This is a genomic window from Streptomyces sp. FXJ1.172, assembly GCF_001636945.3.
Classification (GTDB): Bacteria; Actinomycetota; Actinomycetes; order Streptomycetales; family Streptomycetaceae; genus Streptomyces.
In genome coordinates this window covers 57672-115342 of record NZ_CP119134.1, presented here as the reverse complement: position 1 = coordinate 115342, position 57671 = coordinate 57672, and the positions used below count along the sequence as shown (strand labels likewise).

The 57671-nt window shown below is 68.6% G+C and carries 51 protein-coding genes (2 of these 51 cut by a window edge); 29 read left to right on the top strand and 22 right to left on the bottom strand.

Annotation, left to right across the window (positions count from 1 at the left end):
• A protein-coding gene (locus tag A6P39_RS42470; protein ID WP_275884288.1) for a ricin-type beta-trefoil lectin domain protein crosses the window boundary here: on the bottom strand, positions 1-3507 show its 5' portion. The gene continues 1344 nt to the left of window position 1, outside the view; only the first 3507 of its 4851 coding nucleotides appear in the window; it begins with the start codon at positions 3505-3507; the stop codon falls past the left edge of the window.
• A 435-nt stretch (positions 3508-3942) separates the two neighbouring features.
• On the opposite strand from A6P39_RS42470, the gene A6P39_RS42465 reads away from it, so the two are divergent.
• The 9 genes from A6P39_RS42465 (at position 3943) to ilvC (ending at position 13743) form a co-directional block, all read left to right on the top strand.
• Positions 3943-4206, top strand: a complete 264-nt coding sequence (locus A6P39_RS42465) for a DUF3311 domain-containing protein (RefSeq protein WP_275884287.1) — start codon at positions 3943-3945, stop codon at positions 4204-4206.
• Positions 4203-5831, top strand: a complete 1629-nt coding sequence (mctP, locus tag A6P39_RS42460) for a monocarboxylate uptake permease MctP (protein ID WP_275884286.1) — start codon at positions 4203-4205, stop codon at positions 5829-5831. The genes A6P39_RS42465 and mctP overlap by 4 nt, the downstream gene beginning before the upstream one ends.
• A 612-nt stretch (positions 5832-6443) precedes the next feature.
• The gene (locus A6P39_RS42455) at positions 6444-7538 is read left to right on the top strand and encodes an alpha/beta fold hydrolase (RefSeq protein WP_275884285.1); all 1095 of its coding nucleotides are present in this window, start codon (positions 6444-6446) and stop codon (positions 7536-7538) included.
• A 17-nt stretch (positions 7539-7555) separates the two neighbouring features.
• Positions 7556-8341 carry a creatininase family protein gene (locus A6P39_RS42450; RefSeq protein ID WP_275884284.1) on the top strand — a complete coding sequence of 262 codons (786 nt, stop codon included), beginning with the start codon at positions 7556-7558 and terminating at the stop codon, positions 8339-8341.
• Positions 8342-8544: 203 nt separating this feature from the next.
• Positions 8545-9396, top strand: coding sequence for an alpha/beta fold hydrolase (locus A6P39_RS42445; RefSeq protein ID WP_275884043.1), 852 nt, complete (start codon positions 8545-8547; stop codon positions 9394-9396).
• Positions 9397-9549: 153 nt separating this feature from the next.
• Positions 9550-10653 carry a Zn-dependent alcohol dehydrogenase gene (locus A6P39_RS42440; RefSeq protein WP_275884283.1) on the top strand — a complete coding sequence of 368 codons (1104 nt, stop codon included), beginning with the start codon at positions 9550-9552 and terminating at the stop codon, positions 10651-10653.
• An 11-nt stretch (positions 10654-10664) separates the two neighbouring features.
• Positions 10665-11537, top strand: coding sequence for a helix-turn-helix domain-containing protein (locus A6P39_RS42435; RefSeq protein WP_275884282.1), 873 nt, complete (start codon positions 10665-10667; stop codon positions 11535-11537).
• 71 nt (positions 11538-11608) lie between these two features.
• Positions 11609-12469, top strand: a complete 861-nt coding sequence (locus tag A6P39_RS42430; RefSeq protein WP_275884281.1) for an alpha/beta fold hydrolase — start codon at positions 11609-11611, stop codon at positions 12467-12469.
• A gap of 275 nt (positions 12470-12744) precedes the next feature.
• A complete protein-coding gene (gene ilvC, locus A6P39_RS42425) occupies positions 12745-13743 on the top strand; it encodes a ketol-acid reductoisomerase (protein WP_275884280.1) in 999 nt (332 codons plus the stop codon).
• 25 nt (positions 13744-13768) lie between these two features.
• On the opposite strand, the gene A6P39_RS42420 is transcribed toward ilvC, so the two are convergent.
• A complete protein-coding gene (locus tag A6P39_RS42420; protein ID WP_275884279.1) occupies positions 13769-14077 on the bottom strand; it encodes a hypothetical protein in 309 nt (102 codons plus the stop codon).
• 246 nt (positions 14078-14323) lie between these two features.
• Positions 14324-14743 carry a hypothetical protein gene (locus A6P39_RS42415; protein WP_275884278.1) on the bottom strand — a complete coding sequence of 140 codons (420 nt, stop codon included), beginning with the start codon at positions 14741-14743 and terminating at the stop codon, positions 14324-14326.
• A 178-nt stretch (positions 14744-14921) separates the two neighbouring features.
• Between A6P39_RS42415 and A6P39_RS42410 the strand changes: the two genes are divergently transcribed.
• Positions 14922-15482 (top strand): TetR/AcrR family transcriptional regulator, encoded by a 561-nt coding sequence (locus tag A6P39_RS42410; protein WP_275884277.1) that lies wholly within the window; start codon positions 14922-14924, stop codon positions 15480-15482.
• 60 nt (positions 15483-15542) lie between these two features.
• Positions 15543-16271, top strand: coding sequence for a hypothetical protein (locus A6P39_RS42405; RefSeq protein ID WP_275884276.1), 729 nt, complete (start codon positions 15543-15545; stop codon positions 16269-16271).
• Positions 16272-16283: 12 nt separating this feature from the next.
• On the opposite strand, the gene A6P39_RS42400 is transcribed toward A6P39_RS42405, so the two are convergent.
• Both A6P39_RS42400 and A6P39_RS42395 read right to left on the bottom strand, forming a co-directional pair.
• Entirely contained in the window at positions 16284-17177 is an 894-nt protein-coding gene (locus A6P39_RS42400) for a Bax inhibitor-1/YccA family membrane protein (protein WP_275884275.1), read from the bottom strand.
• A gap of 172 nt (positions 17178-17349) precedes the next feature.
• Complete coding sequence (locus A6P39_RS42395; protein ID WP_275884274.1) at positions 17350-17994, bottom strand: peptide deformylase; 645 nt, start codon at positions 17992-17994, stop codon at positions 17350-17352.
• Positions 17995-18413: 419 nt separating this feature from the next.
• Here A6P39_RS42395 and A6P39_RS42390 point away from each other — a divergent pair, with 419 nt between their 5' ends.
• Entirely contained in the window at positions 18414-18617 is a 204-nt protein-coding gene (locus tag A6P39_RS42390; RefSeq protein WP_275884273.1) for an EF-hand domain-containing protein, read from the top strand.
• 92 nt (positions 18618-18709) lie between these two features.
• Here A6P39_RS42390 and A6P39_RS42385 read toward each other — a convergent pair whose 3' ends face one another.
• The gene (locus A6P39_RS42385) at positions 18710-20125 is read right to left on the bottom strand and encodes an FAD-binding oxidoreductase (RefSeq protein ID WP_275884272.1); all 1416 of its coding nucleotides are present in this window, start codon (positions 20123-20125) and stop codon (positions 18710-18712) included.
• Positions 20126-20538: 413 nt separating this feature from the next.
• Between A6P39_RS42385 and A6P39_RS42380 the strand changes: the two genes are divergently transcribed.
• The 3 genes from A6P39_RS42380 to A6P39_RS42370 all read left to right on the top strand — a co-directional run bounded on the left by A6P39_RS42380 (position 20539) and on the right by A6P39_RS42370 (position 22075).
• On the top strand, positions 20539-21081 hold the full coding sequence (locus tag A6P39_RS42380; RefSeq protein WP_331454236.1) for an AAA family ATPase: 543 nt from the start codon (positions 20539-20541) through the stop codon (positions 21079-21081).
• A 14-nt stretch (positions 21082-21095) separates the two neighbouring features.
• Positions 21096-21452 (top strand): hypothetical protein, encoded by a 357-nt coding sequence (locus tag A6P39_RS42375; RefSeq protein WP_275884271.1) that lies wholly within the window; start codon positions 21096-21098, stop codon positions 21450-21452.
• A gap of 137 nt (positions 21453-21589) precedes the next feature.
• Positions 21590-22075, top strand: coding sequence for an SRPBCC family protein (locus A6P39_RS42370; RefSeq protein WP_275884270.1), 486 nt, complete (start codon positions 21590-21592; stop codon positions 22073-22075).
• A gap of 104 nt (positions 22076-22179) precedes the next feature.
• Here the strand turns inward: A6P39_RS42370 and A6P39_RS42365 are convergent, their stop codons facing one another.
• The 7 genes from A6P39_RS42365 to A6P39_RS42335 all read right to left on the bottom strand — a co-directional run bounded on the left by A6P39_RS42365 (position 22180) and on the right by A6P39_RS42335 (position 28419).
• Positions 22180-23097 carry a TIGR03619 family F420-dependent LLM class oxidoreductase gene (locus A6P39_RS42365; RefSeq protein ID WP_275884269.1) on the bottom strand — a complete coding sequence of 306 codons (918 nt, stop codon included), beginning with the start codon at positions 23095-23097 and terminating at the stop codon, positions 22180-22182.
• 10 nt (positions 23098-23107) lie between these two features.
• Positions 23108-23758: an HAD-IA family hydrolase gene (locus A6P39_RS42360; protein WP_275884268.1), complete on the bottom strand. Its 651-nt coding sequence runs from the start codon at positions 23756-23758 to the stop codon at positions 23108-23110.
• A gap of 267 nt (positions 23759-24025) precedes the next feature.
• Entirely contained in the window at positions 24026-24862 is an 837-nt protein-coding gene (locus A6P39_RS42355; protein ID WP_275884267.1) for a prephenate dehydratase, read from the bottom strand.
• The gene (locus A6P39_RS42350; protein ID WP_275884266.1) at positions 24837-25814 is read right to left on the bottom strand and encodes a hypothetical protein; all 978 of its coding nucleotides are present in this window, start codon (positions 25812-25814) and stop codon (positions 24837-24839) included. The genes A6P39_RS42355 and A6P39_RS42350 overlap by 26 nt, the downstream gene beginning before the upstream one ends.
• 1 nt (position 25815) lies before the next feature.
• A complete protein-coding gene (locus A6P39_RS42345; protein ID WP_275884397.1) occupies positions 25816-26787 on the bottom strand; it encodes a 2-hydroxyacid dehydrogenase in 972 nt (323 codons plus the stop codon).
• Between the two features lie 152 nt (positions 26788-26939).
• A complete protein-coding gene (locus A6P39_RS42340) occupies positions 26940-27287 on the bottom strand; it encodes a WhiB family transcriptional regulator (protein WP_275884265.1) in 348 nt (115 codons plus the stop codon).
• A 157-nt stretch (positions 27288-27444) separates the two neighbouring features.
• Positions 27445-28419: a dehydrogenase gene (locus A6P39_RS42335; RefSeq protein ID WP_275884264.1), complete on the bottom strand. Its 975-nt coding sequence runs from the start codon at positions 28417-28419 to the stop codon at positions 27445-27447.
• A 483-nt stretch (positions 28420-28902) separates the two neighbouring features.
• Between A6P39_RS42335 and A6P39_RS42330 the strand changes: the two genes are divergently transcribed.
• Complete coding sequence (locus A6P39_RS42330) at positions 28903-31647, top strand: helix-turn-helix transcriptional regulator (RefSeq protein WP_275884263.1); 2745 nt, start codon at positions 28903-28905, stop codon at positions 31645-31647.
• A 94-nt stretch (positions 31648-31741) separates the two neighbouring features.
• Here the strand turns inward: A6P39_RS42330 and A6P39_RS42325 are convergent, their stop codons facing one another.
• Positions 31742-32548 carry an alpha/beta hydrolase gene (locus tag A6P39_RS42325; protein WP_275884262.1) on the bottom strand — a complete coding sequence of 269 codons (807 nt, stop codon included), beginning with the start codon at positions 32546-32548 and terminating at the stop codon, positions 31742-31744.
• A 320-nt stretch (positions 32549-32868) separates the two neighbouring features.
• Between A6P39_RS42325 and A6P39_RS42320 the strand changes: the two genes are divergently transcribed.
• The gene (locus tag A6P39_RS42320) at positions 32869-33339 is read left to right on the top strand and encodes an SsgA family sporulation/cell division regulator (RefSeq protein ID WP_275884261.1); all 471 of its coding nucleotides are present in this window, start codon (positions 32869-32871) and stop codon (positions 33337-33339) included.
• Between the two features lie 865 nt (positions 33340-34204).
• Here A6P39_RS42320 and A6P39_RS42315 read toward each other — a convergent pair.
• Positions 34205-35236, bottom strand: a complete 1032-nt coding sequence (locus A6P39_RS42315) for a M28 family peptidase (protein ID WP_275884260.1) — start codon at positions 35234-35236, stop codon at positions 34205-34207.
• Positions 35237-35540: 304 nt separating this feature from the next.
• Positions 35541-35987: an acyl-CoA thioesterase gene (locus A6P39_RS42310; RefSeq protein ID WP_331454226.1), complete on the bottom strand. Its 447-nt coding sequence runs from the start codon at positions 35985-35987 to the stop codon at positions 35541-35543.
• Between the two features lie 109 nt (positions 35988-36096).
• Between A6P39_RS42310 and A6P39_RS45730 the strand changes: the two genes are divergently transcribed.
• From A6P39_RS45730 to A6P39_RS42295, 3 genes are all read left to right on the top strand, one after another.
• Positions 36097-36390, top strand: coding sequence for a hypothetical protein (locus A6P39_RS45730; RefSeq protein ID WP_375991891.1), 294 nt, complete (start codon positions 36097-36099; stop codon positions 36388-36390).
• A gap of 79 nt (positions 36391-36469) precedes the next feature.
• Positions 36470-37435: an RNA polymerase sigma factor gene (locus A6P39_RS42300; protein ID WP_275884258.1), complete on the top strand. Its 966-nt coding sequence runs from the start codon at positions 36470-36472 to the stop codon at positions 37433-37435.
• Positions 37436-37556: 121 nt separating this feature from the next.
• Complete coding sequence (locus A6P39_RS42295) at positions 37557-38495, top strand: alpha/beta fold hydrolase (RefSeq protein ID WP_275884257.1); 939 nt, start codon at positions 37557-37559, stop codon at positions 38493-38495.
• Positions 38496-38654: 159 nt separating this feature from the next.
• Here the strand turns inward: A6P39_RS42295 and A6P39_RS42290 are convergent, their stop codons facing one another.
• From A6P39_RS42290 to A6P39_RS42280, 3 genes are all read right to left on the bottom strand, one after another.
• The gene (locus tag A6P39_RS42290; RefSeq protein WP_275884256.1) at positions 38655-39038 is read right to left on the bottom strand and encodes a DUF6009 family protein; all 384 of its coding nucleotides are present in this window, start codon (positions 39036-39038) and stop codon (positions 38655-38657) included.
• A 210-nt stretch (positions 39039-39248) separates the two neighbouring features.
• Complete coding sequence (locus tag A6P39_RS42285; RefSeq protein WP_275884255.1) at positions 39249-40802, bottom strand: DNA primase family protein; 1554 nt, start codon at positions 40800-40802, stop codon at positions 39249-39251.
• On the bottom strand, positions 40799-41848 hold the full coding sequence (locus A6P39_RS42280) for a bifunctional DNA primase/polymerase (RefSeq protein ID WP_275884396.1): 1050 nt from the start codon (positions 41846-41848) through the stop codon (positions 40799-40801). The genes A6P39_RS42285 and A6P39_RS42280 overlap by 4 nt, the downstream gene beginning before the upstream one ends.
• A 1320-nt stretch (positions 41849-43168) precedes the next feature.
• On the opposite strand from A6P39_RS42280, the gene A6P39_RS42275 reads away from it, so the two are divergent.
• Complete coding sequence (locus A6P39_RS42275; RefSeq protein WP_275884254.1) at positions 43169-43531, top strand: hypothetical protein; 363 nt, start codon at positions 43169-43171, stop codon at positions 43529-43531.
• Entirely contained in the window at positions 43528-44847 is a 1320-nt protein-coding gene (locus tag A6P39_RS42270) for a WXG100-like domain-containing protein (protein WP_275884253.1), read from the top strand. The genes A6P39_RS42275 and A6P39_RS42270 overlap by 4 nt, the downstream gene beginning before the upstream one ends.
• A gap of 197 nt (positions 44848-45044) precedes the next feature.
• On the opposite strand, the gene A6P39_RS42265 is transcribed toward A6P39_RS42270, so the two are convergent.
• Positions 45045-45560: a MarR family winged helix-turn-helix transcriptional regulator gene (locus A6P39_RS42265; RefSeq protein ID WP_275884252.1), complete on the bottom strand. Its 516-nt coding sequence runs from the start codon at positions 45558-45560 to the stop codon at positions 45045-45047.
• Between the two features lie 50 nt (positions 45561-45610).
• Here A6P39_RS42265 and A6P39_RS42260 point away from each other — a divergent pair, with 50 nt between their 5' ends.
• The 3 genes from A6P39_RS42260 (at position 45611) to A6P39_RS42250 (ending at position 47424) form a co-directional block, all read left to right on the top strand.
• The gene (locus tag A6P39_RS42260; protein ID WP_275884251.1) at positions 45611-46567 is read left to right on the top strand and encodes a DMT family transporter; all 957 of its coding nucleotides are present in this window, start codon (positions 45611-45613) and stop codon (positions 46565-46567) included.
• 292 nt (positions 46568-46859) lie between these two features.
• Positions 46860-47288 carry a hypothetical protein gene (locus tag A6P39_RS42255; protein WP_275884250.1) on the top strand — a complete coding sequence of 143 codons (429 nt, stop codon included), beginning with the start codon at positions 46860-46862 and terminating at the stop codon, positions 47286-47288.
• Positions 47289-47295: 7 nt separating this feature from the next.
• Positions 47296-47424: a hypothetical protein gene (locus tag A6P39_RS42250; protein WP_275884249.1), complete on the top strand. Its 129-nt coding sequence runs from the start codon at positions 47296-47298 to the stop codon at positions 47422-47424.
• 124 nt (positions 47425-47548) lie between these two features.
• On the opposite strand, the gene A6P39_RS42245 is transcribed toward A6P39_RS42250, so the two are convergent.
• Both A6P39_RS42245 and A6P39_RS42240 read right to left on the bottom strand, forming a co-directional pair.
• The gene (locus A6P39_RS42245) at positions 47549-48622 is read right to left on the bottom strand and encodes a ParB/RepB/Spo0J family partition protein (protein WP_275884248.1); all 1074 of its coding nucleotides are present in this window, start codon (positions 48620-48622) and stop codon (positions 47549-47551) included.
• Positions 48622-49359: a ParA family protein gene (locus A6P39_RS42240; protein ID WP_275884247.1), complete on the bottom strand. Its 738-nt coding sequence runs from the start codon at positions 49357-49359 to the stop codon at positions 48622-48624. Before A6P39_RS42240 ends, A6P39_RS42245 begins: the two co-directional genes overlap by 1 nt.
• Positions 49360-51259: 1900 nt before the next feature.
• Between A6P39_RS42240 and A6P39_RS42235 the strand changes: the two genes are divergently transcribed.
• From A6P39_RS42235 to A6P39_RS42220, 4 genes are all read left to right on the top strand, one after another.
• On the top strand, positions 51260-52258 hold the full coding sequence (locus A6P39_RS42235) for a ParA family protein (protein ID WP_275884246.1): 999 nt from the start codon (positions 51260-51262) through the stop codon (positions 52256-52258).
• 634 nt (positions 52259-52892) lie between these two features.
• Positions 52893-53564 carry a hypothetical protein gene (locus A6P39_RS42230; protein WP_275884245.1) on the top strand — a complete coding sequence of 224 codons (672 nt, stop codon included), beginning with the start codon at positions 52893-52895 and terminating at the stop codon, positions 53562-53564.
• 843 nt (positions 53565-54407) lie between these two features.
• On the top strand, positions 54408-55181 hold the full coding sequence (locus A6P39_RS42225; RefSeq protein ID WP_275884244.1) for a hypothetical protein: 774 nt from the start codon (positions 54408-54410) through the stop codon (positions 55179-55181).
• Positions 55182-57204: 2023 nt separating this feature from the next.
• Positions 57205-57671: the 5' portion of a hypothetical protein gene (locus A6P39_RS42220; RefSeq protein ID WP_275884243.1), read on the top strand. It continues 352 nt past the right edge of the window; the window shows 467 of its 819 coding nt (coding positions 1-467); the start codon lies at positions 57205-57207; its stop codon lies off the right edge, out of view.

Sequence of the window (57671 nt, the reverse complement as noted above, 5' to 3'; positions counted from 1 at the left end):
GTCGTGGGAGTTGATGTACGCGTAGGTGCCCAGCCGGTCGCTGCCCTGGGCGACGTTGTCGTTGTCCCACCAGTCGGAGAAGCTCAGGCCGTACTGCTGGGTGCTGCCGTCGGTGTAGACGATGGTGCCGATGCCCTGGAGGGGGCCGCTGGTGCCGCTGCCGAGGATGCCCAGCTCGCTGCCCGTCCCGGAGATCAGGACCGCTTGTCCCTTGGTGTCGATGGCGTCGGGTGTGCCCGCGGCGGCGTCCGGCCACTGGTAGGTCAGGCCGTCGTGCGTGACCGGCTGGCCGGGGGCGAACCCCGCCGCGGCCAGGGCCTGGGCGGAGAAGCTGAACCCGCCACCGTCGTACTTGCCCGGCGTGGGGTTCGAGTCGTCCGTGACGCCGACGTTGGTGTAGGCCGCCTTCTGCGAGGCGAACGGCACGAGGAGGGTTCCGTCGGCGGTGTACGAGCCGCCGCTGTAGGTGGCGGTGGCACTCAGCGGGTAGTTGCCCGAGGCCACCCCGGACGGCGGGGTGACCAGCCAGGTGGTGGTGGCCGACGCTCCGGCCGCGACGGTGTCGAACGAGGTCGCCGTGGTGGCCTTGACGGTCCAGCCGGTCGGCGCGGGCAGGGCGACGTTCACCCCGCTCAGCGCGGAGCCGGTGCCGTTGGTCAGGGTGGTGGTGACGGTGGCCGTCTGGCCCGGCTGCACGAGCTGCGGGGTGTGGACAGCGAGGGAGTCCTTGACCACCATCACCATGGAGCCGGTGACGCCGCCTACGGTCACCTTGATGGTCGCCACGCCGTCCGCGCCCGCGGTGACCACGCCGGAGGAACTGACCGTGGCCACCGCCTGGTTGCTGCTGGAGTACGTCACCTGCGCGTTCGACAGGTTCACGAAGGACTGGTCGTTGTTGACCGCCTCCACGATGTCGTCGGCCGTGATCGAGGTGTCCCGCTGCTCCTTGGCCGGGTCGGTGTCGTCCTTGATCCAGGGGTTCTTCTTCGTCAGGTCCAGCGTCTCACCGGCGTGGTAGACCAGCCGGCCGGGCTGCACGGTGACGGTGGTGACCTTCGGGGTGAGGGTGCCGGTGATGTTCACGGTGGCGGTGCTCTGCACGGTGGCGGAGTCGGAGGCCACCGTGAGCGCCCAGGCGCCGGGGAAGACGGTCTGCCTGGACGTGGCGGGGTTCCACACGCTCAGGTCGGACGCCTTGACCGGCAGCGTGACGTGCAGCTTCTCGCCCGGCGCGAGGACGCCGGTGTTCTTGAAGCCGACCAGGCGCTGCTGGGGCATGGTCACGCCGCTGACGGTGAAGGTGTTGGCGGCGTAGAGCTGCGCGACGGTGGCGCCGGGCGTGTCGCCGGTGTTGGTCACGTCGAAGGAGACGTTCACGGTGCCGTCGGCGGTGATGCTGCTCTTGTCGGCCTGGGCGGCCGAGTAGGAGAACGTGGTGTAGCTCAGGCCGTAGCCGAAGGGGTAGGACGGGGTGCCGGTGAAGTACTGGTACGTCTGCCCCTTGCCGCCGGACTCGGCGGGGGTGAGCCCGTAGTCGTTCTTGGCGGCGAGCTGGGAGTCGTCCTTGTACCAGGTGAAGGTCAGGTGCCCCTGCGGGTTCTGCTTGCCGAACAGCACGTCGGCGAGGGCGGTGCCCTGGCTCTGGCCGTTGTAGGCGCTGTAGAGGATGGAGGCGGCCTTGGACTGGCGGGCGGAGATGTCGACGGCGCCCACGGCCTGGAGGTCCAGCACCACGTTGGGGTTGCCGAGGGCCGCGACCTGGTCGATCAGCGAGTTGTAGTTGCCGGGCATGGCGAGGCTGCCGCGGTCCTTGCCCTCGCCGGCGGTGTTCTGGTCGGTGCCGGCCACCACGACCACCAGGTCGGCGGCCTTGACGGCGGCCTGGGTCGCGGAGCTGAGGGTGACGGCGGAGGTGTTGGTGGTGCTGGTGCCGGCCGCGTCGTACGTCACGGTGGCGTTCGGGTTGGCCGCCTGCAGGGCGTCGGTGATGCCCTGGCGCATCGAGACCTGCTTGTCGGGTCCGTTGCCGTAGCTGCCGAGGCTGGCGGTGTCGGCGAGGTCGCCGAGGACCACCACCTTGTTCACGGCGGACGCCTTCAGGGGCAGCAGCGGCTTGCCGGTCGTGGCGAGGTTGGTGTTCTTGAGCAGCACCATGGACGCGTCGGCGGCCTTGGCGGCCAGGTCCACGTGGGCGCCGCTCTGGATGACCGACTTGTCGATGGAGGTGTACGGCACGCTGCCGGGCGGGTCGAACTCGCCGGTCCTCATGCGGATGGTGAACACCCGCACCAGCGCGGTGTCGATGACGTCCTCGCTGAGCAGGCCCGCGCGTACGGCCTCCATCACGTTGGCGGTGGTCATCTCCTCGCCGCTGCAGTTGAGGTCGTTGCCGGAGCGCAGGGCGAAGGCCTGGCCGCCGGCGCGGGCGTCGACGGTGTCACCGGTCGTGCCGTTGATCCACTGCGGGTCGGTCTTGGAGCCGTTGGTGGACCAGGGGGCGGGGGCCCAGTTGTGGCCGTCGTCGGGCAGTTTGTAGGTGGTGCCGACGCCGCCGCAGTCCGAGGTGGTGAGGCCAAAGAAGCCGTAGGTGCGCTTGGCGAGGGTGTTGTCGGTGTAGGTGTTGGCCACCGCGGGTGTGCCGTTGATGGCGTTGTACGACGTCATCAGGCCCGCGACGTGGGCCTGGCCGATCAGGCCGGCGAACTGCTTGGTGTAGTAGTCGCGCAGCTCGGAGTCGTTGACGTCGGAGCTGATGGCGGTGCGGGCGTCCTCCACGTTGTTGAGCGCGTAGTGCTTGGCCGTGGCGGCGGCCTTCAGGTACCCGTTGATCGACGTTCCGTCGGGGTTCTGGCCCTGGAAGCCGTCGACGAACTGGCTGCCCAGCTGGGTCTGGAGGTAGGGGTCCTCGCCGTAGGACTCGTCGTGGCGGCCCCACAGGGGGTCACGGTCGTTGTTGACGGTGGGGGCGAAGTAGGTCAGCGAACCGTAGTTGTCGGCGGAGTTGCCGAGGTTGTTGCGGCCGACGCCGAACAGCGATTTGTCCAGGAAGCCGCGTGCCTCGTCGGAGATCGCCGAGCCCTCCTGGTACTCCAGGGAGGGGTCCCAGGCCATCGAGGTGGCGAGGTTGGTGGGGAACCCGGTGGCCCTGACCGGACCCGAGTTGTCGTTTCCGGCGTTCTTGGAGTTGCCCAGGGACTGGATCCCGTGCAGCGCCTCGCTCCAGTACGTGTACCCCTGTACCCCGAGGCCGGGGATGGCGGGGGCCTCGTTGGTGATCAGCTGGCGGACCTTCTGCTCCAGCGTCATCCGGGAGACGAGGTCGGCCGCCCGCTCCTCGAACGAGTAACTGGTGTCCTTGTAGATGGGGGTGGACGCCGACGCGGACGCCTCCCCTCCCGTGACGGCCGCAACAGCGTACGGGGAAGCCAGAGTCAGACCGACGGCGACGGCGACGGCGACGGTGGTCGCCCTTCCGCCGCCGCGTCGGCGTCTCGGACCTTGCATGCTCTCTCCAGAGTGAGGCGGGTGAATTGGTCCGCTCCGGTCGCCACGACACGGGCGGGCCGACCGGCGAGAACACCAGCCGTGCAGCCCACGAAAGGCCGACGGCCGTCTCGCCAACGTGCACCTTGTCACATGTGATCGACGTCAGATGCATGTTTCAGCTCCACGTGTGATCACATGTTCACCTGTCGGACGGCCGAACGTCCGTCGCCTGCGGCGATGTCGGCATTGTGCCGCCCTGGGTGTGAACTTCCGGGCCGGTCGAAGCGTTCACCAGGTGTCAGTGATTGCATGCCCGGTGATTCGATTCCCCGGGCGTGTGGACACCGCACGGGTGCGCCCGCACGACCTCGCCCCCGCCGCACTCTCATATATGTCAAGCGTCCGACCAGATACTTGACATATGCATGAAAATCCAGCGAAAGGTACTCATCGATGTCCACCGCTCCGAAGAGCAGGAGTACGGTGGTGACTCCGCTGCGAGTCGCCGTAGGTCTGTGTCTTGCCGCCCCGTACGTCGCGATTCTCTGGGTCGGCTCCTACTCCGCTGCGGACCCGACCCTCATCGGTATCCCCTTCTTCTACTGGTACCAGATTCTGTGGGTGGTCATCTCCACCGCGCTCACCGCGACGGCGTACCAGCTGTGGCAGCGCGACCAGCGCGCCCGCGCCGCGCAGAAGGGTGGTGAGGCGAAGTGAAGAACGGGGTCAACGGCGTCGCGCTCGGCGTCTTCATCTTCTTCTTCCTGGCCGTCACGGTCATGGGCTTCCTCGCCGCACGCTGGCGCAAGGCCGAGAACGAGCACTCGCTGGACGAATGGGGCCTGGGCGGACGGTCGTTCGGCACCTGGATCACCTGGTTCCTGCTCGGCGGGGACCTGTACACGGCGTACACCTTCGTCGCCGTCCCCGCGGCGATCTACGCGGCGGGCGCGTCCGGCTTCTTCGCGGTGCCGTACACGATCCTCGTGTACCCGCTGATCTTCACCTTCTTGCCCCGCTTGTGGTCGGTGTCCCACAAGCACGGCTACGTGACGACCTCGGACTTCGTCCGGGGCCGGTTCGGCTCCAAGGGCCTGTCGCTGGCCGTGGCGCTGACCGGCATCCTCGCGACGATGCCGTACATCGCGCTCCAACTCGTGGGCATCCAGGCCGTGCTGGACGTGATGGGCGTCGGCGGCGGGGAGAACACCAACTGGTTCGTGAAGGACCTGCCCCTGCTCATCGCCTTCGGTGTGCTCGCGGCGTACACCTACTCGTCCGGCCTGCGCGCCCCCGCCCTGATCGCGTTCGTCAAGGACGCTTTGATCTACATCGTCATCGTGGTGGCGATCATCTACATCCCGATCAAGCTGGGCGGCTTCGACGACATCTTCGCCAAGGCGAGCCAGGCGTTCAGCCACGTCAACCCGGCGACGGGCAAGCCGCGAGGCGCCCTGGTCCCGCCGGAGGCCGGCCAGTGGACCTACGCCACCCTAGGACTGGGTTCGGCGCTGGCGTTGTTCATGTACCCGCACGCGATCACCGCGACCCTGTCCTCCAAGAGCCGTGAGGTGATCCGCCGCAACACCACGATCCTGCCGCTGTACTCCATCATGCTCGGCCTGCTGGCGCTGCTGGGCTTCATGGCGATCGCGGCCGGAGTCAAGGTCAAGAACGGCCAGTTGGCGATCCCGCAGCTGTTCGAGGACATGTTCCCGGACTGGTTCGCGGGCGTGGCCTTCGCGGCCATCGGCATCGGCGCGCTGGTCCCGGCGGCCATCATGTCGATCGCGGCGGCGAACCTCTTCACCCGCAACATCTACAAGGACTTCATCAAGCCGGACGCCACGCCGAAGCAGGAGGCCCAGGTCTCCAAGATCGTCTCGCTGCTGGTGAAGGTCGGCGCCCTGGTCTTCGTCCTCACCATGGACAAGACGGTCGCCATCAACTTCCAGCTCCTCGGCGGCATCTGGATCCTGCAGACCTTCCCGGCCCTGGTCGGCGGCCTGTTCACCCGCTGGTTCCACCGCTGGGCGCTGCTCACCGGCTGGGCGGTCGGCATGATCTACGGCACGGTCGCCGCGTACGGCGTCGCCTCCCCGACCCAGAAGCACTTCGGAGGCTCGTCGAAGGAGATCCCGGGCATCGGTGAGATCGGCTACATCGGCTTCACCGCGTTCGTCCTCAACGTCGCCGTCACGGTGGTCCTCACCCTCGTCCTGAAGGCCCTGAAGGCCCCCGAGGGCCTGGACGAGACCAAGCCGGAGGACTACACGGCCGACGCGGGCGACCCCGGAGTCGAGGTGGAGCTGCCCCCGGCGATCGCGGGAAGCGCTCACTGAGCCGACTCACGGGGCGCAGCCGAGAACACCCCGCAGCGGGCCGCCGAAAGCAAGCGCTACGGCGGCCCGCTGTCGTCCCATCACGGCGTGGTCACCCATGTAAAACCTCCGCTCACGGAATCCGCAGCCACGTATGTCCGCTCTCTTCGCCGCGGAAGCACGACTCCCCCGTTATCTTCTTCGCGGTCCTGCACGAGGGCCGCTGGCCTCGCAGGAACGCCGGATCGCGGACCTCGCGCCAGTTGGAGGGTCATGACCTCTGAATCCGGAACTCGGACGGCACCGGCTCAGTCGAATGACGTAAGCGTCGAAGTCGCGGGGTCCGGAACGATCCGCATGTGGAGTGGGCCGTACGCCCGAGTCACCGGCCGCATCACACCGTCATGTGACGGATGTGTTCGGTTCCGCCGCGGACGAAAGTTGTGTACCGCCGGCCCGAGCCACGGGAGGGGCAGCCTCAGAAACGCCTTTGCGTCACCTGTTTGGCAGGTGACTAGCCGTGTGCGAGGGTCGTCGCGCCACACAGCCGCGGTGATCCCGTACCGGGGATGGGAGCGGGAGGTTTCCCGGGCGCGGGCCAGTCACCGGACAACGCACGACGGAGGGTTTCAGATGATCAACAGGCGTACCTTCAGCAAGGCCGTCGGCCTGGGCACCGGCGCGGCCGCGGTCTCGCTGTCCGGCCTGCAGGCCGGCGCGACCGCCGCGGCCGGCGCGACCGCCGCGGCCGGCGCGACCGCCTCCCCCCAGGCGAACGGCACGGCCGCTCCCACCGTGCCCACCATCACCCCCGGCACCCACACCAGCTTCCCCACGCTCAAGCAGGTCAAGGCGGGTGTCCTCGACATCGGTTACGCCGAGGCCGGACCCGCGCACGGCCCGGTGGTCCTCCTCCTGCACGGCTGGCCGTACGACATCCACAGCTACGTCGACGTCGCCCCGCTCCTGGCCGACCTGGGCTACCGCGTCATCGTTCCCTACCTGCGCGGTCACGGCAGCACCCGCTTCCTGTCCCGGCACACCCCGCGCAACGCCGAGCAGTCCACGATCGCCCTCGACATCATCGCGCTGATGGACGCCCTCAAGATCGACAAGGCCGTGCTCGCCGGCTTCGACTGGGGCTCGCGCACCGCCGACATCATCGCCGCCCTGTGGCCCGAACGGGTCAAGTCCCTGGTCTCCACCTCCGGCTACGTCATCACCAACCGCAAGGCGCAGCTGACGCCCGCCGCCCCGGCCGTCGAGCACAACTGGTGGTACCAGTGGTACTTCGCCACCGACCGCGGCAAGCAGACCATGGAGAACGTCGACGAGCGCATCGCCCTGTGCCGCTACGTGTGGACCCTCGTCTCCCCCAACTGGAACTTCGACGACGCCACCTTCCAGCGCACCGCCCAGGCCTTCCGCAACCCCGACTACGCCGCCATCGTGCTCTACAACTACCGCTGGCGCATCGGCCTGATCGAGGGCGACCGCCGCTACGACCGCTACGAGAAGCAGCTCGCGGCCCAGCCCTCCATCCACGTTCCGACCATCACCCTCGACCCCGCCCTCGACCCCTTCACCCCGCCTGGCGACGGCGCCGCCTACCGCAGCCACTTCACCGGCCCCTACCAGCACCGCACCATCGCGAACATCGGCCACAACCTGCCCCAGGAAGCCCCCAGCACCTTCGCCCAGGCCGTCGTCGACGCCGACCACCTCTGAACCGGGAGGAGTCCCAGATGAGCGAAGTCCAGTGGAACCGTCTGACCGCCACACAACTGCGTGACCTCGCGGCAGGAGACGCGGTGGTGCTGCTGCCCGTGGGGGCCACCGAGCAGCACGGCCCTCATCTGCCCACCGGCGTGGACGACTTCCTGGCCGCGGAGGTGTGCCGGCGGGCGGCGGTGCTGGCCTCGGAGCACACCGGTGTGGTGGTGACGCCGTCGGTGCCGACGGGCCTGTCGGAGCACCACATGGCCTTCGGCGGCACCCTCACCCTCAGTCTGCCCACCCTGCACGCCCTGCTGCGGGACATCTGCCGCTCCGTGATCCGGGCGGGTTTCTCCCGCATCCTGATCGTCAACGGGCACGGCGGGAACATGACCGCCCTCAACGCCCTCACCACCGAACTGACCGCGGAGCTGGCGACACCGATCGCCTTCGCCAGCTATTTCGGCGCCGGGCGGGACGTGGTGCGGGACACCCTGGAGACCCAGGACGGCCTCATGCACGCCTGCGAGGGGGAGACGTCCATGATGATGGCCGCCTACCCCGAGCTGATCCGTACCGAGCACCTGGGCGAGGCGCACGGGCCACGGATCACGCTGCCCGCGGAGTCCAGCGACCCGGTGTACATGGCCGTGTCCTTCGACCGGATCACCGCGTCCGGCGTGGCGGGCGACGCCCGGGTGGCGAGCCAGGAGAAGGGCGAGACGCTGCTCTCCGGCTGCGCGGCGGCACTGGCCGACATCATCGTGCGGGACCCCTGGGCGAAGGAGGACGACGAGGCGCGTACGGCGCGCTGAGTCCGCCCCGGACACGCGGCCGGGAAGGGCACCACCCTTCCCGGCCGCACCCATGTTCGGGAACCCGCCCCCCTCATTTCGTCACCGTCTTGACAGGTGACGAACTACATGAAAGATTCGTCACCCGTCAGAGCGGTGACGAAAGTCGGTGAAGCCGACGCGTCATTGTCGAAATACCTGAAACTTCCTGAAAGAGGTTCGTCGTGGTGAGCATCAAGGGTGGACGCAAGCGAGTGGTGACGGGTGTGGTCTCGACGCTCACGGCGGGTCTGGCCCTCGGCGCGTTCGCCCTCAGCGGCACCGCCAACGGCGCGCCGAACACCACCGAGGCGGGGAGACACGCCAAGCCGACCATCGTCCTGGAACACGGCGCCTTCGCCGACGGCTCCAGCTGGAACGGCGTCATCGCCGACCTGCGCGCCGACGGCTACCCCGTGGTCGCCGCCGCCAACCCCCTGCGCGGCCCCGCCTCCGACGCCGCCGCCCTGCGCACCGTCCTCGACCACATCAAGGGCCCCAAGATCGTCGTCGGCCACTCCTACGGCGGCAACGTCATCAGCGAGGCCGCCACCAACGACCCCCAGGTCAAGGCCCTCGTCTACGTCGCCGCCTTCCTCCCCGCCCCCGGCGAGAGCGCCCTGGAACTCACCAACAAGTACCCGGGCTCCACCCTCCCCGCCACCCTCGACCCCGTCACCTACAAGCAGCCCGACGGCACCACCGCCACCGACCTGTACATCCAGCAGGACAAGTTCCACCACCAGTTCGCCGCCGACGTCCCCGCCGCCCAGGCCGCCCTCATGGCAGCCGAACAGCGCCCCATCGCCCAGGCCGCCCTCGAGGAGAAGGCCACCAGCGCCGCCTGGAAGACCACCCCCAGCTGGGACATCGTCACCACCCGCGACCTCAACATCCCCGCAGCCGTCCAGCGCTACATGGCCAAGCGCGCCCACGCCCACACCACCGAGGTCGCCGCCTCCCACTCCGTCGCCGTCTCCCACCCCCGCCTCGTCGCCGACGTCATCGAGCGAGCCGCCCGCACCACCGTCCGCTGACGCGCCCGGCCAGTTCCGGGAGGCAGCACGGAACACGCGAATCGGCACACAGCGAACTTTTCACGCCGCGCTCCTCGTGTATCTGGTACGCCGCCGGCACGGCGACCGGGGCATCGGGCACCCCGCAAACCGTCAACGCTCAGTGAGGTACGTATGAAGACGAAGGCCGCTGTCCTCTTCGAGGTGGGCAAGCCGTTGGAGGTGGTCGAACTCGACCTCGACGGCCCCCGCCAGAGCGAGGTGCTGATCAAGGTCGAGGCGGCCGGACTGTGTCACTCGGAGTTGCACATGCTCACCGGGGCCTACCCGGTCGCACTGCCCATCGTGCTCGGTCACGAGGCCACGGGTGTCGTGGAGGAAGTCGGCCGGGGTGTCACCAAGGTGAAGCCGGGTGACCGGGTCGTGTGCACCTTCGTGCCGAGCTGCGGGCTCTGCCGCTACTGCTCGACCGGCCGGCAGAACCTCTGCGTCTACGGGGACCGGCCCGACGGCCCGTTGGCGGACGGTACGTACCGCTTCCACCTGCACGGCAAGAACGTCGGTTCCTTCCGTCAGCTCGGCGCCTTCTCCGAGCGGCTGGTGACCACGGAACGCTCGATCGTGCGCATCGACGACACCATTCCCTTCGACAAAGCCGTACTCGTCAGCTGCGGTGTACCGACCGGATTCGGCACCGCGACGGAAGCCGGCCGAGTACGCCCCGGTGACACCGTCGTGATCTTCGGGATCGGCGGCATCGGCATCAACGCGGTGCAGGGTGCCGTACACGCCGGTGCGGCCAACGTGGTGATCGTCGACCCGGTCCCCATGAAGCGGAACGCCGCCGTGCACTTCGGTGCCACCGACGCCTTCGCCGAGGCCGAGGCGGCCATCGAGCACGTACGGTCGCTCACGAACGGGGAGATGGCCGACCAGGCGCTCGTCACCGTCGGAGAGGTGAACCAGGAAGTGGTGCAGGCCGCGCAGACGGCGGTGGGGAAGTCCGGCGTCGTCGTGATCACAGGCCTGGCGAAGTCGAACTTCGAGATCCACTCGGTGTCCGACTGGCTGCTCCAGCGCCAGGTGGAGATCAAGGGCTCGATCTACGGATCGATGAATCCGCAGACGGACATTCCCCGACTGCTCGAGCTGTACCGGTCCGGCTATCTCCGGCTGGACGGGCTGGTGACCGCCAGGTACACGCTGGACCAGGTGAACGAGGGCTACCAGGACCTGCAGGACGGCAAGAACATCCGCGGCATCCTCGTGTTCGACTGACAAGGAACGACATGACCTCCCCTTCCGACTCCATCGCGCTGGGGGCCTTCCTCAAGGCACGTCGGGCACAACTCACGCCACTCCAGTGCGGCCTGCCCGCGGGGGACTCCGGCCGCCGGGTCACGGGACTGCGCCGTGAGGAGGTCGCCCGGCTCGCCGCGATCAGCGTCGACTACTACACCCGGCTCGAACAGGGCAGGGTCCGCGCCTCCGCCCCCGTGCTCGCCACACTCGCCCGCGCCCTGCGCCTCGACGAGGACCAGCAGCGATACCTCTACGAGGTGGCCGGCCGGAGCGACGCACGCCCTCCTCGGCGCCGGCCCGCCCAGCGGGTACGACCCGCCCTGCGACGCCTGCTCGACCAGCTCCCGCACTCCCCCGCGGTGGTCCTCGGCAAGCGCCTGGACGTCCTCGCCTGGAACCCGGCCGCCGCGGCCCTCTACACCGACTTCGCCGCCGTCCCGGCCGACCGGCGCAACTACCTGCGTCTGCTCTTCACCGACGCCGCGATCCGGGGAATGCACCGGGACTGGGCGCACGACGCCCGCGATGCCGTCGCAGCCCTGCGCATGGAGGCCGCGGCCGACCCCGACGACGCCGCCCTCGCCGTCCTCGTCGGCGAACTGACCATCCAGGACCCCGACTTCCGTACCTGGTGGGCCCAACACCGCGTCACCGGCGCGACTCACGGCACCAAGCACTACCGCCACCCCCTCGTCGGCGACCTCACCCTCGACTGCGACACCTGGGCCGACCCCGACGGCTGCGGACAACGCCTGATGGTCCTGACCGCCGAACCCGGCAGCCCCTCGCACGACGCCCTGCGCATCCTCACGTCCTGGACCGCAGGGCACACGGGCCCGGTGCGACACGGGATCGCGTAGCGGACCGCTCGCGTCCCGGGCAGGTGAACCCGCGTCCCGTCCCCTCTCGTACTCGTAGCGGGAGGTGGCGCATGCTCGCGTACGACATCCGGGGCAGCGGACCTGGTCTGGTGCTCCTGCACGGCATCGGGGGCACCGCGGCCGATACCTGGCGGACGCTGGTGGACAGCCTCGCGGCCGAGCACACGATTCTGCTCGCCGACCTTCCGGGATCGGGGCGCACCCCGCTGCCCGGCGGCAGGCTGGAGGCGAGCAGCGTGGCCGACCGAGTCGTGGCCACGGCCCTGGCAGCCGGGCTGAGCGATTTCGTGATCGCCGGGCCCTCGCTCGGTGCGGCCGTCGCCGTCAAGGTCGCCGCCCGTCATCCCGCCCGGGTCCGCGGCCTGTTCACCCTCGCCGGCTTTGCCCGGCCCCGCACCCGGCTGTGGCTCGGTCTGGAGACGTGGGCGTCGTTGCGCGCCCGCCACGACGACGAGCTGAGCGCCTTTTTGACCTCGGTGTCCTTCTCCGAGGAGTACCTGGCCGCACGCACACCGGAAGCGGCCCGGCACCTGACCGCCCGGCTTGTGGCGTCCGCTCCCGGCACCGCCGAGCAAATCGCCTTCGCGCTCGGCATCGACGTCCGCGGCGACCTCCCCACCGTCGCCGCGCCCACCCTGGTCGTCGCGGCCACGGGAGACCGGTTCGTCGCCCCGGAGCACTCGGTGGAACTCGCCGAGGGTATACCCGGCGCACGCCTGGCCGCGGTCAGGGGCGGACACGCGGCGACGATCGAGGAGCCGGGGCGGACGCTGGAGATCCTCACCGGATTCCTCCGTGACGTCCACCGGTACAGGCCCGACGCCCCCCGCACCGGCGCCCTCCTGCCACCGGCGGGCCACACACCCCGGCTGCCGAGGATCCCGCGTCCCCGCCACCCTCACCAACTCTGACCTCCACGGGAGTCCGACACATCATGCGCGTGCGTTTCGTCGTCCACGAAGCGTTCGAGCCCCCCGGGGCCCACGCACGGTGGGCCCAGGACCGACGGCACACCGTCACCCACTCGAACCTGCCTCGGCCGCAGCTGCTCTGGACCGGCCGGCCGCCGACCACACCCCGGCTCTGTCGTGAACCTGTGCCGTCCACCGATACGTGTCTGTTACGTCAAGGCATACGTGAATACGTGACAACGTTGCCGCTCGTTTCGAACCAAGAGGAAGTCCCCATGGCCAAGTTGTTCTACGACACCGATGCCGACCTGTCCGTCATCCAGGGCCGCAAGGTCGCGGTCATCGGCTACGGCAGCCAGGGCCACGCCCACGCGCTGTCGCTGCGTGACTCCGGTGTCGACGTCCGCGTCGGTCTGCACGAGGGCTCCAAGTCCAAGGCGAAGGCCGAGGAGCAGGGCCTGCGCGTGGTGACCCCCTCGGAGGCCGCCGCCGAGGCCGACGTCATCATGATCCTCGTCCCGGACCCGATCCAGGCCCAGGTCTACGAGAAGGACATCGCCCCGAACCTGAAGGACGGCGACGCCCTGTTCTTCGGCCACGGCCTGAACATCCGCTACGGGTTCATCAAGCCCCCGGCCGGCGTCGACGTCTGCATGGTCGCCCCGAAGGGCCCGGGCCACCTGGTCCGCCGCCAGTACGAGGAGGGCCGCGGCGTTCCCTGTCTCGTCGCCGTCGAGCAGGACCCCTCCAAGGGCGCCCTCGCGCTGGCCCTGTCGTACGCCAAGGGCATCGGCGGCACCCGTGCTGGCGTCATCAGGACCACGTTCACCGAGGAGACCGAGACCGACCTGTTCGGCGAGCAGGCCGTCCTGTGCGGTGGTACGGCCGCGCTGGTCAAGGCGGGCTTCGAGACCCTGACCGAGGCCGGCTACCAGCCGGAGATCGCCTACTTCGAGTGCCTGCACGAGCTGAAGCTGATCGTGGACCTCATGTACGAGGGCGGCCTGGAGAAGATGCGCTGGTCCATCTCCGAGACCGCCGAGTGGGGCGACTACGTCACCGGCCCGCGCATCATCACCGACGCCACCAAGGCCGAGATGAAGAAGATCCTCTCCGAGATCCAGGACGGCTCCTTCGCCAAGAACTGGATGGACGAGTACCACGGCGGTCTGAAGCAGTACAACGAGTACAAGCAGCAGGACTCCGAGCACCTGCTGGAAACCACCGGCAAGCAGCTGCGCAAGCTGATGAGCTGGGTGGACGAGGAGGCGTAGCCCCTCATGCCGGCCGGCCGGCCGTTCAGTCGGCCAGCCGGTCCAGGATCACGGTCGCGAGGCGGAGCGCGGCGTGCAGTTCCGTCACCTCGGCGACGGTGGGCCGGACGACACCGGACCAGTCGCCGCGCAGCCCCGGCCAGACCGCCAGCAGGACCTGAGTGCCCGTGAGGCCCAGGTGAGCGGTGACGTCTATCCGCTCGGCACCCGCGGGAGTCCAGGACAGCAGTACGCGGCCCTGCGGGACTCGGGACGGTCCGTCCAGCGGCATCCAGGTGGCCATGAGTATGCCGTTCACCGATGTGACGAGCGCGCCCTGGACGCCGGCCGGCATGGGCTCGCGCGTCAGTGAGGCCAGTGGGACGGGCTCCCGGGAGGTCTCGGAGCCGCGTACCAGCGTGAGAACGGGCCTGTCCGCGCGGTCAGTCCTGGGCCGCCGCCTGGACGACGGCCGTACGGCTCGTGAAGGGTGACAGCACGGCCGGCCGCACCTGTCGTACCTCGTCATGTTCTCCCCCTCCGCACCCGGCATGGACTTCGTGGGACTCAGCCTGCCGGGGCGGGGTACCGGACACATCCGTCATCTGACTGCGTGACCTGCGGGAAGTGGCGCCGCCGGCTCGTCGCCGTCCGCGTGTGTCTGCCGCGCCACGTGTTCCAGCAGTGCCATGACGGCGGGCAGTGCGGGTTCGGCGTCCGGCGTCGGGTGTGTGGTCACCTCCCACACCTGGGCGAGGAGCCGGGCCAGCCGGCCGCCGCCGGCGTACGTCAGGGCGACGCTGCCCTCCACCACGGTCTCGCGTACGCGGGCCGGGGTGAACTGTCCGTCGCCGGCACAGGCCACGAGAAGGCGAGTAGCCAGCACCCGCTCAAGCGGCGCCGGGGTCCAGACGCCCCGGTCGAGGTCCTCCGCAAGGGCGGCGGTCAGCGAGGTGAGCCGCTCCGCGGCCGACGTGTGCCGTTCCAGGACGGTACGGGGAGCGACTGAGTGATGGGGCATGTGGGAATCGATCGCCTTCTGCTGTGCACGGTGGGTCGGGTGGGTGGGTGTCCGTCGTTCCGCCATGTCATGCCGCCCTTGCCGGTGCCCGGGGCGGTGTAGGTTTCAACCAAGAATACGTGTCTCACGGGCGCTTCCAGCACCGGCCCGTTTCCACCGGAGAGAGACCGGAGCATCAATGAGGTCGGACGCAAGCTTGAACCGGCTGCGCATCCTCGCGGCGGCGGCAGAGGTGCTCGCCGCTGGCGGCGACAGCTCGCTGAAGTCCATCGCGCGCAGAGCGGGGGTGGGCCAGGGGACGCTCTACCGCCATTTCCCCACCAGGGAGTCTCTGGTCCTCGAGGTGTACTGGCAGGAGGTGGACGAGATGGTGACCGCCGTGCCCGTCCTCCTGGACACCCTGTGTCCGCGGCTCGCGCTGCGCGCGTGGCTGGACCGCCTGCTGATGCTCGGCAGGAGCACGCCGGAGCTGGCGGGCGCGATGCGGGCAGCCACCGCCGCGCTGACGGAAGCGTGCCGGGAGCCGTACCGGCCGCTGATGGAGGCCATGACGGCGCTGGTGGGCGCCAACGAGGCGGCCCGGACCATCGTCCCCGGAACGACGGCCGACGACGTACTTCTGCTGCTCGGCCCCTTGTGGCACGTCGGCGCTCGGGAGGAGGACCGGGCCAGGGCCGAGCGGCTCTTCGAGGTGCTCATGCGGGGGCTGTGCCCGTCGGCCGCCGCGCAGGCCGGGTGAACCTCCGTGGGTGTGCGGGCCGTTCTGCCGGGTGTGATCGCTCCTCGTTTCCTGGCACACGTGCCGGACACCGGGCCGCGGGTCGGCCGTGGTCGTCTCGCGCACGGCGGGCTGCACCTGCTGCTCACCCTGAACTCCCTGCTCGTCGTGCTCATCTCCGTCAACAGGAAGGCCGACAGCACCCTAGCGTTCGTCGCGGCCAACGGGTTCCTGCGCTGGGTCGAGATCAACAACATGCTGCTCGGCCTGTGCACCGTCGTGCTGTACTACCTGGTCGCCGCTCGTGTGGTGAACGACTCGCGGTGCCGGCGACGCGGGGGCCTCCTCCCGCTCGGAGTGCTCTTCGCGGCCGGTGCGTACGTGTACGCCCTGAGCCTCGGCGACCACGAGGTCACCAACTATCTGCACGGCCGGTTCTGCGCCGAGAGCCTCCCGGAGATCTGCCGCGTCGTCGCCTTCAACGACGACGTGTTCTCCGACGTCGTCTTCCTCACCGGGTTCACGCTGCTCAACACGATGCTCATGCTGACCCAGTTCCGCTTCCCGGCCGACCGTGCGCCGCGCCCGTGGGACAACGTCCTGATCACCGTGAACGCCCTGTTCATCGGCGCGGGCATCACGGCCAACCTGGCTTTCGAGAAAGCGGTGTTCGACCCGTTCGTGGTAGGTGCGACGGCCGTGTTCGCGCTGGCCCTGCTGAGGATCGCGCCGCGCCAGCCGATCCTTCGCTACTACGGCATCGCCTACACCGTCGGGCTCCTGGCCACGGCCCTGATCAAGATGGCCTGACCCGCCGTGCGCTCAGTAGAGGTCTTCGACCGGGCAGAGCGATGACGACCGTACGGTCTCCACATACAGCCACGTCAGGGTCAGGGTGAGCCCGAACGCGGCCGCCCAGGACTGGTCACGGGACGCGCCGTGCCGGATGGCGTCCTCCACCTGATTGACGTGCAGTGACAGGAACGACGCCCCGAGGACGACGCCCAGGACGCCCATGAAGACGCCGAGGCCGACGGGGCGCAGGCCCAGGCCGTCCGCTCCCATGAGGGGGTACAGGATCCAGTCCACGAGGGCGAGCAGGCACGCTGCGAGCAGCGCGGCGCCGACGGAGCCGTAAACGCGGCGGTGCACCCGCATCCAGTGCAGTCGGCGGGCGAGCAGGACACCGGCAAAGGCCGCCATCGTGCCGAGCACGGTCTGGACGAGGACACCCGGCGAAAGGTGACGGGAGACCGCGGTCGACAGGGCGCCGAGGAAGACGCCCTGCAACGCGGCGAACGTCAGGGCCAGGGCCGCGGACGTCGGGTTCTTGCGGCACTGGAGCACCACGAGCGCCGCGGCGAGGAGTCCGGCGCAGGCGGCGATGCCGTACGACGCGGCCGTACCGGGCGCGGCGAGCGGCAGCAGCGTCCACGACGACACGGTCGCGAGGGCTGCCACCCCGAGCCCCGCCGCCGCGCGGGGCAGGACGTCGTCCATCGTCATCAGGTCACCGACGACGAACGGCCACGCGAACGGGCCGTCCTCGTAGGCCTGCTCGACGTCCTTGCCCGCCCTGATCCGCTCCCGTGCCACGGCGATCCCCGCCCGCGGGTCCCTGGCCGCCGTCTTCCGTCCACCGCGCCGCTGGAACTGTGGCCGGGAGAGTACCGGATTGCTGCTCTTCAGCACACGCTGCTGCTCGACCGCTGTCACGCCAGTTCCCTCTTCTCCATGTCGGACGTACCGCCGGCGGTCGGAAGGCTCTGGGGTACCGACGGGTGCGCCGGAGGTGCCGGCCGACATTCAGCCTGCGCTGCCGGACAACGCCGCACATCAGTCACTTGACGGTGAGATGCGAGGCATGTGTGCGGTCGGCGGCGGGTGTTCAGGCCAGGTCGAATCCCAGCGCCCGGGCGGCCGCCTCGGGGGTGGGCTGTGACCAGTGCTCGGCCACGGCCTCGTCGGTGGACAGCGACCGCGACAGGGCCGTGTCCAGATAGAGCGTGCCGTTGAGGTGGTCGGTCTCGTGCTGCATGATGCGCGCCGGCCAGCCGGTGAACACCTCGTCGATCGTGTGGCCGCGCTCGTCCTGCCCCCGCAGCCGTACCTGGGCGTGGCGGGCCACCACCGCCTGCCAGCCGGGCACGCTCAGGCAGCCCTCGAAGAAGGCGGCCCGGGCGTCGCCCTCGGGCGCGTAGGCCGGATTGACCAGCACGCGGAACGGCAGTGGAACGCGTCCGCGCGCCTGCATGACCTCCTTCGGCCCGCGTGCGCGGTCCTCCACCACCGCGATGCTCAGCGAAACGCCGACCTGGGGCGCGGCCAGTCCCACTCCCGGGGCCGCGTGCATCGTCTCGCGCAGCGCGGCCACGAACCGGTCGAGCAGCGCGTCGTCGAGCTGGCCGTCGTACGGTTCGGCGGCGCGGCGCAGGACGGGAGCACCTGCGGCGACGATGGGCAGCGGACCGCCGGGCGCCAGGAGTTCCTCGACGCGCTCGGCCAGGGACATGTGTGTGCCAGAAGCAGTCATGGGGTCAGCTTGCCAGCCACTCCTGAATACGTGTGACTCCCACGGTGTCTTCCGGTCACTCGGCGAGCACGTGGAAGTGCATCGGGGACTTCGGTACGAGGGGTGTCCGGGCTCCCGCTCGGTCTTCGCCCCCACGGCGGGGCCGAAACGGGAGCCCGGGTGACGGCCGCCCGAATGAGCGCACCCCACAGGGCGGCCGTCGGGTCTCCGCCGCAGCCGATGGGCGGCGGAGACCTGCACCATGGACACGTTTCCGGGGCGGCTTCTGGTTCACATGCCGCAGGCCGATCTTTCTTCACCGGATCCATGAACCACGCTGTAGGGCACCTACGTTGTGCCCATGAAGGAGGGTGTGACGTGGTCGTCCGCCGGTCGTACCCTCCGGCTTGTTCGCAGTACCCCACCTACCAAGGGAAGTCATGAGCGACATCGAATCGAAGCGGCGGGATTTCGACGAGATCGACACCGACGGCGACGGCTTCGTCACCGCCTCGGAGCTGGCCGCCTCGCTTGAGGTCAACCCCAAGGTGAGCGACGACAACATCGCGGCCATCATCAAGATCGCCGACAACGACGGCGACCGCCGGATCGACTTCGAGGAGTACGCGGAACTCGTCCGGTAGTCCCGCACCCGCCGGGTCGCCGCCCCGTCACCGGCCGCCGGTTCTCACCGGACGGTTCGGGGACGGGGCGGCAGCGTCTGCCGGGTGCGGGATCAGACGGGCGTCACGTTGTGGTTGAAGCGGAAGACGTTGGCCGGGTCGTAACGCTTCTTCACCTCGGCAAGCCGGTCGAACCGCTCCGCCCCGTACACGGCCCGGACCCCCTCGAAGCCGGTCGCCTCGTCCGGCGAGAGGAAGTTCACCATGTTCCGCTGCGCCGCCCAGGGCGCGAGCCCGTCCACGACCTTCGCGAGTTCGGCCCGCAGTGTCTCCGCCTGGTCCGGGCCGCCGCGCACGACACTGAAGACGAGGTAGGGAAGACCGCGGCTCGACACCGCGTTGGAGACCGCCGGTTCACGGTCGAACGCGCCGCCGAGCGCCCGGATCTCCACACTCGCCAGGGTGCACCCCGACTCCGGGCCCGTCAGCTCCACCAGCGCCTGCGTCGTCTTCTCGGTGAACTCCTCCAGGCACACGCTACGGTCGAAGTAGGGCATCGGGTCCACCGGGTCCATGTGGATCTCCCCGATCGCGGTGAAGGGCTTCTCCCCCACCAGGTCGATCAGCACCGGCGCGGCCGCACGCAGCGGGGCGACGAGTTCGGCGCCGTCGGCCGCCGAACCGAGGTAGCCGATGCGCAGGTGGACGACGAAGGCACCGCGCAGCGGCTCGGGCAGCACCGGCAGATCAGGCAGACGCTGGATGCTTATGGAGGAAGTCATCTCCTCCCCCACCGTCGGCAGCCAGGCACGCCAGGCCTCCAGCACCTGCGCCAGGTGCTCACCGGGGAAGTAGATGCCGCCGCCGTAGAAGCGCGTGACCGGGAACACCTCGAACTCGATCTCGGTCACCACACCGAAGTTGCCCTTGCAGCCCAGCAGCGCCCAGAACAGGTCCGGTTCGCTCAGCGGCGTCACCCGCCGCAGCTCTCCGTCCGCCGTGACCACGTCCAGCCACCGCACATGGTCGGCGGCATAGCCCAGCGTCCGACCGAGCAGCGGGCTCTGCCCGCCGCCCAGCGTGTACCCGACGACGCCGACGTCCGGGGCCGACCCGACGAGCGGGGCCAGGCCGAACTCGGCCGCGCGCGGCAGCACATCACGCCAGCGCACACCCGCCTCCACCCGCACGGTGCGCTCTTCCGCGTCGACGGTGATGCGCCGCATCCGCTGCGTCGTGATCAGCAGCCCGCCCTGTGCCGACGAGACCACCTGATGGGCCGCGGACTTCACGGCGACCGGCAGCCCGTGCCGCACGGCGAACCGGACGGCCGTTCGGACGTCCAGCTCACTGGTCGCTCCGACGACCACGGCCGGCCGGAAACCACAGACCAGGTTGAACGTGGCGCACTCCGCCTCGTACCCCGCCACGCCCGGCTCCAGGACAGGCCCCGTGACGGAATGCCGCAGAGCCACCACGTCCTGCGGCTGAAGACTCACACTCACCACACCGGGTGCGTCCGCACTCATCTCGATCACAACCTCACTTGCACACGCGGAACGCCACCGCGGCACACCGGGCGGCGATCCCTGACACGAGTGCAACGGACCGCACGTGCCGAGCCGTTCACATCAACATGTCCGGTCCGCATCTTGACAGGGTCGGCCCTGGTGTTGTTCTGAGATGTGTTGTGCGTATCCCATGGGTGTGCTGCCTTCGGGTTCACCGTCGGGCTACACCGCAATAGGTGATGAGGAGCCGGACAGTGACATGAAAAGGCCCAAATCTGGGCGTCCCTTAGACTGCGGTGATTGCATGGGCCCAAACGGATCCGGGTCCGGGCACGGCCAGGTCGGCGCAGAGCACGGGCTCCCGTCATCGGCCGTGGGAGGGCAGCCCGATGAGTGACCTGGACCGGACCGTCTCCCCGGCCTAGACACGGCTGGTCGGCCGGGACGGGGATCTCGCGTTCATCCAGTCCTTCTTCGGTAATTCGGAGGTTCAGGGGGCGGCTCTGCTGCTGTCGGGTGAGGCGGGGGTGGGGAAGTCCGCGGTGCTCGACGCGGTGGCCAGGGGTGCCGTGCGCGGCGGTGTGCGGGTGCTGCGGGCGGCGGGTGTGCAGTTCGAGGCGGACATCAGTTACGCCGGTCTCAACCAGCTGCTCGTGCCGCTCTTCGAGGATTTCGACATCCTGGACGAGGTGCACCGTGACGCGCTGCGGGTCGCGGTCGGCATCGGCGGCGGGCCGCCGCCGGACCGCCTGCTGACCTCCACCGCGGTCCTGCTGCTGCTGCGGCTGACATCCGTGCGCACCCCGCTGCTGATCGTCATCGACGACCTGCCCTGGCTGGACCGGGCGACCAACGCCGTCCTGGGCTTCGTGGCCCGCCGCCTGGTCGGCAGCCGGATCGGTTTCCTGGCCGCCTCCCGCACCGGCTCCGACTCTCCGCGGACAACCGGCGCCTGTCCTTCCGGCATCCGCTGATCGGCTCGGCGGTGGTGGAACTGGCGACCGCCTCGGATCGCAGAAGAGCCCACCAGGCCCTCGCCGACGTCCTCACCGACCAGCCCGAACGCCGCGCCTGGCACCTGGGCGAGGCCGCCGTGGGCCCCGACGAGACCGTCGCCGCCCTGCTGGAGGAGGCCGCACGCCGCCGGCTGCGGCGCGGCGACGCGCTCGGCGCGGTGACGGCAATGACCCGTGCCGCCGGGCTCAGCCCCGCACCCGCCGACGAGAGCCGCCGCCTGGCCGAAGCGGCCTACGCACCATCGGCACACACCTCTACCAGATCTACCCCAAACTGGGCATCACCTCGCGGGCCGCGCTACGGGACGCACTCTCCAGCCTCGGAATGAACGACGGCGGCTGACGACACTCGACCCGACCGCGTCTTCAACCCAGTCATTTGACGTATGTCGCACCCCGGGCCCCCGCGCACAGTGGACGCGGGGGCCGCACCTGGCGCCACCTGGCAACGCGAGAGGGGAACCGGATGCTCGACGCCGCGGACGGCCATCCGGACATCCACTGGCCGTCCGGTTTCTCACCCGACCACGCTGACAGCTTCTGCCAGGCACAGGCCGTCGTGCACGCTCCGCCCACCACGGCCTTCGCCTTGCTCACCGATGTAGCGCGATGGCCGGCATGGGTTCCGGGCATGACCGAGCTACGGGCCGGGCCGCTTGCCCGGACGTTCGAGGCGGAGTTTCACGGGCACCGGTTCGAAATCTTCGTGGGAGAGCACGTACCGCCCCGCCGGCTCGGCTGGTTGGGCGTCGGTGCCGGTGTGCAGCTGTACCAGGCCTGGCTGCTGACCGCGGTCGAGGGCGGCACCCATGTGGTGATCGAGAACGTCGTCCGCGGACCCGGCGTCAACTCCCTCAAGGCCTCGTCTCCCGACTGGGGGCAGCACCTGAACTCCCTGTGGCTCGCGCAGCTCGGGAGACTCTCGGAGAGCGCCCCGGACGCCGACGCGTAGACCGCACCCCACCGCACGATTCGGACAGGGTGTGCTGCGGACAACACACGGCAGCATCCGCACATTCCGTGCTCGGCGACGTGGCGTGTGTCCCGGCCGGGCCGTCAGCCCGCGCGGACTCCATCGAGGAAGCGGCCGGCCAGGTCGACGCGTTCGGCGAGGGTGGCGGTCGTCTGCCCGAAGTCCACGAACAGTTCGTGCACCCCGGCCTCGGCGGCGGCCCGCGCGTAGTCGATGTACTGGGTGAGCGTGCCCTTCCGGGGCATCTGTCCGGGGTCGGTCCTCGATTCGGTGAGCTGGGGGTTGACGCGCAGCGCCATACGCAGGGTGGACGGGTCCCGTTCCGCCTCCACCGCCTCCTTGAGGATGGTGTCCCACATGCCCATGAGGTACGGGAGCGGCATCGCCACCGGCAACCAGCCGCCGAAGCGCCGTCCGATGCGCCGCAGGCCACCGGGCGAGAACGCGGCGAGCAGGACGGGGGGACCCGGCCGCTGCGCCGGCTTGAGGCCCACCACGGTCTCCGGGATGGTGAACAGCGGCCCTTCGTGAGCGAAGACGTCGTTGGCCCAGTACTCCTCCAGGACGTCCAGCGTCTCGTCGAGCCGCGGCCCGCGGCCCTCCCAGGGCACGGCGACCGCGGTGTACTCGTCGGGCATCCAGCCCAGGCCCAGGCCCACGACCAGCCGTCCCCGGCTGAGCACGTCGAGGGTGGTCAGCGACCGGGCCAGCATGATCGGCGGCTGCCACAGGCCGTTCAGCGTGCTCGTGCCCAGGCGGACGCGGGTCGTGTGGGACGCCACGAACGTCAGGGCCACCAGCGGGTCCATGTGGTTCTCGTAGGCACGCGGCATCACGCCCCCGCCACTCGGGTAGGGCGCGCCCGGCACGAGGGGGGCGAGGACACGGTCGCCCGTCCACAGGGAGTCGTATCCCATCTCCTCGGCGGTACGGCAGACGTGGAGCAGGCCTTCCGGCCGGGCGTCGGGGCCGAAGGTCGGTAGGGCCAGGCCTAGTTGCACAGGTGCCTCCTCAAAGGGTGACCCGGTCCGGGTCCTTGCCGGTCAGCGGGATGCCGAGCAGGGCCTCCAGGGCGGCTACCGTCCGGCCGGGCTCCACCGCGTGGACGGTGGCGAACCCCAGCTCGGCCGCGGGCGGCAGATACTGCTCGGTGTCGTCGACGAACACGCACTCCTCGGCCGCCAGGCCGAGTTCCTGGAGCACGAGCTGGAAGATCTCCGGCTCGGGTTTGCGTGTACCGTGGCGCTCGGACAGCACCACCGCGTCGTAGTGCTCGTCCATTTCGTATCCGTCGTACAGGTTCCACGGAGTCAAGCCGACGGAGTTCGAGAGGATGGCGACCCTCACGCCGGCGCGGCGAGCGGCGGCGGCCGCGGCGGTCACCCGCGGCTCGGGACGCAGGTCGGCGAAGAGGCGGCCCATCAGGTTGTCCGGCGGAATGCCGAGGAGTCGTCCGGCCGCTTCGTTCCACTGCGTCTGGGTGAGCGTGCCGCGCTCCAGTTCCTCGGTGCACCGGATCCCCTCGGGGTCCAGGTAGAGGCGGGTGAGCAGGGTCCCTTCGGCCAGTCCGGCGCGTCTTTCGAAGTCGAGCGCGGCGGGCAGCAGAGGTGTGGTCAGCACACCACCGAAGTCGAGGACGAGGCCCTTGCGGTGCTGGGTCATGGTCACACCTTAGAGCGCGGCCGGGAACGGCTTTCCGTCAGGCCGCATGTTTCTCGTCGGTCAGGGCTGCTGTACATGTGAACACAGGGGCAGCATGTGAACCCCGGGTCGGACGGCTGCGTTGTACCGGTGAAAGGGCTTTCCGCCGCCCCGGCGACGGCGGCGGGGGCCCGCCCCCTCTGCGGACCGGCCAGGACGGTCGCAGTCGGCGGGCCGTGCGGTGCCGGAAGAGCCCTGCCTCTTCCGGCAGCGCTGCGGGGTACGCGGTCAGTTCTTCAGCCGATGCGGATGCGCGGGGTACACACCGAGAACGCGTACCTCGGAGGAGAAGAAGCGCAGCTCGTGCAGGGCGAGGGCGACGCGTTCCTCGTCGGGGTGTCCCTCGATCTCGGCGTAGAAGCGGCTGGCGCCGAGCCCCGCGCCCATCTGGTAGCTCTCGATCTTGGTGAGGTTCACCCCGCTGCTCGCGAAGCCTCCGAGCGCCTTGTACAGCGCGCTAGGGATGTTGCGCACGCAGAAGAACAGGCTCGTCATCGTCGGCTCTTCGCAGAACGCGGCCCAGGCAGCGTCCCGGGACAGGACGACGAACCGCGTGGTGTTGTCCGGGTCGTCCTCGACTCCCGAACGCAGAACGTCGAGGCCGTAGAGCCCGGCCGCGGCGGGCGGGGCGAGCGCCGCGTGTCGCGGGTCGCCCAGCTCGGCCACCTCGCGCGCCGCTCCGGCCGTGTCGTCGCTGACGAGGGTGCGCCAGCCGCCCTCCCGCAGCAGTTTGCGGCACTGCCCCAGAGCGTGCACGTGGCTGCGTACGCACTGGACCTGATTCAGCGTCGCGCCCGGCACCCCCATCAGGTCGAAGCGGATGGCGAGGAAGTACTCGGCGACGATGAACAGACCCGACTCCGGCAGCAGATGGTGCACGTCCGCGACGCGGCCGGCCGCGGAGTTGTCCACCGGAATCACGGCGACGTCGGCGGCTCCGAGCGTCACGGCGTCGAGAGCCTGCTCGAAGCCGGTGCACGGCAGTTCGCCGCCCTCGGGGTACAAGGCGCGCGCGGCGGTCGCCGAGTTGGATCCGGGTTCACCCTGATATGCGACGGTAGTCACCTTGTTCAGCCTTCCTGGGGGGCATCCTGTCGTCGGGCGGCAGGAGTTCCGTCACGTACCGCGCCTGATGCAGTATCGGTGCACTGTCCTCGATCAGTGGCACCAGGGTGCGCCGAGGACCGGTCCCGCCCGACGCCAGGGCATGTTCGTACACCGACGCGACCACCTGGTGAACCGCGTGGCCCGCCTGCCGGACCAGCGGGGCGAGCCGCTCCTGGACGGAAGACGGGACGCCCTGCCGTACGGAGGGGGCGTCGTGCACGACCGCCGCCAGGCTGAGCCGCTCGTCGTGCAGCACGGCGGCCAGCTCGGCGGCCGCGGCGGCGGGTGGCATCGGCCAAGTGGCGGCGGGGCCCGCCGTGTTCGGAGCCGAGCCTGCCAGTACGTCGGTCATGCGGCGGGCCGCTCCCAGCGCCAGGGCGGCGACCGCCGTCCAGAGGAAGGCCGCGTCCTCGGGCCGGAGAGGCGTACCCGCTGAGTGCGTGACGAACCCCGCCGGCACATGCACGTCTTCCAGCCGGAACGGGGGCCCGGCCACACCGTCGTCGAAGCCGCGCACCGCGCTGCGGAGCGCCTCGGAAGGCACCACGAACAGGTCGGGGCCGCTGTGCGCCACGGTGTCGCGCTCGTGTTGCCGTTCGCCGCCGCCGAGCGGCAGGGCCAGCCACGCCGCGGTGCCCTCGCACGACGGCACGTGCCACACTCCGGACAGCGTGAAGCCGCCCGTGGCCTTCCGGACCACCGGCCTGTGCCCGAAGTCCGCGGCGGGTTCGACCCTGGTGAGCGGCGCGGCCCAGTTCCAGGTACTGGTGAAGGCCTGCCAGGCCGCGGATGGGTCGGAGTAGCCGTCCGACTCGAAGAACGCGAAAAGCCGCGCGAGGCCGGTGTCGGGTCCGTGCACCTTCAGATAGTCGTCGGGCCGGCAGTGGCCGCCGCGCATGGAGGTCGTCATCTCAGGCAGCCACCTCACGGGTTCCGGCTCCGGTCGTCGTCAGCATGACGTTGTGCAGTTCCTCGCCCCGCTCGTAGCGGTGCAGTTGGCGCCGCAGGAAGTCCACGGTCATCGTGGAAAACGCGTCGGTGAACGCCGCCACGTGCGGGGTGATCAGCGCGCCGGGCAGGTTCCAGAGGGGATGGCCGGGTGGCAGCGGTTCCGGATCGGTGACGTCGAGCGCGACCCGGAGCCGGCCCGCGCGCACTTCCCGCACCACCGCGTGGGTGTCCAGGAGTTCACCGCGGGCGATATTCACCAGCAGGGCCCCGTCTTTCAGCTTCGCCAGTGCGGCCGCGTCGAACATTCCACGCGTCCGGTCGGTCAGCGGTGCGCAGAGCACCACCGCGTCCGCCGTGGGCAGCAGGTCGGGAAGTTCCGCCGCACCGTGCACCGGGCCGACCGGCGTGGTGCGTGCCGTGCGGGCCACGGGTACCACCTCGCACCGGAACGCATCGAGCCGGGCAGCGACGGCCGAACCCACGGCTCCATGGCCGATGACCAGGACGCGCTTGCCGACCAGCGTGGAGTGGAACTCGGGCTGCCACCTTCCCGTGGCCTGCTGGGCCACGAACCGGTCGAGCCCCCGGCACAGCGCCAGCAGCAGAGTGACCGCCAGCTCGGCAGTGGCCTCTCGGTGCACCGCGCGCCCGGTGGCCAGCCGGATCCCGGGGGGCATCCGGTCAAGCAGCGGCACCATGTGGTCATAGCCGGAGCTGAGCAGCTGGAGCACTTCGAGGTTGCGCATCCGCGGCAGCAGGGGACCCAGGACGCGTTCGGCGCCGGGCGCCGGGGGGCCGACGAGGAAGCGGACCTCGGCGGGGTCCCCGGGGAGCGGACCCGATCCGTTCCAGTAGGCGCAGGAAAGCCCGCTGGGCAAGCCCGTGATCCGGTTCGGGTGGTAAGGGAGCCAGACGTCTATGCCGTCGTCCATCGTGCGCATCAGTTTCTTCCCGCTCGGGTGCCGCTTGGGCCGGCATCACGTGCCGCCATTGAAGTGGCGGGCCTGGCGCGGGATGTCGTCCTGCGCTTCCTGTCCTGGCTAGACGATGTCCGGACCGCCCGGGTCGGCATGTGGTCATTCACTCACTTGGTGAACGTGTTTGCCGCGCAGGCGGGTTCACGTGAGGTGTGCCACTCCGCAGGCAGGCCGCTGCTCGGTGCTGACGGTTCCGTCTCGTGCTTCGTACCAGCCGCTTTGAAGACTGCCGCCCAGGAGGTCACGGCCGGACGGCGGCGCAGCAGCTTCTGGCGCTCCCGCTCCGTCATCGCCCCCCAGACACCGTATCGCTCGCGGTGGTCCAGGGCGTGTGCCAGGCAGTCGAGCCGTACCGGACAGGGGTTGCACAGGGCCTTGGCCTCGTTCTGGGCGGCGCCTTCGGCGAACATCCGCTCCGGCTGCGTCCAGCACAGCCCTCGGTCGACCCAGTTCATGCTCGCCTCGCTCCCCTGCGGTGCGCCCACCGGGCTCCGCCTGCCGCTCTCATACACACGTGTTAACAGGTACGTATGACATTAGCTCACATGTCCCCGCTGATGTCGGCAGCCTGGCCACCGGGACGCGCACCGGCCTCGCGGTCGTCCGAACCGGTCAGTCCTCGTACCGGATGCGATGGCACAACGCGGGGATGTCGCCCGTAGCGAGAGCGGGCATGACCTCGGGCAGTTCCTCGAACCGGCTCTCACCGGTGATCAGGGCGTCCAGGGCCGGATCGGAGAGCAGTTCCATGGCGAGGGCGAGCCGGTCGGCGTAGGTGCGACCGGCCCGGGCAGGTGAGACGGTGCCGACCTGGCTGCTGCGGATGGTGAGCCGACGGGAGTGGAAGCCCTCGCCGAGCGGCAGGGAGACCCGCCGGTCGCCGTACCAGCTCAGATCGATCACCGTGCCCTCGGCCCTGAGCAGTTCCAGGGAGCGGGCGAGGCCCTGCTCGGTGGCGCTTGCGTGCACGACCAGGTCGCACTCGCCATGCGCCTCGCCCGGAGCGGCGAAGTCCGCGCCGAGCGCGGCGGCGACCCGGGCCCGTGCGGGGTCGGTGTCCACCAACTGCATGCGCACACCGGGAAACCGGGCCAGCAGGGCGGCCACCGAGCAGCCGACCATGCCGCCGCCGACCACGGCGATCCGGTCGCCGACCAGGGGCGCGGCGTCCCACAGGGCGTTCACAGCGGTCTCCACGGTGCCCGCGAGCACGGCCCGTTCCGCGGGGACGCCGGCCGGCACCGGGGTCACCGCGCTCGTGGGGACGACGTAGCGGGTCTGGTGCGGGTACAGGCAGAACACCGGCCGGCCGGTCAGGTGGGCGGGACCCTCTTCCACGATGCCGACGTTGAGGTAGCCGTACTTCACCGGGGCGGGGAAGTCACCGTCCTGGAACGGTGCCCGCATCACGTCCCACTGACTGGGCGGTACCTGGCCGCGGAACACCAGTGTCTCGGTGCCGCGGCTGACCCCCGACCACAACGCGCGCACCAGGACCTCGCCGTCCTGCGGCGCGGGCAGGGCTACGTCACGTATCTCGCCCTGTCCCGGGGAGCGCAGCCAGAACGCGCGGGCGGAACGGCTCATCGTGGTCCTCCTGTGGATCGGTGCGCCGGGTCGACGACACGTGTCTCGCAGCAGAAGGTACACACCCGCTGTGAGGCCGGGAGTCCGGCCGGCTGGTTCATCCTCCCGGAAGCCGCACAAGAAACTTTTCGGCCATAACCAGGTGACGGGGACCTCGGAGACATCTAGTCTTCTGTCCCGGATGGGGTGGGACGGGCGGTAGTCACGGTATGAGCACAACGCTCATCCAAGAGGCACACAGCGTGTGACCGACTGATCACCGACCGTGCGACGTGCACGGCCACGGCGGGCGCGGGTTCCGGAACCCACCGCTCACCGGATCCGGAGGCGAGCGAGAACGGTCGCCACCGCGGCGAAGAGGAACGACGACGTACTCTCGCCCTTGGGCCTGGCGTGATCCGTACGCACGGGCGCGGCAGCGTTCGGGTCCGGTTGGTTCAGGGCTGAAGGGAGTGGGGGACGGTGCAGTCGATCATCGGGGCCATGGTCGGTCGGGAAAGCGAGCAGGAGGTGCTGTCGCAGTTCGTGGCGGCGTCCGGGGGACGGGCCCTCATCCTGCGGGGTGACACGGGGGTGGGCAAGAGTGCTCTGCTGGACCACGTGGCCGAACTCGCGGCGGACCAGAAGCTCAGGGTGATCCGGGCGGCCGGCGTCGAGGCCGAGTCGGAACTGCCGTTCGCCGGCCTGCACCAGTTCTTGTATCCGCTGCTGCCCTACATCGACCGGTTGGACGACGGGCACCGCTCGGTCTTCGACGTCGTCTTCGGCAGAAGCGAGGGGGCACCCCCCTCGGTCATGACACTCGGCATCGCCGTGCTTGACCTGCTCTCGCTCGCGGCGTCGCAGAAGCCGCTTCTGCTGGTGCTCGACGACGGCCACTGGCTGGATGCCTCCAGCACCGAGGTGTGCGGGTTCGTCGGGCGCCGGCTCACCGGCAGCTCAGTGAAGCTCGTTGTCGTGTTGCGCTCCGACGTGGCCTCGGGCTTCGACACCGCCGCGCTGCCCGAACTGCCGGTGACCACGCTGTCGGAGAAGACCTCCGAACAGCTCCTGGACAGGCACTATCCCGGGCTGGATCCCCAGGTCCGCCGCCTCGTCCTGGACGAGGCACAGGGAAATCCGCTGGCCCTGCTGGAACTGCCGCCCTTCGTGCGCGGCGGCCGGGCCGGACGCGATCCCGAGGAACTGCCCGGGTACACCGGCATCCCGCTGCCACAGCGGCTCCAGCACGTGTACGGCGCACGCATTGAGGCCCTCGGCGACGCCGTGCGTGCGGAGCTGCTGCGCGGCGCCCTGGACGGCGTCGGGGCAGGCACGGCGGCCGCCCGCTCAGGGGGCACGCGCTACCAGATGAAGGACGCCGACGAGGCCGCGGCCTGCGGCCTGCTGGACATCGATCCGCTGACTGGGGACTTCGTCTTCCGACACCCCCTGGTACGGTCCACCGTCGTCCAGATGGCCACCCCCAACGAGCGGCGCGCGGCGCACGCCGTTCTCGCCCGGATCCACGGTGACGACCTGGAGCGGCACGCCACACACCTCGCGGCCTCGACGGTCGACCCCGACGAGCGGGTCGCGACCGCGCTGGAGGCGGCAGCGGACTCCGCCACCCGGCGGGGCGGCGCCGTCGCGGCTGTCACCTGGCTGACGCGTGCCGCGGAGCTGAGCGAGAGCCACGAGGAGCGGTCCAGACGGCTCGGCAGCGCGGCGTTCATCGCCGGGCACGTCGGCCAACTGGACCGGGCCCAGCGGTTGGTCGGCTCCGACAGCGGATCCGACAACGGTGAGTCTCCGGCGTCGGTGATCGCAACGGCCTACGTCGCGCTGTACGAGGACGGGGACGTACGGTCCGCGCAGCGCCGAGTCCTGGCGGCGATCGAGAACATGCGGGCCGACGGTGTACGGGAGCCGAACGAGATGCTCGTACGCCTGGTCAACCTGTTGCTGGCCATCAACCAGTACGCGAGTGACGAGCCATCGTGGGTACGAACCCATGAGCTTCTCGGCTCCCTGGGCGACCTGGTGCCGTTCACGTCGCACATCTACCACGACGCGTGGGGCGACGTGGTGCGGCGTGGTGCGGGCGTGCACGAGCGGGTGGAACGCGCCTTCGCCGACCTCTCCGCCCTCGAACCGTGGGATGTCAGCAGGCTGTCCGTCGCCGCCTACCACGTGGACATACTCAGCCAGTACCGGCGCCATCTGCAACGCACCGTGGACCGCGAGCTGGAGACCGGGGCCGTGGGGCCCGGCATCACCATGCTGCATCTGATCATGCTCGACCAGATGGCGGTCGGAGAGTGGGACTCGGCCGAGCGCACCGGGCAGCGCACTCTGGAGCTGACGACGTCCGAGCACCACGCGCTGTTTGCTCATCACACCCGTGCGTATCTAGGTCTGCTGGCCGCGATGCGGGGCCAGGTCGGGCGCGCACGTGAACTGCAGGCGGTCGTCGACGCCTGGGCCCGCCCCCGCGGCGTCGGCTTCCTCACCCAGATCGCCGACGCCATCGGCACCACCGCCGCCCTCAGCGAAGGCGACTACGAAGCCGCCTACCTCCACGCCATCGGCATCACATCCCCCGGCAGCTTCTCCCCCTACGCCCACCAGGCCTCCCGCACCCTCCTCGACCTCGTCGAAGCAGCCCTGCACACCGGCCGCTCCGAACAGGCCCGCGCCCACGCCCTCGCCGCACGCGACGCACACCTGCCCGATATCTCCCCCCGCCTCGCCCTCATCACCTACGGCGCTCTCGCCATGACCACCACCGACCCCACCGAAGCCGACACCCTCTACAACCGCGCCGAAACCCACCCCGCTGCCGCCACCTTCCCCTTCGAACACGCCCGCATCCGCCTCGCCCACGGCATCCGCCTGCGCCACACCCAAGGCCGCAAAGCCGCAAGGCTGTCCCTGACCCTGGCCGCGGAGACCTTCGAACGACTCGGCGCGCCCACCTGGGCCGAACGAGCCCAGGCCGAACTCCGTGCCACCGGTACGCCCACCGTCGCCTCCTCGGCACACCTCGCCGCGCTGACCTGGCAGGAACGCCGCATCGCGGACCTCGCCGCCGGCGGCCTGACCAACAAGGAGATCGGCGAACGCATGCACCTGTCCCCGCGCACCGTCAGCTCCCACCTCTACCGGGTCTTTCCCAAACTCGGCATCACCTCCCGCGCCGCCCTGCGCGACGCACTGGGCAAGATCCCGGGTGAGCAAAACGCCTAGCCGGAACGCGTGACCGTAAGGTGTGGCCGCATACCGGTGAGCCCAGTGGCCGGCTGCCTGTGACGAGAGGTTCCGAGCGTCGGCCACGGTGTATTCAGCCCCCCGCGGGATGGGCGCGGATGCCGCGTTCGTCGAGCCAGCCGAGCACGTAGTCGGCGACGTAGCGCCATCCGCTGTCGATGACCAGCGAGTGGGCGCGGTCCGCGAACTGCTTCAGGTCGGTCACGGCCGTGGAGTCGCCGTACTGCTTGTAGACGGCACGGGTCACGGAGTCGGGCACCAGCTGGTCCTCCTGCCCGGAGATCAGCAGGAGCGGGCCACGACCCACGTTGGCGATGTCCGCCACTGCGCGCGGGCTGCGGTCGGCGTCCGCGCATCCGAGGTCGGCGAGCAGACGACGTGGTGTCGGCACCACGTACCGCTCGAAGAGCCGGTCGGACTCCTCCGCCTCGACGGTGTTGGCGAAGACGCGGTGGAACTGCTCCGGGGACAGGGACACCAACCGGTCCGCGGCATCCGCCTCGCCGGGGGCCCACACGCGGGTCCGCGATGCGGACAGCGGGACGCCGTTGACCGGGGCGGGTGCGATCGCCACCGCGGCCCGGCCGACATTGGCGCCGATGAGGTGCTGCGCGATGAGCCCGCCGACCGAGTGGCCCACAATCACCGGCGCGATCTCGAACGACCTCACGATCCCGGCGTAGTGGTCCATCAGCGCGTCCAGGCCGACGCCGCCGAGCGACTCGGGAGCCTTGCGCACATCCTGGGCTTTGGCGGCCTCCCCCGGCCATCCGGGCGCCAGGGTAAGGAACCCCCGGCTGGCGAAGCGCTCGGCCCATGACTCCCAGGAAAGCGCGTGCAGCCACGCGCCGTGGATGAAGACGACGGGAGTACGGTTCACTGTTGGCTCCTCCGAGCATGACGACCGCCCGGCACCGACATGCGGGCAACTGTTTCAGCATCGTTCAAGCGCCGAGCAGGGTCGACAGTCGAATGACTTAATGTTCGTGGCCCGCGGCGTACCCGGGCCCGGCCGACGCCACGGGTTGGGCTCCCGCAGCGGGCGTCCGGAGACGGACCGCTGTCCGATTGACGGACATGCGTCCACGCCGACCACCGCCGAAGGAGTTGATGCTCGACGGTCAATCTACTTATGTGCTCCACTCCCGCGGCGGCGAGAGTAGTCGGGCCAGCATCCGCCACAGGGAAGGACCACCCGTCATGAGCGGCAACCAGCCAGCTGTACAAGCCGGCCGAACGGGGGCGCAGGATCGTCTTCGGCTGACCTTGGACATCGAGCGCGTGCTGGACGTCTGTGCGCGCCAGGCGATCAGGGCTGAGTTCCGGTTCAGCCCGGAATCCCCCTTGGCCGTGGACGTGGAGTTCCTCGTCGCAGGCGGCCCGCGGGTGCTGTGGCGTATCGGACGAGACCTCCTGCGGCAGGGGCTGTACTCGATGAGTGGCCTCGGCGACGTCCAGATGTGGCCGGTGGACCTGGAGGAACGGGCGACCGCGCGGCTGCGGCTGGCCTCGCGTGACATGGCGGCCCTGTTCGAGCTGCCCGTGTCACCGCTGGCGGAGTGGCTCGACTACACCTATGAGTTGGTCCCCGCGGGTCACGAACTGGCCGAGGTCGACTGGAACGTGGCCACCGCGGACCTGCTGCACAGCCCCGAGGCCCAGACCGAGTGATCATCCGCAGCGCTCCACTCCCTGCTCGGGGCGCCGCGCCGCGACGAGGACGGGGCCGCCCGCACCTGTGGGGAAGGTCCTCGTCTCCGTCAGCCCGGGGGCGACGAGTTCTCGCCCAGGCACGCCGTGTCGAAGCGATTGCCGCCTGCGCGCACCGCGGTCCACCGGCCGACGCAGCGGTGGAGCGTGTCCTCCAGGGCAAGGTGGGCCTCCGCCACCAACCATCAGCCGGGCACCAGGGCTTCGACGAGGCGGGGCAGGACGGTCCGCAGCGCCTCCTGCGACAGGGACGGCACCGGCAGCCAGACCAGTTCGTGGCTCTCCTTCTGTGACGCGTCCACCGCGTTCCCGCGGCGCCGGAACACCCGAGCGGCAATGGCCGGATCCGCCGCGTCCAGCTCCGCACGGCCAGGCGAAGCGCCCGCCCCGGTGCCCAGGTCCAGGACACGGCTGCCCTACGGCGCCGGCCGGACGGCGCAGCCGGGCAGCCGGGGCACGACCGTCCCGGCGAGGGCGCGCCCGGTCGAAGGCGGCGGCCGAGACGGCCTCGCGCAGGGAGCCAAGCCTCGCCTCCACCGCGCTGCGCACGCGTACGAGTGTCCGCCCGACCGATTGAGGGGCAGACGACGAATCCGCCGGTGCCCCGGCGGACCAGGCCCACGCTCTCCGGCACCGCGGTGTGCTGCGGGTCGCACGTCGGCACATCAGCGAGGGGTTCCGAAAGCGCCTGCCGCTGGGTGCTCACGGCCGCCGCCATGGCCCATCCGGCCGCCTCCAGGGTGGCCGCCGGATTCCCTCCGAGCTGAAGAACGTGTTCCGCGTGTGAACCGAGATGGGGTGGTACTCATCGGCGGGGGCGGCGGGTTCACACCGTTCGCCCGTCGTCGGACCACGAGACGGCGGTCACCGCTGTGGCCCTGGTGACGGCGGACAGGCGCGCGTAGTCGAGCGTTGCCGGCGTGTCCGTCGACCGGTGATAGTGCGGATTGCGGAAGTTCGCGGTGTCCGTGAGCATCAGCGCGGGGATCCCCCGGTTCCAGAAGGGCGCGTGATCGCTGCGCCCCAGGTGACCCATGGGCGGCACGGCCAGCCCGATGAGGAGGCCGAGCAGCCCGTCGGGCCGCGGATCCCGCAGCAACAGAGCCGGGGCCGCCGGGGAAGCCGCCGCGGCCGCCCGGCTCCACACCTCGGCGGCGCCGACCGAGGAACGCCGGTGCACCACGAGAGTGAAGTCGCCCCGGTGCCCCGCGGCCCGGCTCCGGGAAAAGGCCTCGGGGAAGAGCTGTTCAAAGCCGGCGGGAAGCCGCTGAGTGTCCGGGGTGTCCGCGAAATAGCCGACCGACTCCAGGCAGATCATGCCCCGCACACCACCGCTCCGGCCTAGTTCGCGGGCCGCCTGGCGGGCTCCGATCAGGCCGAGTTCCTCCATGTCGAACACGGCCAGGACAACGCGCGGGGGTACGGGCGCCGCGGACAACAGGCGAGCCGTCTCCAGCACCACCGCCACACCGGAGGCATTGTCGTCCGCGCCGGGGCTGCCACTGACGCTGTCCAGGTGCGCGCCTACCACCACGACCGGCCCGTCGCCGGATCCGGGCAGCGAGGCGATGAGGTTCGCCCCTCGCAGGCGCCGGTGGAGTCGCAGCTTGAGAGCGAGCGTCCGGTGACCGTGCCGGTCCGTCGAGCCGATCCGCCAGCGCACGTCGAACGGCCGCCGCTCCACCAGCCAGCCCGCGGCGGTCAGTTCGTCATGGACGTACTCCTCGGCGCGCCGCATGGCTCGTGGTGCCCGGCGTCGGCTGCGTGGCTCGGCGGCGAGGAACTCCACGTGCCGCCGCAGCCGCGCAGCATCCGGGGCCGGGCCTGCGCCAGGGAGCGCTGTCGGGTCGTTCGTCATCCGGTACTCCGGTCGCCGCTGGTTCGAAGACGCAGGGTCCGCCGGCGCAGGACGCCCTGATCACGAACGGGCTGACAGCCGTTCCGCGGCGGGGGTACCGCGGCATGTCCGGTGCACTCGGCGCGACTTTCCGGTCTTCTGCGTGAACCCGCCCCGGCCTCCCTCCCGTTGCCCCGGAGAAGAACTCCTGTGGCCGGGGTGTTTCCTGGCTGGCCCGGCCGCAGGAACGGGGCGGCCGTCCTCACACTCTTCCCCGATGTGAGGGCGGCCGCTTCCCTCAGGGCGGCCGGCCCGGTACGCGGGCTCAAGACTTCGTCACAAGGGTCTCGCAGTCGGCCGCCCGGGCCGCTTCCATGGCCGTCCGCAGGCCGGCCGGCGGCGCGGCGATCCTGCGGACACCGAGGTCGATCCATGCACCCAGGGTGCGCACGACGGCGACTTCTTCCCCGTCCTCCCGCGAAAACGTGTGCTCAAAACGCCATCGTGCGCCGTCCGTGCTCAGGCCGACGATGCGGGAGGCCACGGTCACCACTTCGAGCGGGAAGACCTCTCTCCGATAGCGAACCTCTTCACCGAGCGACACGTCGGCGACCCCGGCCTTCAGCAGGTCCCGGGGGCTCCAGCCCGAATCGGTCAGGAAAGCGAGCCGGGCCGTGGCGGCGTACTCCAGATATCTGGTGTTGCGCAGATGACCGTTCAGGTCCACGTCGTCCCAGCGGACCTCGAAAGACCTCGTCAACTCCTCGAACATGCCCTTCAGCCTCTCCTCGCCACGGTCGCCGACTGCTGGGAAACCTTCTACCTACACGAGCCGCGAGGAGGAGATGGTTCACATCGGAGGGGTGCGGCCGGGATCGCGCGTGAACCTGCACACGTGCTTCCTCCCGATTGCGCTGACCGCCCCGGCACGGCAGAGTGTTCAAATTGCCGGGAACGGCAAGTGCGAGATGTGTGAACCGTCGCGTCACGGCGGCGGGGACGGACCGGAGGGGAAGCGCGTGAGTCGGATTTCGGTCCGGGAAGTCGTGGTGGCCTCGGCCGCGACGTTCACCGCTGCCGGAAGCGCCGTCGCAGTCGCCCCGGCAGGTGTCGCCCAGCCGAACGATGCGCAGGCGACGCTGGCGGACACCACGCTCCTGGCGGACACCACATGAACCCCAGCTACGGCAGCCCCTGCCGGGCCTGGTCGTTCTGGCAGGCCAACCACTGGTACTGAGGCCCGAGGGACGAGTTATGAACGGAACACTGCAGAACGCCGCGCCGGCCCAGGACGCGATCCTGACACGGGCCGCGCAAGCGGGCGATGTGTCGGCACTGGCCCAGCTGCTGGAGCGGCACCGGCCCGGGATGCGTGCGGTGGCGATCAGCCTGCTGGGACCGGGCACGGACGTGGACGACGTCATGCAGGACGCGGCGCTGGTGGCGCTGGGGCGGATCGTGGACGTCCGCGATCCCGAAGCCGTGGGACCGTGGCTGCGCATGATCGTGCGCAACAGCTGCCGGACCCTGCTGCGCGCCTCCCGGCGGGTCGAGCCGCTGGCACAGGTGCCGCTGCCGCCGGACGGCGATACGCCCGAGCAGGTCCTGCAGAGGCACGCACTGCGGGACTGGGTCTGGGAGGCCGTCGAGGCACTGACACCGACCCTGCGTCTGCCGGTGGTCCTGCGCTACTTCTCCACCGGGATCACCTCGTACCAGCAGATAGCCCAGGCCTGCGGGATTCCCGTCGGCACCGTACGCAGCCGGTTGAACCAGGCACGCGCCGCGCTGGCCCAGGCCCTCACCGCCACGGCGGCCACCGCACACGACGACGCGCTGCGCCGGACGCAGGCCAGCTGGCTGGAAGCCCATGAAACGCTCGCGGCCGCCGAGCGCGGAGAGTTCGGCAAGGTGGTCAGGGACCGCTACTCCCGCGAGGTCTCGCTGCTGGCCGCGGGCGAACGGCTCGGCGGCGCCGACCTGTTGCTGGCGGGCATGGACGGCGACCTCTCAGCGGGCGTACGTCAGCGCCCCCTGAACGTGACGGCCGGTCGCTCCCTGGTCGTCTGGGAGATGGAACTCCTCAACCCGCCGGACGATCCGGACCACTGCCCGCCCGGTGTCGCGTGGATCATGACGCTGGACGGCGGTCGCTTCGACAGGGTCTCCCTGTACCACGCGGCGCGGCCGCAGGCCGCATCCTCACCTGCCGCGTCCTGAGCCCACGCCGCTCCCCACCGGTCGCCACCGTGAGCCAGATCACACAACGGCGATCGAACTTGCCGCCCTCCGCGACGTCATGTCGGTGTCACTGACACTTGCGCACCACACGGAGCTTGCGATGAACGACCGTTCCACCACGCGACTCGAGGGCCCGGCGGCCACCACCGGCCCCCTCTCGCCCGGCACTCACTCCTTCCAGTTGGGCGGGCTGGTCCAGCGCTTCCACGTCCACGGCAGCGGCCCGGTGTGCGTGGTGCACTCCGGAGGCCCGGGCATCGACTGGGAGTACATGCGCACACCCGCCCTCGAGGAGCACCTGACCATGGTGTACGTCGAGCCCATCGGCACCGCCGAGGACAGCCGTCTGCCTTCGCACCCGCACGGGTACACGCGGGAGCGCTACAGCAGCTTCCTGGAGGCGCTGATCAACCGGCTCGACGTGCCCAAGGTGTACTTGCTGGGGCATTCGCACGGAGCGTTCGTCGCCGCCTACCACGCCCTGTACCGCCCCGAGCGCCTTGCGGGCGTCGTGCTGTACGAGGGCGCCCCCGTCACCGGGCCCGAGCACGGCGCGGAGGCCGCCCGCATGGTGGAGGCATTCGCCGCGCGGCACGCCGACCACCCGGGGCTGCCCGACGTACTGGCCGCGTTCGGCGCGATGTCCGGCATGTCGACCGACGAGCAGACCACGGCGGTCGCCCGGGGCGTGCTGCCGTCGTACTTCGCCGACTACTGGGGCAACGAGGAACGGCTGTCCCCGTTCCGGGACGCGATCCGGGCCACGTACATCTCCGGGCTGGACTACGACCTCACGCCCGACGTCATCGACGATCGGGCCGAGCTGAAGGGGCTGACCGTACCCGCCCTGGTCGTCGTGGGCTGGCACGACGTGATCTGCGGCATGCGCTGGGGGCTGGAACTCGACGAGCTGATTCCCGACTCGCGGCTGCTGGTGCTCGAGAACAGCGGTCACCTGGGCCACATGGAAGAACCCGAACTCTTCGCGGACGGGGTGCGCGGCTTCGTCTTCGAAACCAGCACCCCGCAGAAGGCGTAGAGCGGTACGGTCTCGTCGGCGCGGGCGTCCGCCGGATTCGGGTGGACGCCCGTGAACCCGCCGAGTACCCGACTCGTCGTGGTGACGGGGGTTTGTCGGCCCGGATCGGACGGAGACGCAGGTCCGCTTCGGGCAGGCGCCTTCCCGACGGGCGTGGCGTCAGAGCGCGGACGTCGCTACGACCACGGGGCCGCACTGCGACCTCGTGGTCTTCACTCCCGGCTTCTTCGGGACGATCGTGCGCGGGTCGACGGCCTCTCCCGGGGCCCCCTCGCGGTACAGGCCGTCGGGCAGGCTGTCACGGTCATGGGGCAGCAGGAAGAACACCCGGCGCTTGTACAGGCCGCTGTCGGGGTCGGGGGAGGCGTCCTCGCTCAGCAGCGCGTATCCCACCATGCGCCCGTCGCGCACATACGGCGGCTTGGTGTTGCGTCGCTTGGTCTTGTCCAGCGCCTGACGGACGTAGTCGAGCCCCTCGAGGTTCTCCAGCCACACCACCTCGGCCTCGTGGATGAGGTCGCTCTCGGTCAACAGCGAACTCATGGCTGCAGCCTCTCCTTCATCGGCGTGCTCCCCCGGCCATGGAACCTGGCCGGGCGTCTGTCCGTGTCGCTCCGGCCCGCCCTGCCGCCGAAGGGCAGCCCGCTCTGCCGGGGGCCGCCGTATACGTATACGGTGCCTGCCCACCATCGTAGAGCGCTCGACGGCCACGGTGTAGGGCGCGTTGTGGGGAGCGCCGACCGGTGTCGGCCATCATGAGTGCTCCAGCAGGGCGATTCCGGGATAATATTTCCGGCCGTTCGACTTGATCATGTCGGTCGGCGAGGCCACGCCCACTTCGTGGCGGACGCGGTTGGCGAAGGCCCGGGGCGTCGCGGGCCGGATCCCCTCCCCGGCGTTGCACCACGCGCTGTACTCCGAGTAGAGCAGCCCCTGTTCCACCCGCAGGTCCTTGCCGGAATCACCGTCATGCGTGCAGCACTCAGCCAGGAAACGGCCGATGTGGTCCTCCGTGGTGGCATAGGCCGTCGTGGCGATACGCACCCTGTCGGGCCCCTCAAGCGGGTCCCTGGTGCGCAGATAGCGCTGCGCGCCCTGGATGAGCCACTGCAGGATCCCGGGGCCCTCGTCGCGGACGAGTTCGAAGGCGAGATTGTCGATCCTGCGGCGCGCCGGGACGGTCTGGGTGAAGGGAAGCAGGCGGATGCGCCGCCAGAACGCGAAGCCGCCCGTGGAGACTTCGGGACGGTGGTTGCCCAGCAACCACAGGTGGTGGGTAGGGATGAACGAGAAGTAGTCCTGCCGCATGCGACGAGCCTTGATCTTGTCACCGCCCGTCAGAAGCCGCACGCGTGCCTCGTCGAACTTGTCGTTCGGCTTCAGCTCGCTGCACACGACCAGGCGGCGACCGTGCAGTTCGGTCAGCTCGGTGGAGTGTTCCGAGAAGGCACCACGGTCCATCAGAAACCCCGGCGGGGCCACGTCCGCGTAGTCACCGAGAATCTGGATCATGATGTCGAGCAGCACGGACTTGCCGTTCTTGCCCTCACCGTGCAGGAAGGGCAGAACCTGGGCTCCCACGTCACCGGTGATGGAGTACCCGAGCAACAGGTGCAGGAAGTCGATCATCTCCCGGCCCTCGTCGTCGTCCCCGAAGGTGTCGGTGAGGAAACGGTGCCAGCGAGGGGTCTCCATCTCCTGAGGGGCGACACTGGTGGCGCGGGAGTGGAAGTCACGCGTGGGGTCCGGCTTGCGCAGGTGCCCGCTGTGCAGGTCGACCACCCCGACGGGGGTGCACAGGGCGTAGGGATCCCCGTCCATCTGGTCGGAGTCCACGGAGATGTCGGGTGAGGCCTTCGCCTGGGTCAGCAGGGCCTTCAGGCCGGTCGTGGACAGCGTACGCCGCTTGTGCTGCGCGAGTTCGCGGTCACTGAACACTCCCCGCGGGTCGGTGACGGGCATGTCCTCGGCCATTTCCCCAGCGGCCCACAACACGGCCTTCTCCCCTCCCGCGCGCTCCCACCGGTAGCCGTCCCAGGAGAACCAGCCAAGGCCCTCCATATGCCGGAACTGATCGCGGTGCCGCTGCACGAAGAGGCGGGCGTTTCCACGGTCCGAGAGGGAAGGAGGCAGCAGCGAGGCCGTTTCGGTGACCCCGGGCCCCCGAAACGGCACAGAAACGTTCAGGTGGCCCTGGGTGGGCAGCCGGACAATGCCAGGGACCATGTGTGCTGCCTGCAGGTCGAGCATCTGCTGAGCAGCGGCTCGCGGATCGAACCGTGGTGAGCCTTCGGCGCTGCTGCTCATGGACGTCCCTTGAGATGGAGCGGGCGGACGGCCCCTACGGCAAGGGCGTGATCGACGATTTTCTCGTTCCGCGCCTGCTGTCGAGGGCGGGCGTAGTGGGCGACACGGAGGAGTCGGTCACGAACGGCGGCGTGGTGCAGATGCCCCGACCCGACCAGTCCGCCGGCCGTGTAGGCAGCTCGGTTGAGCTTCTCGGAGAACCCGGTCCCTTCCGGCGCTGCGGCGCACTGCGCGACCAGGGCGATCAGCGGATCGATGAGCTGCTGCACGGAGCCCGCGCGCGAACGGCCCAGTCCCCGGGGCAAAGGGCCGTCAGTGGATGCGACGGCGGAGGACCGCGGTTCGATCAAATGTCCCGTACGACGCAGTTCACGCTGGAGCCACTCGGGCAGCACCGCCGGATGGCGGGTCGTTCCTTCCGCGCGGTAGACACCCCGCGGCGTTCGTGTGCCCGGAGCGACGATGTAGCCGCCGTCGGCACGTACGTCCACCTGCCAGGCGAGAGCAGTATGCCGGGCGGAGCCAGTCGAACACCTGTAGCGGACGGAGCTGTCGGGATTGCGATACCAGACATGGAGCCCGCCCGAAGGGGTGCGTACTCGCAGCGTGTTTCCGTCCTCTGCCGGGGAGGTTTCACCCCGGTAGGCCGCCAACAGAGCCAACGTGTCGAAACCGGAGGCCAGGCCGTCGAGCCGCACTTGTTCGGGAATGGGGATTCCGGCGAGAAGGTGTGCCCGGTCAGGAAACGGTGCCTGGTGGGCGTCGATGTCAATGACGACAAGCTCCGCGGGACCGCAGGCGACACCCACCCCCGCCGAGGGATTGTCGGCCCACCAGCGCTCGACAAGGACCGGATCCGCAGTGGCGGCGCGAAAACCGTGACAAGGGCGTCCTGCGGGCAGACAGGGGCACGCCGCAGGTTGGTGCCTGCGGCGAGAGCAGGCCGGGCAGTTCCGCACCGGGGTCTTCCGCCCTGGAGCCAGAGGGTGCACCGGCCAGCCCTGGGCTGCACACCACCGCGCGACCGCCTGCGGCGGGCCGGGCACGACTCTGGCAGCGCTGTCGTGTTTCACACCTTCGTGCGGCACGGGAATCGTCCTTGTCACTCTGAATGCCCGATCACTTCACACATCTGACGCGGGAAGACCCCCCGCCAGGGACCGAAGGGACTCTGATGCGAAAGAAGTGTATCGCCCATCCTACGGAGAAAGGAGTCCGTGTCGAAACACGTGTCGTACGTGTCAGTGAAGTGGGTCCCTTGGGCCCCTGCACGGTCGGCCCCTCCCCCTAGGTGTGCTGTTCGGGGACGCTGGTCACCACGCTTTGTCCTGACCGCTGGGGACCGGACCACCGGCCGCAGGGACCAGGCCCGCACCGGCCGTGGCGACACGTATCTGCACACCCTTCTGGCCGGCCACGCACACCTAGGGACTGAAGGACTGAAGAACACAATCCGTTTTCACCGCTGGAGCAGGGAGGCGAGAGATCGGAACTCTGTACTCAAGGTAGGGGCCAGGGACCTGGACGTAGGGACGGGCATGCGGGCAGCCGCTGCCCCACCGGAGAGCATCGTTGCAGGTCAGATGCCTGATCTCAAAAAGAAGCAGGGACTGTAGGGACCGAACTCGGCAGTGATGAGCTGGACTTGAACATGTTGGGTTGTATGCGCGCGGGTGTGCAAGCCTTCATCCTCTACGTCATAACTACGATATTCGGTCTCTACAGTCCCTCCCAGCTCTTGGGCAATTGCTCTGACCTGGGAAAATACCGTGGACCAAGGGGCAGGGACCGAGGGAGCCCGCCGCCCTTTTCAGCCCTGGGGACAGACCCTGTGAGCCCTGTGGGCCCCTGCCCGCCCGTTCCTGCCCGTTTTGCCCGCCCCCGGACAGGGCCACGGACAGCACAGTGTCAGCCCTCAAACCCTGCCGTCGGTCCCTGAAGGGGACCTGCGGGTTCCCGGAGGATGCGCTCACCTCACATAGACACGTTGCTTGTCTGCCAGGGGAGAGCCTTTCGCTGAGCCTTAACATGTGTTACTGACTCCGGCGAGCAAGGTTTGAGGGATCGGAGTTGCGTGACACTCCGGCCCCGGACGGGCGTCAACGGCACGCCAAAATTAAGGCGCATGTGTGTTCGAAGTCTGTTAAGGCAGCCGGGTGGGGTTCCTGCCTGATGGTGTGATGCAGAGGTCAGTAGGCTCCCGCGGTGACTGTTACGGCGGTGGCTGTCGGTTTCTGTCAAGGGTGCGCATGTCGCCGGGGCAAGAGAACATGAATCAGGCTGAGGTGCCGGGTCCTGCCGGCGGCTATAGGAATGCACCCGTCTCGGCTCCGGCCCCGGCACTGCCGCTGCCCAGCTTCTCTCCCGTGCCGGACGCCTCCGGGACGTTGATGGTCGACTTTTCCGCCTTGATGGCCGCGGTCAAGGCTGCCGGAGCTGCGGCTGGGAAGGCTCAGCGAGCCGCGGCGGACAGTCAGGATGCCATGGCTCGGTCCGGACCCACTCCCTGGGGTGACGACCCAGGGCTGGGGCAAGCATTCGGCGACGCTTTCGCCCAGCCCCGCGCCGGCCTTGTGAACACGGTGCAGGAACTCCCGGCGCTGTTCCAACAGTTGGCGGACAACCTGGACGCGTCGCGACGTCTTTTCGCCCGGGCCGAGGACAGCGCGGTGGAAGCAGTCACCGACCTTGCGCGAGTTTTCGCCGACCCGGGCGCCGAATCGTCGTGACCGATGCTCACCATGTGCCGCCGGAGCTGCAGAACCTGCTCATGGTGGTCGTCGGAAACAAATGGCCCACCGGCGATGAAGCAGCGCTGCGTGCCGAGGCAGCGTCATGGCGGCGTGTGGCCACCACGCTCCATGCGTGTACCCAGGACGTCGCCGAGGTACGCAAGCACGTGGACACCGGCCTGGAGGGGGCGACGCGCGAGGCCATCGACCAGTTCCTGACGACTTTGCTCGGGGGGTGGGGAGACGACGACAGTGCCGTACTTCCGACCATCGTCCGCTGCTGTGACGACGCCGCTGATGCGCTGGATGATCTGGCGAACGAGATTGAGACCCTGCGTATCGAGATCACCGGCGCTCTGATCGTGCTCGCGACACAACTCATGGTGGATGCGACGTTATTGTTCTTCTTCGGGGGCCTGCAGGCTGCCGCGGCCGAGATCGCCGCGGCTCGGGTGCTGTGCTTGAGCTTCCTGCGCAAGGCCGTCGCACGCGCACTGACCCGGGTCGCTGAGTCAGTGGTGGCGCAAGAGGGTTTCGCCTTGCTGGCACAGGTCATTGAACTGGCCCAGCACCACCGCCGCTCACTGGACGGTTCGCAGCTGAAAGTGGCCGCGGTCAACGGAGCGGTCGGTGGCGCCGTTGGGTTCGGTGCGGGCCTGCTCGGCGGAGCGCTCGGGCACGGTCCGGCGAAGGGAGTCCGTGCGGCGAGGTTCGGCGCTCTCGGGCCAGGAGCTGCCGACCTGGTATGGCAGGGTGGTTACTCGGCGCTGGCCGGCATGGCGGAAGGAGCAGCCCAGGATGCCGCGTTCGGATTGTCCGGCGACTATGTCGCCGGCGCCGCCAACGGATCGTTCAACGGCGTCTGGGGTTCTCGTCGCACCGCGATGAACCCCAGGAATCTCGGATCGATCTCCCCTGCCGATCATCTGGAAGGCAAACTGGAAGGCATCTTGAACCCACCCGTGCGGGTAACGGGCGGAGGTTCGTCGTCGTCCGGCCGACCGCCCGTGGTGGACGCCCCGACGAACTCCACAGTCCCCCTCCGTAGCGAGGCTACTGGTCTGGAGGGTCCCGAGGTGTGGCAGGACGTGGACGGCTCAGCCCATGAGCAAGTGCCCGCTCCGATGGCATCGTTCGAACCGGGCGACACCCCCTGGGCCGACAGCGAGCCGGGCGATGAAAGCTTGGGGACTGCGCATTCACAGGCTTGGGGAGCGCGGCCCGTTCAGATGCCTCCAGGCTGGCAGGACCCCTGGAGTCCTACCGATACCGGGACGACGCCTCAGGTCGTCGACCAGGACCAGAGCCTCTGACGCCTCACCTGCGATTGGCGTGCTCAAGCTCTTCGTACGGCGCGTGACAGGTGCGCGTTGTAGGTGGACGATGCGGTGTTGCCGTGTCCCGGGGTGAGGCTCCCTTGAAGAGCTTCTTGTCCACCGAAGGCAGGTCGGTGAACGCGGCCTTGGTGTTGGGAGCGTGATCGACACGGTTCGCCAAGGCTTCGAAGGAGTCACTCCGGTGCGCTGGTAGGCGGCTCGACACGTGATAGCCAGGCGGTGAGCAGTGTCTCGAGACGCGCGGCCTCATCGGTGCTGAGTTCGTCGAGTAGGCGGCGTTCGTTGCTCATGTGGTCGGCGAAGGCCCGGTCGATCAGCTCCCTTCCTGCCGGGGTGAGTGCGACCACGCGTCCTCGGCCATCCTCGGCGGAGCGGCGACGTGTGACCAGACCGTTGCGTTCGAGCCGGTCGATGCGTTTGGTCATCGCGCCCGTGGTGACCATAGTGAACGTGGCCAGCTCGCCCGGGGCGCGCTCGAAGGGGTCCCCAGCCCTGCGGAGCGCCGCCAGAACGTCGAACTCTCCCTCGTTCAATCCGTAACGTCGGTAGACCAGGCATAGCTGCTCGGTCAGAAGACCGGCGAGGCGATGGAGCCGGCCGATCACCCTTTGGGGGCTCACATCCACATCAGGGCGCTCACGAGCCCACTCGGCCTGGATACGGGCGACGTGATCCTCGTAGTCGTTCACAAGTTCATTATACCTTCCATGGAAGCTATAATCCTTCCATGGAAGCTACTATGCGATGGACACTGGTGACGGCGATCGCTCCGGTCGCGTGGGGGACGAACTACTTCGTCACCCACGAATACCTGCCCACCGACCACCCGCTCTACGGCGCGGCGATCAGGGCTCTGCCCGCAGGGGTCTTGCTGCTGGCCCTGTGTCGGCAGATTCCCCACGGAGCGTGGTGGTGGAAGTCGCTGGTTCTCGGCACCCTCAACATGGGGTCCTTCTTCGCCCTGGTCTACCTCGCGGCCCAGTTGCTGCCTACGAGCATCGCCTCCACCATCATGGCGGCCTCACCGGTGGCCTTGATGCTGCTCGCCTGGGCCGTGATCGGGGGACGCCCCCGCGGCCTCCCGCTGCTGGGCGGCGGCATCGGTATCGCAGGCGTATGCCTGATGCTGCTCACCGGCACCGTCACCCTGAACGCACTCGGCGTCCTCGCATCGGCCACAGCAATGGTGACGTCCTCCTTCGGCTACGTGCTCGCGAAGCGGTGGAGCGCTGAAGTCGACGTCCTCGCCTCGGTATCCTGGCAACTCATTGCCGGAGGCCTGGTCGTGCTTCCGTTGGCCATCGTCCACGAAGGAGCGCCGCCCGAACTCGACGCGAGTGCGGTCCTCGGATTCGCCTACGTCGCCGTCGTCGCGACCGCGGTCGCCTTCGCCGCATGGTTCGCCGGCCTGCGCCGTCTGCCGGCAGCCACTGTCGGCTTGGTCGGACTGCTGAACCCGGTCACCGGCGTGCTGCTCGGCACCGTCATCGCCAAAGAGACCCTCACCTTGCAGCAGATATGCGGACTGATCCTTGTCCTGCTCGGGATCGTGCTCGGGCAACCCATCGCCGTCACGGTCGCCGCCTGTGTCCGATCCCGTGCAACCGGAGCAGACTCCAGTCGGGACACATCTGTCGGCCGAACCACCTGCCTCGACCGGCCAGAGACCAACCGCGCCACAAAGCAGGACCGTTGACCGAGCGCCATGCTCATTCGGCTCCTCCTGCGCCCGCCGCAGAGTGGCGTTGCCGGCTTGATGCGCCTGGTGCCGGCTGAGAGCCCACGGGCCGGCGCATCGTTCTCAACTCCTCCAGCATCTCCACCGGGCCCGGGATCCCGGTAGTCACGTAGATCCCGGACCACCGCCAACGCCGACGACCCGCGCCTCCTCACCTCGACCAGTAGACGCGAGCAGACCCTGCCTGACCGGGCGTCGGGGCGGTACGGTCTATTCGGCTTTATTCGCGTCTAATGCAACGGGAGCCCGTGTGGAGATCACCGTCAGCGTGAAGGATCCGACCCCTGAGTTCGAGAGCGATCTTCTGGCACTACTCGACAAGCACCGGACCGCTCTCCGCCGCGACCCCGGCTGGAACACCGAGCGCGCCCGCCGCTTCTGCGAGGCACTCACGCAGCCGCGCGCCCGACGCATCCTTCGCGAGGTCGTCGCTCGGGGCGGCGAGGTAGCGGCGGACGATCTGCGAGAGAGAAACGACTCCAGTCTCAGGGGCCATGCAGGCGCCTTGACCCGCGTCCTCAAGCGAGGAGCCACGGAAGGCTGGTGGGACAGCGGGCTGAAGTCCCCGCTCATCGCTCTTGGGCCCGGCTCCGGGAAGGTGCATGGCTACCGCATCCTTGACGAGGAGACACTGGCCGCCTTCCGTGCCGCGCTCAGCCACACGCCCAACGAGCAGTGAGGAAACCGTGGCCACGAAGATCATCCCGCGTGGGAAGTGCTGTGTGCGCGGCCGCCCGTACCAGCTGGAGGCCAACGGCACGGTACGGGTCCATTGGGCCCGCGCCGCCGACGGCACAGCAGCGCCCGTGCCCTGAGGGACGGCGCGGGCACCGGGCAGCCGACCACGCCGACGGTCCCTGCCGAGGCGGCTGAGGGCGCAGAGACAAGCGGCCCCGCTGTGATGACTGAAGCAACAACAGCGCGGCCGCTCTGTTGAGGTCAGCTGACGCTCGTCGCGCGCTTCTCCCTGTCACGCAGAAGCATGTCGCACACCTTGTCGCGTTCTTCCGGCGGCATCTTGAACAGGATGAGGTTTCCTGCCTCCGTGCCGTCGTGGTACGGGAACATCTTCATCGCTGGCTGACGGTCAGAGGACTCGGCAGCAGAAGCCTCTCGGGGCTCGGGGACGTTGTTCTGCGCCGGTGCGGAATCGTCGCGCGACTCGCTCAAAACCGGGTTTTGAACCGGAGCCACGTCGCTCCCCCCGTCGGGCGTGGCGTCCGCCGTCGCCGGCTGGTTCAAAACCGGGTTTTGAACTTGCTTCCTAGCCGGTGCACGCGAAGGTTTGGGCTCGGCAGCGTGCCGCTTCAGGTCAGCGGCCCGGGTGCGTTGCTCCTCGTGGTTCTCAGTCTGGCCGGCCAGTTGCCTGGCTTCCTTGATCTTCAGCGTGCCGGCCTCTACCTCGTCCTGCAGGTCGGGCGCGAGTTTCAGGAGGGCCAGGCGCTGCGATACGTATACCTGGGACTTCCCGATGCGCTCGGCCACCTTCTCCTGAGAGCCGTATCGCTTCAGCATGCCCTGCAAGTAGTTGGCTTCCCTGATCGGAGCGATGGCTTTCCGATGGATGTTCTCGATGATCACGGCTTCATCGATGCGGCCGTCCTCATCACCAAGCTGGTTCTGAACGCGGATGTCGATCCGGGTCCATCCGAGTTGGCGGGCCGCGGCCAGCCGTCGGTTACCGGTCACGACGACCCAGTCCGCTTCCCCGATGAGTTTGCGGACCTTCGCAGAGAGGCTGGCGATGATCTCGTGCTTGGCCTTTTCGAAGACCGGGCGGGAGACGACGGCGAGCGGCTGGAGCTGTCCGATCTCCTTCATGGAGGCCTTCAGCTCGCGAAACTCGGGATCGTCGTCGGTGTAGTCCTCTTCGGGCCTCGGGTTGGCCGGGTTACCGACGATGGTGTGCATGAGCACAGTTGCCGGTGACTCCTTCGAGTCCGCGGGGCTTTGCGTGCTGGTGTTGCTGCTGCCGAGGAGGTCGTTCCAGTCCTTCTTCTTCGTTCCCGACATCAGCGCTGGCCCTTCTTGCCACCGGCGCCGATCTCGAGTGACAGCTTGTAGAAGTCCTCACGGGCTTCCATCGCTACCCGGTTCTTCTTGTACTGGGTGACGACGAGGCCTTCGAGCGCTGCTCGTGTGTGGACTTTGTAGTGTCGGATCACGGTGTTGGCGAGGTTCCAGCCCTGACTGCGGACATAGTTCTTCGTCTGTTCGAGGTCAGCTTCACCGTCACGGGGGTCCCAGTTGTTGATGACGACCCAGTACTGCTTGCCGAGCGGCTTGACGACTTCCTCGATCGTGTCCCTGGTAGGCATGAAGCCCAGCGGTTCGGGTTCGATGGGAACGATGACGTCGTCCGCCACCTCCAGTACGGCACGCATGGCGTCGGCTGCGGCGCTGTTGCCGAAGGGGTCGCCTGCATGCTGCTTCTCGTCCTCGGGGAGATCTATCCAGCCGGGAGTGTCAATGAAGGCGTGCTTGACCTTGCGAGATGTTTTGAGTTCGGGGAAGAACTCCAGGTCGGCGCGTGACTTCGTCTGGATGAAGGAGAAGGGGAGTTCGTTGCCCACGCGTTCAGACCACCAAGTGGTTGAGCCTTGAGGGTCAGCAGAGACGGCAGCGACGTAGTCGGGCTCGTCTTGTGGGGATTGGCCCAGAACGTGGGCGGTTATGGCAGCCGTGTTGACGGTGAGGGTTGATTTCCCGACCCCGCCCTTGCGGTTGATGAGCGCGGTGATCCGTGCCATGAGTGGTACTCCAGGACTCCGTGTGCTTCCCGGCCCCAGACGGGGTCGGTACTAGCGGACCGTCACAGCATGTCACATGTCCCGTCTCGACAGAGGCTTTCGGTTGCGCCCTGCCGAGCAGGTGTCGATAGCCGAGCCGAGGCTGCTCGCGGGCCGAGCCGGCCATTCTTCCCTTTGGGCCTGCATGCGCTCGCTTCGTGTATCGGGCTCTGGCTCCGGCCCGGTCCGGTCCGGTGGGAGGGGGCACGGACGGGGTTGGCGTCCGTGAGCGGGGCCAGGGCTGCAACGTCAAAACCGGGTTTTAGCTGTCCGTTGAGAAGTACCTGGAGAGAGGCGTGCCGTGAAGAAGGCGCGCACTTGCGTGTATGACCGGGGAAGCGGGTATCCGGGTCTGTTGCGCGGCTTGACGACCGTGCAACAGAGCCGCAAGCGGCCACGTCCAGCGAAGTGGTGCAGAAATCCAGACCGCCGTACTCCGGTGACCGGCTCTACGGTGAACGCCATCAGAAGTCCTCGGCCACGTCTGCGCCGCTCGCAGCGGCGGAATCGGCACCTTGCCGAAGCGCCGATCCCAGCGCGGGCATTGACCAGCCGAGTCGCCCACTCCCTGTCGCTACACCACTTCGTCTTCGGCGGACGTGATCCCGACAGATCCTGGAGCAGCCTTCCACTCCGATGTTCCTGATCCGTCTTGCACAGATGACTGCGGGTGCTCTCCCCACAAGGTCGGGCTGCTGAGTGCCGACGACATGCGTGGCTTCAGGCTGCTGCCCCGCTGCGTCTGCGGCCATGAAGCTGCATTGCCGGTGCGGCACTCGCTGTGTTCCAGAGACAGACAGACGCCCTGTCTTCTGCGCTTCGACTCGTCGTGCGCTGAGGACATTAACAGCTCAGTTGAACCGTGTGTGCGATTCGTGCCGCCGAGAGATAGTCGTAACGACTCTCCAGTCGAATCAAGAAAGTAGTGTTGCACTGATCGCCATGCCATCTGGCACGCGCTATCACGTAACGAATGAGCGCTGCATGAGTGCTGAGATCGTGCACCCGAGATCAGCTTGATGAGAAGTCATCATCTCGAGATGAGTTAACCCTTCATTGTGTGTCATTTTTAATCTGCCGTCACAGAGATACTGCCTGCCACAGTGTCAGTGACCATCCTCGTTACGTAAGTCGACACCAACGCACCCTTCTCACTGCTGACCCTGTCCGGCATCAGTCTATCCATCAGTTCAGCCACCTCTGTAGGCTTCTTTGTAGGGATGCTTGTAGGTATCCAGGTAGGCAGGTAGGTATGTCTGTAGGGATGTTCTCATCTCTGTAGGTATTGACCTTTGTAGCTGTCTACTGACCGTCGTCGCCCTGGTTGTGCGCCTCGAATGCACCTACTCGCTGCTGGTGCGCTCACCCGCCTGCCTTGCGTGAGATGCGAGCATGCAAGCGCTCCACTTGACTCACACACCCTCACCTACGTCACCTCGCACATCCGATGACGTTGAATGCCGCCTGCTTCTATGCGCAGCGCACCGCTTCCAGGACGGCTCGTGCTCGACTTCATTGGAGTCGAGCCACCTTCGCCACCACTGGCGCGAGCCTTCGCCACCTCGTCTCCACCCGCGCCTGAGTCAACCCCATCGCGCCGACACGCTAGTTGCTTTGCTCCAGCACCAGCATTGATCGCATCTTCCTGTTATGGTCACTCGTGTCGCGTCGTGACACGGGCATCAAGGATCCCGCGCACGAGGCACGCCCGCAATGTCCGATATAAACAGCAGAGCACTCCCGTGATGCAACAGCAGGCCAGCAAAGCCACACAGATACTGCCCACCTTCGTGACACGACGCGACAGCCGCCTGGGTGTCACCCGCAGCCACCTTCTCTCCCTGCTCCGGAGGCCTTCGCGATGACCACAACAGCCAATGCGAGCGCCATTGACGACGCCACCGAGGCAGCGCTTCCCGCGCCCGCGGTGATCGCCATCGCTACTCAGAAGGGCGGAGTCGGCAAGACGACCACCACCGTGAACCTTGGTTCACGTCTTGCCATGGCGGGTTACAACGTCTTGATCGTCGATCTTGAGCCACAAGCCCAGGCCGGCACCGCGCTCGGCGTCACCCTGGGCGGTCTCGACGATCCGGTCGAGAGCCAGGCTGAACTCCAGCGCTCCCTCGGTTACATCCTGCAGATGCAGCTTCAAGGGTTTCCCCGCCCCCATCTCAAGCAAGCGATGTTCGATCGCACCGCGGACGTGCTCGAGGGCTTCGAAGAGCACGGAGCACTGTGTGTTCTCGCCTCCGAAGAAGCTTCCATGTCAGCCGCCCAGAACGCTTTCGTGACCCGGCCCTACAAGGAGACCGCGACCCTTCGTCACATGCTGTTGCGAGAGGCACGTGGCTTCCATTTCGTCCTCATCGACACACCGCCAGCCGTCTCGCATCTCAACGCCGTGGCACTGGCAGCGGCCGACTACGTCATCACCATCTGCCTCCCGGAGTACCAGTCCATCAAGGGCGCACTGGTTCTGAGTGCGGCCACGCACGCGGTCGAGACGAACACCGGCGGTGAATGCAAGCCCCAGCTCCTGGGCGCCCTTCTCAACCGGTCGAATCCGGAGTCGGCCTGGACCGCACAAGACGTTGACATCCGCAACGCGATGATCGGCGACGGCATCAACGCCGAACCCGGGCGAGGACTCTTCCCGTTCGTCACGGACGTACGCCGGGACGTCCGCATCTCGGAGTCGTACATCTATGGCCGCCCAGCCGTAGTCAGGTTCCCCAACCATTCGTGCGGCAAGCAGTACACCAGCGTCGTCGAGGAGATCCTGGACCGCATCGAGCTGCCACGCCAGAAGTGGACGATCGCCGAGCCGGTCCTGATCGAGGAGAGCGCCGATGCCTGAGGAGCCTGAGACCTCCGAAGCGGAGTCGAGGAAGCCCAAGAAGAAGGCCACCAAGCGGGCCGCACTGCGGCCTCGTGCCGGGTTGCTCGACAATCCCGCGCTGTCCGGCGCGGCGACGGTCGCGGCTCGATCGGTGCTCGGACAGGGTGCCGGCTCCCCGCCGGGCCTGGGCATGTCGACGCCGGCATCGCTTACCCCTCAGCCGCAGGCAGTGCCGGCGCCCAGTACACCCGCGGAGGGTGCCGACTCGGCCGTCGCCGGAGAGCCGAGCGCACCTTCTGCTGCTTCCGCTGCGGCCCCGCAAAACCCACCGCAGGACGATGCACCTGCGCAGTCGAATGCCGCCGACTTGAACGAGCCTCGCTCTCCTGCGCGGCCCCTGAACGTCGCGCGTGTGGTCGACGACAGTGATGCAAGCGCGCCTCGCAACACCCCTGCGCCGCCTGCTGCTGATCTTGAGGTGGACGAAGAACCGCCTGGCTTCCCGCCTGCGGCGGCCGTATCGCAGACACCTCGTGGGGCTGTTGCCGGTACCCGACACGCCGGGAATGCACAGTCGTCCGGGCGCGCTCAGCAGGTATCGCCTCGTGCTGCCGTTATCGAGCCTGCGAGCGATCGGCATCCTGATGTTCCTGTGACCTCGCACGACGACCGGCCGGGGGAGGAGACCTCCGCATCCGAGCCGTCGGCTGAGAAGTCGACCGATCGGCATCCGGATGCTCTCGACGCATCGCATGACGACCGGCCGCGCAAGCAGCTCCCGGCATCACAGCCGCCGGCGGAGGACACCGACACTCGCCAAGCACCCTCGGGACCACGTCGTAAGCGAACCGGCGGCTCACGCCAGAGTTCCAAGATCGGGCCGGCACATCAGGCCCTGCTGAACTCTTGGCGTAGCAGTCGGCTGGACCTCCAACTCCGGCGCCAAGGGTGGCAGACCCATCCCTTCCGTTTCGCACCCGATCTGGTCGCGCAGCTCAGCAAGCGCGTGGCGCAGGACTGCTCTTCATCGGGCAAGTCGTTGACCGCCGCCCAGTACGTAGATGCCGCCATGTCCTTGTACCTGCCGCAGACCATAGAGGAACAGCTCGAACTCGCGGAGGAGTTCCTGCTCTCTCGTGAGACTGACGTGGGCACGGGAAAGCAGGCCAGCCACCGAGTCAGTCCCGAGGTGTTCGCCGTCGCGGCACCCCTGGCCAACGACCTGCGCGAAGCTGGGCATGCGCGAATCGCCGTCCATGTCTACTCGGGTGTACTCGACAGGTTCTTGCAGGACCTCGAGGCAGAAGGACCGCTGCACAGTTGACCGCCGCGTTGATGTAGCAGTCCAGGACACTCCCGCGCGCCGCGCACGTCCAACCCCTGGGGTAGAGCGCTTTGGGGCCGCCCCGCCAGCCCGAGCAGATCAGTGAGGTTGGCCCCAAGGCCGCCGGTGCGCACAAGGGTGCGGCCATACCGAGCGGCCCTGCACTCCAGCGCTGCGCGCCACGAACTCTGGCCGCCTTGCGCCCGGCTCGGTTCCTCTTCTTTACGGAGAGGGAGAACCGGGCCTACAACTGCTTCTCGGCCCGGTGCCGGCGCACGAACGGTGGGCCGTCGCTCATCACGCCATCCGCGGATGGCGAAGTGCCCGAGCCCCAGGTCCACGCCGCCGCCCGTCGGAGTGACGAACCTCAGCCCGGCGGCCCGCGGGGTATCACCGGGCGCTCAGCGCACCGCCGAAAACCATCCGAGCACAGCTCAGCACAGCGCAGCGCTGACCACGTACATGTGGTCAGCGCTGCGCTGTTGGAACCGATGCAGCCCGGATGAGCAGCGGTCACGTCCGCCGGAACCGTCCTCCGCCGAGTCGGTTCGTAGGTAGGTCAGTAGCTACTCCGATAGCTACGTAGGCATGCTTGAAGGGATGTCTGTAGGTATCTCAGTAGGCATCTTGGTGCTCTTCTTTGTTCGTACGGTAGCCAGCTTTCGAGCACCTCGCATACGTCGCGACGCGACACCGAAAAACGTCGATCAATGCGGACAGCTCGGGCTGAAGCCCAGGTAGGCAGGAAAAACTGACGGCATGTTCGTGTCGCGTCGCGACACGAACATGGCCCGCAGTGCGCTACGGTGATCCACAGGTTTAAGGACGGAAACTGGAGATGCCTTGTCTGCCTACGTGCAGCCGGCCGTTCTCGCGAACATGGCCAACCTCAACCGCTCCTGGGTGACCAAAGCCGCCCAGCTCGGCCTCGTCAACCCGAGTGCCCTTGACGGCGAAGACCTCATTGTCGTGCGCGTCTTCGCCTTCGTGGACCAACTCGTCTGGCCGGGCAAAAAGCGGTCGAGGAGCGAGGCCCGGGCCATGGAGCCGTGGCAGTCGCTCGCCGTCAACGCGGCGAGGGCCGCCGCACGCGATACCGCCACGAAGATGGACTCCATCCTCTGGATCACTCCCGAAGGAGTGGAGGTCACCAACACCACCGGCGACCATGTCGCCTTCGTCCTCAAACACCAGCGGTCCAACTTCGTCGCCGTCCCCATCGGCGAATGGGTCGCCGAGCTGCCACCGAACCTGGAAACCATCTTCCAGTGGCCGCGCAAGATCGTGAACACCACCGTCACCGTCGACGACCAGGCCGTCGACCTACTGGCATTCAGCACCATCCCCCAGCAGGTCACCGTGTTCGCCACATCGTCGCGGAGCCTCGACGACAGCTCGTTCCAAAAGGTCAAGCAACACGTAGCCGCAGCGCATCCTGGCTCAGACGTCCGCGTCATCGAGCGCCGGACCACCGACTCCCCGTCCAACTGGTACGAGCTGCACGCCCTGCCTTCGGGAGGCCTCGTGCGACGTCCAGTCGACTACACAAGCCTCCTGAACGAATACGGGCCCCAGCTCGAGAATCTCGGACGCCGACCGGCCCGGGAGGCAACGTGACACGCCAAGCACCCCGTAGCCCGCATCAGCCTCGGGCCATGCTCTGCCTCGCCGCACATCCGCGGCCCGAGCATGGTTCGCGCACAGACGCCCGTCAAGGGCCCAACTAGCAGAAAGGCCCGGGATCTGCGGTCCCGGGCCACTGCTGTAGTCGAGGAGGTGAGGAAGACCCCATAGCTGAATCCCGTCGCACACCCGGCACTCCTGCTACACCCTAGCGGGCCGGGTGTCGATGAGGGACGTCCTCGTAACTCCTCGACTGGAGCAGATCATAGCCACCCAGACGAGGGCTGGCACAGTGATGCCTGAAACCGGCATCAACCCTCAGCCCAATACGCCGCAATATTCACCTTTTATTAATCAATCCCCTTCTGCGGCTCCTCATCGCAGCAGGAGCGCCGACCCCGCCAACCCCCACGAGCCAGCGCACTCCAGCAGCCCGAGGCGCAGCCACCCACTCCGCCTCGGGAAAGCGATGCGGACACGGCTTCACACCGCGGTCCGGACCCTCATGTCCGACCCACGGCTGGTCGGCTCCACCCACACACAGGTCCTCGCGTTGCTGGTTCTTGCGGCAAAGACGAATCACCGCACCCTGCAAGTCCGCATCACAGCCCGGGAGCTGGGCCGCTGGCTGGGGGTAACGGAGTCAAGCATCGACCACGACGTGATGCCGAACCTGGTCGCGGCGAAGTTGCTGACGACCGAGGTCGTCACGGCGCCAAGCGGCCGCATCGACGGGCTGGTGTGCCGTGTCGAACCGCTGTGGGAGGCACACGCCTCTCACACGGCACCGCTAGCACTGACGAAACGGGAGTTCGCTGTTCTCCTGGCCCTGATCGAGGCGTTGTTCGCGCCAGGGTGGGCGCGCAGCGATACCGCTGCGGGGCTGCTGGCGGAACGCCGGAATCGTGGCGCTGCGACGGATCGACTGGCGCTGCTGCTGCTGGTTCTGTGCGCACGTGAAGACGGCTCCGTGCCGCTGGTCGGCGGGATCGTCAAGGACGGGCGCGGGCGCGCTGCTGCGACGCTGGGGCGGCTGCTGGGCTGCTCGGTGTCAGGGGGGAGCAAAGTCCTGACGCGGCTGCGCCAGTGGGGTGTCGTGGAGACGCCTTCGCGTAGTACGCGCTCAGGCCTGCGAGGAAGGAGCCTGCTGCTGGTGCCGGCCATCGCCGCAGCATCGGCTCGTGATGGTTCCGTCGCGCCAGTTCCTCACTTCCCGGCGCACCAGCGGGGGACGGGTCGGGCGGTGACGGTCTCCACGCACCCCGCACATGCCGTCTCGAACACGGCGGGGGAGTCGGCCCCTCTGGCGGGCAAGGGCTGGTCCGAGGCAGTTGTCGAGGGCCCCCCGAGAGAGCGCCCTGCTACTGCACCCGGAGATCCCGGACAGGGCGACCATGGTGAACCTCCTGGTCAGCCCCCTGCTGGCACTGCTGCCGAAGATGCCAGGCCTGTGATTCCTGGGCGCCCCGCTACCGCGTCTCTTCACGCAACTCACGCTGGGGTGGTTGGGGTTGACCATGAATGTGCCGGTGAGTTGGGGTTTTCCGGCTCTGCCGTCTGGGGCGGAGGTGGTCTCCCGGGACGCGCGCGTGTGCGCGAGGCGGCCGACCCGTTCTCAGAGGCTACTCACGGCACTGCTCAGGCCGACCCGCTGCGCGGGGACAAGCCCGACCAAGTGCGTTCTGGAAGCAGGGTGTCGTGCCGGTCCGCGTCCAGTCGCCAGACATCCGTACCGCAGGAGCTTGCCGAGGCGCTCGCGCCCGTAGGCGCGCTCTGGGCGCAGCTTCATCGGTCGAGTACGCGGACGTGGCTGGCGAATTTGGTCCGGGACGAGGTCGATCGGCTGCGGGGACTGGTGGGTCCGGAGCTTGCTCAACAGGTCTTGTCCGAAAGGCTGGAGCGGCGACTGACTTCTTCGGGGCAGACTTCGGTGGTCGACCCAGTGGGATGGCTTCGGAAGCGGGGGCTGGCGCAGAGGCCCGGCTGTTGGTCCACGATGTGCGACGAGGGCCTCCGCATGGATACCGGCCAGGCATGCGTGAGTTGCCAGGTTCTGGTGGAGGACCGGCGGGTCCTGCGGCGTACGGTGGCGAAAGAGGTCCATAACGAGCGGGTGTCCGGTCGGCTGGTCATCGCTGAGAGCAGGGTGCGACGGGAAATCGAGCACCGGCTGCAGCAGGTTGTGCGCGAGGAGATGGACCGTAGGGAAGCAGCGCGGAAGCTTGCAGCGGCCCAGCAGCCAATGCGGCAGGCGTCGTACAAGCTGAGGCGCCAGGTGCTGGCTGAGACGGAGCGTGCGCGGGCGGCGGCGCCGTGTGCTGACTGCGGGCTGCCCGAGGCGGGCGGGTTGTGCCTTGTCTGCACGGAGCGGCGCGGGACGCAAGCGGCTATGGAAGAGGCCATCGACATGGCCATCGTGTTGCAGTTCGACGCGAATGATGCCTCTGCCACGCGTTCGCTTCGAGACGAGTGTGCTCGTGCGAC

Bases quoted from the DNA above. Each gene is read 5' to 3' on its own strand.
- A6P39_RS42350 (WP_275884266.1), bottom strand. From the start codon at position 25,814: ATGACGACCTCCATGCGCGGCGGCCACTGCCGGCCCGACGACTATCTG.
- A6P39_RS42385 (WP_275884272.1), bottom strand. From the start codon at position 20,125: ATGAGTGCGGACGCACCCGGTGTGGTGAGTGTGAGTCTTCAGCCGCAG.
- ilvC (WP_275884280.1), top strand. From the start codon at position 12,745: ATGGCCAAGTTGTTCTACGACACCGATGCCGACCTGTCCGTCATCCAG.
- A6P39_RS42290 (WP_275884256.1), bottom strand. From the start codon at position 39,038: ATGAGTTCGCTGTTGACCGAGAGCGACCTCATCCACGAGGCCGAGGTG.
- A6P39_RS42360 (WP_275884268.1), bottom strand. From the start codon at position 23,758: ATGACCCAGCACCGCAAGGGCCTCGTCCTCGACTTCGGTGGTGTGCTG.
- A6P39_RS42430 (WP_275884281.1), top strand. From the start codon at position 11,609: ATGCTCGCGTACGACATCCGGGGCAGCGGACCTGGTCTGGTGCTCCTG.
- A6P39_RS42330 (WP_275884263.1), top strand. From the start codon at position 28,903: ATGGTCGGTCGGGAAAGCGAGCAGGAGGTGCTGTCGCAGTTCGTGGCG.
- A6P39_RS42300 (WP_275884258.1), top strand. From the start codon at position 36,470: ATGAACGGAACACTGCAGAACGCCGCGCCGGCCCAGGACGCGATCCTG.
- A6P39_RS42335 (WP_275884264.1), bottom strand. From the start codon at position 28,419: ATGAGCCGTTCCGCCCGCGCGTTCTGGCTGCGCTCCCCGGGACAGGGC.
- A6P39_RS42390 (WP_275884273.1), top strand. From the start codon at position 18,414: ATGAGCGACATCGAATCGAAGCGGCGGGATTTCGACGAGATCGACACC.
- A6P39_RS42320 (WP_275884261.1), top strand. From the start codon at position 32,869: ATGAGCGGCAACCAGCCAGCTGTACAAGCCGGCCGAACGGGGGCGCAG.
- A6P39_RS42295 (WP_275884257.1), top strand. From the start codon at position 37,557: ATGAACGACCGTTCCACCACGCGACTCGAGGGCCCGGCGGCCACCACC.
- A6P39_RS42260 (WP_275884251.1), top strand. From the start codon at position 45,611: ATGCGATGGACACTGGTGACGGCGATCGCTCCGGTCGCGTGGGGGACG.
- A6P39_RS42420 (WP_275884279.1), bottom strand. From the start codon at position 14,077: ATGCCGGCCGGCGTCCAGGGCGCGCTCGTCACATCGGTGAACGGCATA.
- A6P39_RS42450 (WP_275884284.1), top strand. From the start codon at position 7,556: ATGAGCGAAGTCCAGTGGAACCGTCTGACCGCCACACAACTGCGTGAC.
- A6P39_RS42455 (WP_275884285.1), top strand. From the start codon at position 6,444: ATGATCAACAGGCGTACCTTCAGCAAGGCCGTCGGCCTGGGCACCGGC.
- A6P39_RS42370 (WP_275884270.1), top strand. From the start codon at position 21,590: ATGCTCGACGCCGCGGACGGCCATCCGGACATCCACTGGCCGTCCGGT.
- A6P39_RS42245 (WP_275884248.1), bottom strand. From the start codon at position 48,622: ATGTCGGGAACGAAGAAGAAGGACTGGAACGACCTCCTCGGCAGCAGC.
- A6P39_RS42285 (WP_275884255.1), bottom strand. From the start codon at position 40,802: ATGAGCAGCAGCGCCGAAGGCTCACCACGGTTCGATCCGCGAGCCGCT.
- A6P39_RS42410 (WP_275884277.1), top strand. From the start codon at position 14,922: ATGAGGTCGGACGCAAGCTTGAACCGGCTGCGCATCCTCGCGGCGGCG.
- A6P39_RS42465 (WP_275884287.1), top strand. From the start codon at position 3,943: ATGTCCACCGCTCCGAAGAGCAGGAGTACGGTGGTGACTCCGCTGCGA.
- A6P39_RS42340 (WP_275884265.1), bottom strand. From the start codon at position 27,287: ATGAACTGGGTCGACCGAGGGCTGTGCTGGACGCAGCCGGAGCGGATG.
- A6P39_RS42315 (WP_275884260.1), bottom strand. From the start codon at position 35,236: ATGACGAACGACCCGACAGCGCTCCCTGGCGCAGGCCCGGCCCCGGAT.
- A6P39_RS42440 (WP_275884283.1), top strand. From the start codon at position 9,550: ATGAAGACGAAGGCCGCTGTCCTCTTCGAGGTGGGCAAGCCGTTGGAG.
- A6P39_RS42345 (WP_275884397.1), bottom strand. From the start codon at position 26,787: ATGGACGACGGCATAGACGTCTGGCTCCCTTACCACCCGAACCGGATC.
- A6P39_RS42415 (WP_275884278.1), bottom strand. From the start codon at position 14,743: ATGCCCCATCACTCAGTCGCTCCCCGTACCGTCCTGGAACGGCACACG.
- A6P39_RS42435 (WP_275884282.1), top strand. From the start codon at position 10,665: ATGACCTCCCCTTCCGACTCCATCGCGCTGGGGGCCTTCCTCAAGGCA.
- A6P39_RS42235 (WP_275884246.1), top strand. From the start codon at position 51,260: ATGACCACAACAGCCAATGCGAGCGCCATTGACGACGCCACCGAGGCA.
- A6P39_RS42240 (WP_275884247.1), bottom strand. From the start codon at position 49,359: ATGGCACGGATCACCGCGCTCATCAACCGCAAGGGCGGGGTCGGGAAA.
- A6P39_RS42395 (WP_275884274.1), bottom strand. From the start codon at position 17,994: ATGACTGCTTCTGGCACACACATGTCCCTGGCCGAGCGCGTCGAGGAA.
- A6P39_RS42310 (WP_331454226.1), bottom strand. From the start codon at position 35,987: ATGTTCGAGGAGTTGACGAGGTCTTTCGAGGTCCGCTGGGACGACGTG.